Origin of the sequence: Acinetobacter nosocomialis, from assembly GCF_041021905.1 — a bacterium.
GTDB classification, from domain to species: domain Bacteria; phylum Pseudomonadota; class Gammaproteobacteria; order Pseudomonadales; family Moraxellaceae; genus Acinetobacter; species Acinetobacter nosocomialis.
In genome coordinates this window covers 57672-115342 of the sequence record NZ_CP157433.1, presented here as the reverse complement: position 1 = coordinate 115342, position 57671 = coordinate 57672, and the positions used below count along the sequence as shown (strand labels likewise).

At 41.0% G+C, this 57671-nt stretch carries 52 protein-coding genes, 14 pseudogenes and 1 other annotated feature (2 of these 67 cut by a window edge); of the genes and pseudogenes, 36 read left to right on the top strand and 30 right to left on the bottom strand.

Annotated features, from left to right (window positions below):
• A pseudogene (locus tag ABLC00_RS19215) lies at positions 1–1626 on the top strand (Tn3-like element ISKox2 family transposase) (its annotated part extends 312 nt beyond the left edge of the window); the annotation flags it as partial.
• Positions 1627–1712: 86 nt separating this feature from the next.
• Here the strand turns inward: ABLC00_RS19215 and ABLC00_RS19210 are convergent.
• Positions 1713–1964: pseudogene (locus ABLC00_RS19210) on the bottom strand (DNA-directed DNA polymerase); the annotation flags it as partial.
• 24 nt (positions 1965–1988) lie between these two features.
• Complete coding sequence (locus ABLC00_RS19205) at positions 1989–2570, bottom strand: LexA family transcriptional regulator (RefSeq protein WP_000992281.1); 582 nt, start codon at positions 2568–2570, stop codon at positions 1989–1991.
• Between the two features lie 349 nt (positions 2571–2919).
• Between ABLC00_RS19205 and ABLC00_RS19200 the strand changes: the two genes are divergently transcribed.
• Both ABLC00_RS19200 and ABLC00_RS19195 read left to right on the top strand, forming a co-directional pair.
• Positions 2920–3108, top strand: coding sequence for a hypothetical protein (locus ABLC00_RS19200; RefSeq protein WP_001051769.1), 189 nt, complete (start codon positions 2920–2922; stop codon positions 3106–3108).
• Positions 3098–4723: an N-6 DNA methylase gene (locus ABLC00_RS19195; RefSeq protein ID WP_000669794.1), complete on the top strand. Its 1626-nt coding sequence runs from the start codon at positions 3098–3100 to the stop codon at positions 4721–4723. The genes ABLC00_RS19200 and ABLC00_RS19195 overlap by 11 nt, the downstream gene beginning before the upstream one ends.
• Positions 4724–4823: 100 nt before the next feature.
• Here ABLC00_RS19195 and ABLC00_RS19190 read toward each other — a convergent pair whose 3' ends face one another.
• The 4 genes from ABLC00_RS19190 to ABLC00_RS19175 all read right to left on the bottom strand — a co-directional run bounded on the left by ABLC00_RS19190 (position 4824) and on the right by ABLC00_RS19175 (position 9516).
• Positions 4824–7817 carry an Eco57I restriction-modification methylase domain-containing protein gene (locus ABLC00_RS19190; protein ID WP_046267519.1) on the bottom strand — a complete coding sequence of 998 codons (2994 nt, stop codon included), beginning with the start codon at positions 7815–7817 and terminating at the stop codon, positions 4824–4826.
• 197 nt (positions 7818–8014) lie between these two features.
• Positions 8015–8272 (bottom strand): hypothetical protein, encoded by a 258-nt coding sequence (locus tag ABLC00_RS19185; RefSeq protein ID WP_005248666.1) that lies wholly within the window; start codon positions 8270–8272, stop codon positions 8015–8017.
• Positions 8273–8352: 80 nt separating this feature from the next.
• Positions 8353–8754: a recombinase family protein gene (locus tag ABLC00_RS19180; RefSeq protein WP_227505718.1), complete on the bottom strand. Its 402-nt coding sequence runs from the start codon at positions 8752–8754 to the stop codon at positions 8353–8355.
• A gap of 57 nt (positions 8755–8811) precedes the next feature.
• Positions 8812–9516: an IS6-like element IS1006 family transposase gene (locus ABLC00_RS19175; RefSeq protein ID WP_001067784.1), complete on the bottom strand. Its 705-nt coding sequence runs from the start codon at positions 9514–9516 to the stop codon at positions 8812–8814.
• 63 nt (positions 9517–9579) lie between these two features.
• On the opposite strand from ABLC00_RS19175, the pseudogene ABLC00_RS19170 reads away from it, so the two are divergent.
• Both ABLC00_RS19170 and ABLC00_RS19165 read left to right on the top strand, forming a co-directional pair.
• Positions 9580–10410, top strand: a pseudogene (locus tag ABLC00_RS19170) (IS91-like element ISVsa3 family transposase); the annotation flags it as partial.
• Between the two features lie 30 nt (positions 10411–10440).
• Positions 10441–11325: a DUF3363 domain-containing protein gene (locus ABLC00_RS19165; protein WP_001447541.1), complete on the top strand. Its 885-nt coding sequence runs from the start codon at positions 10441–10443 to the stop codon at positions 11323–11325.
• A gap of 95 nt (positions 11326–11420) precedes the next feature.
• Here ABLC00_RS19165 and ABLC00_RS19160 read toward each other — a convergent pair whose 3' ends face one another.
• A complete protein-coding gene (locus ABLC00_RS19160) occupies positions 11421–11543 on the bottom strand; it encodes a hypothetical protein (protein ID WP_256442623.1) in 123 nt (40 codons plus the stop codon).
• On the opposite strand from ABLC00_RS19160, the gene floR reads away from it, so the two are divergent.
• The 3 genes and pseudogenes from floR to ABLC00_RS19145 all read left to right on the top strand — a co-directional run.
• Complete coding sequence (floR, locus tag ABLC00_RS19155) at positions 11542–12756, top strand: chloramphenicol/florfenicol efflux MFS transporter FloR (RefSeq protein ID WP_000214119.1); 1215 nt, start codon at positions 11542–11544, stop codon at positions 12754–12756. The genes ABLC00_RS19160 and floR overlap by 2 nt on opposite strands.
• Positions 12757–12783: 27 nt before the next feature.
• Positions 12784–13023: pseudogene (locus ABLC00_RS19150) on the top strand (LysR family transcriptional regulator); the annotation flags it as partial.
• Positions 13020–14441 (top strand): annotated as a pseudogene (locus ABLC00_RS19145) (IS91-like element ISVsa3 family transposase); the annotation flags it as partial. The pseudogenes ABLC00_RS19150 and ABLC00_RS19145, both read left to right, overlap by 4 nt.
• Before the next feature lie 235 nt (positions 14442–14676).
• Here ABLC00_RS19145 and glmM read toward each other — a convergent pair.
• Positions 14677–14919: pseudogene (glmM, locus tag ABLC00_RS19140) on the bottom strand (phosphoglucosamine mutase); the annotation flags it as partial.
• An 86-nt stretch (positions 14920–15005) separates the two neighbouring features.
• Complete coding sequence (gene sul2 / locus ABLC00_RS19135; protein WP_001043260.1) at positions 15006–15821, bottom strand: sulfonamide-resistant dihydropteroate synthase Sul2; 816 nt, start codon at positions 15819–15821, stop codon at positions 15006–15008.
• A gap of 89 nt (positions 15822–15910) precedes the next feature.
• Here sul2 and ABLC00_RS19130 point away from each other — a divergent pair.
• A protein-coding gene (locus ABLC00_RS19130) for an IS4-like element ISAba1 family transposase (RefSeq protein WP_085940648.1) occupies positions 15911–17001 on the top strand; the annotation gives its coding sequence in 2 pieces (ribosomal slippage) (positions 15911–16451 and positions 16451–17001; 1092 coding nt in all).
• Between the two features lie 196 nt (positions 17002–17197).
• On the opposite strand, the gene ABLC00_RS19125 is transcribed toward ABLC00_RS19130, so the two are convergent.
• From ABLC00_RS19125 to ABLC00_RS19115, 3 genes are read right to left on the bottom strand one after another with little or no spacing between them, the layout of a single operon-like run.
• Positions 17198–17683 (bottom strand): hypothetical protein, encoded by a 486-nt coding sequence (locus tag ABLC00_RS19125; protein ID WP_006581703.1) that lies wholly within the window; start codon positions 17681–17683, stop codon positions 17198–17200.
• A gap of 37 nt (positions 17684–17720) precedes the next feature.
• A complete protein-coding gene (locus ABLC00_RS19120; protein ID WP_032073144.1) occupies positions 17721–17849 on the bottom strand; it encodes a hypothetical protein in 129 nt (42 codons plus the stop codon).
• Between the two features lie 59 nt (positions 17850–17908).
• Complete coding sequence (locus tag ABLC00_RS19115; protein ID WP_001138082.1) at positions 17909–20794, bottom strand: Tn3 family transposase; 2886 nt, start codon at positions 20792–20794, stop codon at positions 17909–17911.
• Positions 20795–20919: 125 nt separating this feature from the next.
• On the opposite strand from ABLC00_RS19115, the pseudogene ABLC00_RS19110 reads away from it, so the two are divergent.
• The 3 genes and pseudogenes from ABLC00_RS19110 to ABLC00_RS19100 all read left to right on the top strand — a co-directional run bounded on the left by ABLC00_RS19110 (position 20920) and on the right by ABLC00_RS19100 (position 23264).
• Positions 20920–21559 (top strand): annotated as a pseudogene (locus ABLC00_RS19110) (recombinase family protein).
• A gap of 65 nt (positions 21560–21624) precedes the next feature.
• A complete protein-coding gene (gene aph(3'')-Ib, locus ABLC00_RS19105) occupies positions 21625–22428 on the top strand; it encodes an aminoglycoside O-phosphotransferase APH(3'')-Ib (RefSeq protein ID WP_001082319.1) in 804 nt (267 codons plus the stop codon).
• Positions 22428–23264: an aminoglycoside O-phosphotransferase APH(6)-Id gene (locus ABLC00_RS19100; RefSeq protein ID WP_000480968.1), complete on the top strand. Its 837-nt coding sequence runs from the start codon at positions 22428–22430 to the stop codon at positions 23262–23264. Before aph(3'')-Ib ends, ABLC00_RS19100 begins: the two co-directional genes overlap by 1 nt.
• Positions 23265–23781: 517 nt before the next feature.
• On the opposite strand, the pseudogene ABLC00_RS19095 reads toward ABLC00_RS19100, so the two are convergent.
• Positions 23782–25015: pseudogene (locus ABLC00_RS19095) on the bottom strand (IS3 family transposase).
• Positions 24610–24726 (bottom strand) — a sequence feature (AL1L pseudoknot). Its footprint overlaps the pseudogene before it by 117 nt.
• Before the next feature lie 182 nt (positions 25016–25197).
• Positions 25198–25581, bottom strand: coding sequence for a recombinase family protein (locus tag ABLC00_RS19090; RefSeq protein ID WP_228272592.1), 384 nt, complete (start codon positions 25579–25581; stop codon positions 25198–25200).
• Between ABLC00_RS19090 and ABLC00_RS19085 the strand changes: the two genes are divergently transcribed.
• Together ABLC00_RS19085 and ABLC00_RS19080 are read left to right on the top strand one after the other, a co-directional pair.
• Entirely contained in the window at positions 25572–26276 is a 705-nt protein-coding gene (locus ABLC00_RS19085) for an IS6-like element IS26 family transposase (protein ID WP_001067858.1), read from the top strand. The two genes, ABLC00_RS19090 and ABLC00_RS19085, sit on opposite strands and share 10 nt — an antisense overlap.
• 63 nt (positions 26277–26339) lie before the next feature.
• A complete protein-coding gene (locus tag ABLC00_RS19080; protein WP_369028971.1) occupies positions 26340–28256 on the top strand; it encodes a Tn3 family transposase in 1917 nt (638 codons plus the stop codon).
• 541 nt (positions 28257–28797) lie between these two features.
• On the opposite strand, the gene ABLC00_RS19075 is transcribed toward ABLC00_RS19080, so the two are convergent.
• The 5 genes from ABLC00_RS19075 to ABLC00_RS19055 form a co-directional block, all read right to left on the bottom strand.
• Complete coding sequence (locus ABLC00_RS19075) at positions 28798–30063, bottom strand: type II toxin-antitoxin system HipA family toxin (protein WP_000934716.1); 1266 nt, start codon at positions 30061–30063, stop codon at positions 28798–28800.
• Positions 30063–30368: a helix-turn-helix domain-containing protein gene (locus tag ABLC00_RS19070; RefSeq protein ID WP_046267491.1), complete on the bottom strand. Its 306-nt coding sequence runs from the start codon at positions 30366–30368 to the stop codon at positions 30063–30065. The genes ABLC00_RS19075 and ABLC00_RS19070 overlap by 1 nt, the downstream gene beginning before the upstream one ends.
• Before the next feature lie 919 nt (positions 30369–31287).
• Positions 31288–31545: a hypothetical protein gene (locus ABLC00_RS19065; RefSeq protein ID WP_000896237.1), complete on the bottom strand. Its 258-nt coding sequence runs from the start codon at positions 31543–31545 to the stop codon at positions 31288–31290.
• A gap of 349 nt (positions 31546–31894) precedes the next feature.
• A complete protein-coding gene (locus ABLC00_RS19060; RefSeq protein ID WP_046267492.1) occupies positions 31895–32491 on the bottom strand; it encodes a putative adenosine monophosphate-protein transferase Fic in 597 nt (198 codons plus the stop codon).
• Between the two features lie 12 nt (positions 32492–32503).
• Entirely contained in the window at positions 32504–32671 is a 168-nt protein-coding gene (locus ABLC00_RS19055) for a YhfG family protein (RefSeq protein WP_000946582.1), read from the bottom strand.
• 273 nt (positions 32672–32944) lie between these two features.
• Here ABLC00_RS19055 and ABLC00_RS19050 point away from each other — a divergent pair, with 273 nt between their 5' ends.
• The 9 genes and pseudogenes from ABLC00_RS19050 to ABLC00_RS19010 all read left to right on the top strand — a co-directional run bounded on the left by ABLC00_RS19050 (position 32945) and on the right by ABLC00_RS19010 (position 42409).
• A complete protein-coding gene (locus tag ABLC00_RS19050; RefSeq protein WP_000911011.1) occupies positions 32945–33409 on the top strand; it encodes a hypothetical protein in 465 nt (154 codons plus the stop codon).
• 12 nt (positions 33410–33421) lie between these two features.
• Entirely contained in the window at positions 33422–35764 is a 2343-nt protein-coding gene (locus ABLC00_RS19045; RefSeq protein WP_348941273.1) for a hypothetical protein, read from the top strand.
• A 4-nt stretch (positions 35765–35768) separates the two neighbouring features.
• On the top strand, positions 35769–38969 hold the full coding sequence (locus ABLC00_RS19040) for a site-specific integrase (RefSeq protein WP_348941272.1): 3201 nt from the start codon (positions 35769–35771) through the stop codon (positions 38967–38969).
• 191 nt (positions 38970–39160) lie between these two features.
• Positions 39161–39612, top strand: a pseudogene (locus ABLC00_RS19035) (hypothetical protein).
• 72 nt (positions 39613–39684) lie between these two features.
• Positions 39685–39846, top strand: coding sequence for a hypothetical protein (locus ABLC00_RS19030; RefSeq protein WP_162137887.1), 162 nt, complete (start codon positions 39685–39687; stop codon positions 39844–39846).
• 208 nt (positions 39847–40054) lie between these two features.
• Complete coding sequence (locus ABLC00_RS19025) at positions 40055–40291, top strand: hypothetical protein (RefSeq protein WP_000152657.1); 237 nt, start codon at positions 40055–40057, stop codon at positions 40289–40291.
• 663 nt (positions 40292–40954) lie between these two features.
• Entirely contained in the window at positions 40955–41410 is a 456-nt protein-coding gene (locus tag ABLC00_RS19020) for a hypothetical protein (protein ID WP_001136773.1), read from the top strand.
• Positions 41411–41470: 60 nt separating this feature from the next.
• Positions 41471–41938 (top strand): hypothetical protein, encoded by a 468-nt coding sequence (locus ABLC00_RS19015; protein ID WP_002123983.1) that lies wholly within the window; start codon positions 41471–41473, stop codon positions 41936–41938.
• 216 nt (positions 41939–42154) lie between these two features.
• A complete protein-coding gene (locus ABLC00_RS19010) occupies positions 42155–42409 on the top strand; it encodes a hypothetical protein (protein ID WP_000236586.1) in 255 nt (84 codons plus the stop codon).
• 78 nt (positions 42410–42487) lie between these two features.
• Here the strand turns inward: ABLC00_RS19010 and ABLC00_RS19005 are convergent.
• The 3 genes and pseudogenes from ABLC00_RS19005 to ABLC00_RS18995 all read right to left on the bottom strand — a co-directional run bounded on the left by ABLC00_RS19005 (position 42488) and on the right by ABLC00_RS18995 (position 43549).
• Positions 42488–42777 (bottom strand): annotated as a pseudogene (locus tag ABLC00_RS19005) (helix-turn-helix domain-containing protein).
• A pseudogene (locus ABLC00_RS19000) lies at positions 42764–42985 on the bottom strand (type II toxin-antitoxin system RelE/ParE family toxin); the annotation flags it as partial. The pseudogenes ABLC00_RS19005 and ABLC00_RS19000, both read right to left, overlap by 14 nt.
• A gap of 243 nt (positions 42986–43228) precedes the next feature.
• Complete coding sequence (locus ABLC00_RS18995) at positions 43229–43549, bottom strand: type II toxin-antitoxin system Phd/YefM family antitoxin (RefSeq protein ID WP_002123990.1); 321 nt, start codon at positions 43547–43549, stop codon at positions 43229–43231.
• A gap of 185 nt (positions 43550–43734) precedes the next feature.
• Here ABLC00_RS18995 and ABLC00_RS18990 point away from each other — a divergent pair, with 185 nt between their 5' ends.
• From ABLC00_RS18990 to ABLC00_RS18975, 4 genes and pseudogenes are all read left to right on the top strand, one after another.
• Positions 43735–43863: an AAA family ATPase gene (locus tag ABLC00_RS18990; protein WP_002123981.1), complete on the top strand. Its 129-nt coding sequence runs from the start codon at positions 43735–43737 to the stop codon at positions 43861–43863.
• The gene (locus ABLC00_RS18985; protein WP_315986151.1) at positions 43818–44123 is read left to right on the top strand and encodes an AAA family ATPase; all 306 of its coding nucleotides are present in this window, start codon (positions 43818–43820) and stop codon (positions 44121–44123) included. The genes ABLC00_RS18990 and ABLC00_RS18985 overlap by 46 nt, the downstream gene beginning before the upstream one ends.
• A pseudogene (locus ABLC00_RS18980) lies at positions 44051–44596 on the top strand (IS5-like element ISAba13 family transposase); the annotation flags it as partial. The gene ABLC00_RS18985 and the pseudogene ABLC00_RS18980, both read left to right, overlap by 73 nt.
• A 756-nt stretch (positions 44597–45352) precedes the next feature.
• Positions 45353–45571 carry a hypothetical protein gene (locus ABLC00_RS18975; protein ID WP_029747731.1) on the top strand — a complete coding sequence of 73 codons (219 nt, stop codon included), beginning with the start codon at positions 45353–45355 and terminating at the stop codon, positions 45569–45571.
• 109 nt (positions 45572–45680) lie between these two features.
• Here ABLC00_RS18975 and ABLC00_RS18970 read toward each other — a convergent pair whose 3' ends face one another.
• From ABLC00_RS18970 to ABLC00_RS18960, 3 genes are read right to left on the bottom strand one after another with little or no spacing between them, the layout of a single operon-like run.
• Positions 45681–45890, bottom strand: coding sequence for a hypothetical protein (locus ABLC00_RS18970; protein WP_000069471.1), 210 nt, complete (start codon positions 45888–45890; stop codon positions 45681–45683).
• Positions 45883–46185 (bottom strand): helix-turn-helix domain-containing protein, encoded by a 303-nt coding sequence (locus tag ABLC00_RS18965; protein ID WP_001140619.1) that lies wholly within the window; start codon positions 46183–46185, stop codon positions 45883–45885. Before ABLC00_RS18965 ends, ABLC00_RS18970 begins: the two co-directional genes overlap by 8 nt.
• Positions 46178–46534 carry a type II toxin-antitoxin system RelE/ParE family toxin gene (locus ABLC00_RS18960; RefSeq protein ID WP_006581604.1) on the bottom strand — a complete coding sequence of 119 codons (357 nt, stop codon included), beginning with the start codon at positions 46532–46534 and terminating at the stop codon, positions 46178–46180. The genes ABLC00_RS18965 and ABLC00_RS18960 overlap by 8 nt, the downstream gene beginning before the upstream one ends.
• A gap of 708 nt (positions 46535–47242) precedes the next feature.
• On the opposite strand from ABLC00_RS18960, the gene ABLC00_RS18955 reads away from it, so the two are divergent.
• On the top strand, positions 47243–47779 hold the full coding sequence (locus ABLC00_RS18955; protein ID WP_033846784.1) for a porin family protein: 537 nt from the start codon (positions 47243–47245) through the stop codon (positions 47777–47779).
• Between the two features lie 169 nt (positions 47780–47948).
• Here ABLC00_RS18955 and ABLC00_RS18950 read toward each other — a convergent pair whose 3' ends face one another.
• Entirely contained in the window at positions 47949–48179 is a 231-nt protein-coding gene (locus ABLC00_RS18950) for a hypothetical protein (RefSeq protein ID WP_004796422.1), read from the bottom strand.
• Between the two features lie 336 nt (positions 48180–48515).
• Between ABLC00_RS18950 and ABLC00_RS18945 the strand changes: the two genes are divergently transcribed.
• A complete protein-coding gene (locus ABLC00_RS18945) occupies positions 48516–48887 on the top strand; it encodes an RcnB family protein (RefSeq protein ID WP_004796420.1) in 372 nt (123 codons plus the stop codon).
• Between the two features lie 219 nt (positions 48888–49106).
• A pseudogene (locus tag ABLC00_RS18940) lies at positions 49107–49508 on the top strand (LysR substrate-binding domain-containing protein); the annotation flags it as partial.
• Between the two features lie 49 nt (positions 49509–49557).
• On the opposite strand, the gene ABLC00_RS18935 reads toward ABLC00_RS18940, so the two are convergent.
• From ABLC00_RS18935 to ABLC00_RS18925, 3 genes are all read right to left on the bottom strand, one after another.
• Positions 49558–50574 carry a zinc-dependent alcohol dehydrogenase family protein gene (locus ABLC00_RS18935; protein WP_033846785.1) on the bottom strand — a complete coding sequence of 339 codons (1017 nt, stop codon included), beginning with the start codon at positions 50572–50574 and terminating at the stop codon, positions 49558–49560.
• On the bottom strand, positions 50564–51559 hold the full coding sequence (locus ABLC00_RS18930) for a zinc-dependent alcohol dehydrogenase family protein (RefSeq protein WP_001038515.1): 996 nt from the start codon (positions 51557–51559) through the stop codon (positions 50564–50566). The genes ABLC00_RS18935 and ABLC00_RS18930 overlap by 11 nt, the downstream gene beginning before the upstream one ends.
• Positions 51560–51877: 318 nt before the next feature.
• Positions 51878–52468 (bottom strand): TetR/AcrR family transcriptional regulator, encoded by a 591-nt coding sequence (locus tag ABLC00_RS18925; protein ID WP_000058345.1) that lies wholly within the window; start codon positions 52466–52468, stop codon positions 51878–51880.
• Between the two features lie 92 nt (positions 52469–52560).
• Between ABLC00_RS18925 and ABLC00_RS18920 the strand changes: the two genes are divergently transcribed.
• The 4 genes from ABLC00_RS18920 (at position 52561) to ABLC00_RS18905 (ending at position 54710) form a co-directional block, all read left to right on the top strand.
• Positions 52561–53400 (top strand): alpha/beta fold hydrolase, encoded by an 840-nt coding sequence (locus ABLC00_RS18920; protein WP_033846786.1) that lies wholly within the window; start codon positions 52561–52563, stop codon positions 53398–53400.
• 24 nt (positions 53401–53424) lie between these two features.
• Positions 53425–53964: a hypothetical protein gene (locus tag ABLC00_RS18915; protein WP_002055813.1), complete on the top strand. Its 540-nt coding sequence runs from the start codon at positions 53425–53427 to the stop codon at positions 53962–53964.
• A gap of 161 nt (positions 53965–54125) precedes the next feature.
• Positions 54126–54428, top strand: a complete 303-nt coding sequence (locus ABLC00_RS18910) for a type II toxin-antitoxin system RelE/ParE family toxin (RefSeq protein WP_000286963.1) — start codon at positions 54126–54128, stop codon at positions 54426–54428.
• Positions 54429–54710, top strand: coding sequence for an addiction module antidote protein (locus ABLC00_RS18905; RefSeq protein ID WP_000985610.1), 282 nt, complete (start codon positions 54429–54431; stop codon positions 54708–54710). It abuts the gene before it with no gap.
• 179 nt (positions 54711–54889) lie between these two features.
• On the opposite strand, the gene ABLC00_RS18900 is transcribed toward ABLC00_RS18905, so the two are convergent.
• Positions 54890–55480, bottom strand: coding sequence for a TetR/AcrR family transcriptional regulator (locus tag ABLC00_RS18900; RefSeq protein ID WP_000058345.1), 591 nt, complete (start codon positions 55478–55480; stop codon positions 54890–54892).
• Between the two features lie 92 nt (positions 55481–55572).
• Here ABLC00_RS18900 and ABLC00_RS18895 point away from each other — a divergent pair, with 92 nt between their 5' ends.
• Together ABLC00_RS18895 and ABLC00_RS18890 are read left to right on the top strand one after the other, a co-directional pair.
• The gene (locus ABLC00_RS18895; RefSeq protein WP_033846786.1) at positions 55573–56412 is read left to right on the top strand and encodes an alpha/beta fold hydrolase; all 840 of its coding nucleotides are present in this window, start codon (positions 55573–55575) and stop codon (positions 56410–56412) included.
• A gap of 113 nt (positions 56413–56525) precedes the next feature.
• Positions 56526–57671 (top strand): annotated as a pseudogene (locus ABLC00_RS18890) (IS256 family transposase); it runs 77 nt beyond the window's last position.

The following is a 57671-nucleotide window of genomic DNA, read 5'->3' as shown; positions in this document are numbered from 1 at the left end:
AAGGATGTTGTTCATCCACAGCGATACGAATGGTTGCTTTACCGTCAACTGGCTTCTCGGCTTAATGGTCGAATTTACTTATCAAACGTCACTAAATATCGTGCGCTAGAAGACGACTTAATTGCATCGTCAATACAGCCTGATCTATTGGCATCATCAACATTGGAAAAGCTAAAGCAGCCGATTCAGAAGCTACTGCAAGTAAAACAAATACGCTTAACAACATCCCTAGAAGATGTTGCTCGTCACATTGATAATGGTGATAACCGCAATGTGATCATGAAGAGCCGAAGTGGCACACGATGGCGACTGCCAGTTAAAGGCTCCCAATCACTTGTCAACAACCCTTTCTTTAAACAAATGATCCCCGTCAGTATTGCTGATGTGTTGCGTTATGTTGAACAAGAAACCAACTTTATGCAATGCTTCGCACACGTGCTGCCAATACAAAAACAAGTAGGCGCCAATCAGGATGATTTATTGGCTATTCTAATTGCGAATGCGACACATCGCGGCGTATATGGGATGGCACAAATATCTGATCGCAGTTATGAGCATCTAAGCACTATACAAGCTAATTATATTAGGCCTGAAACCTTGCAAGAGGCTAGTGATATCATCAATAACGCAGTAGCGGCACTCCCTATTTTCCGCCACTATCACATCCAAGAAGACGTCCTGCACGCCAGTACCGATGGGCAAAAATTTGAAACTCACCTTGAGACTTTTAAAACTCGCTACTCCTCGAAATACTTCGGCACCAACAAAGGTATTACGGCCATGACGTTAGTTGCCAATCATAGTGCGTTAAATGCCCGTATCATAGGATCTAATGAGCATGAGTCCCATTATATTTACGACTTACTACAATCTAATACTAGTGATCTTAAGCCAGATGTCCTCTCAACCGACACCCATGGTGTTAATCATGTTAATTATGCCTTATTGGATTTATGCGGTTATAGTTTTGCGCCTAGGTATGCTCAGTTCACCAGTGTGATCAATGACCTATTTAACGTAACTGAAAGCGACGACGGAAACACGCATCTGGCGCTGAAAAAGCCGATAAAAATGAATGTGATTGAAGAAGGCTGGCAGGATATTCAGCGTATTGTGTTATCCCTTCAAGAAAAACGCACAACACAGGCATTGCTAGTACGCAAATTATCTGGTTATCCATCTAGACACCCTATATTACAAGCATTAACGGAATATAATAGGCTCATCAAAGCCCAATATTTACTTGATTATATTGATGATGCAAGTCTGCGCCAATATGTTCAACGAGCACTGAACCGAGGCGAAGCCTGGCATTTCCTCAGGCGAGCTATTGCATCGGTCAATCGTGACCAGTTCCGTGGAAAAAACGAATCAGAAATAGTCGTCTGGAACGAGTGTGCCCGTTTGACGGCAAATGCTATTATCTACTTTAACTCGATGATCCTAAGTCATCTATTACTGCACTTTGAAGAAGTTGGTGACGAGGAAAAAGCAGCAATAACTCGACAAGTATCACCCGTTGCATGGCAGAACATTAATCTGAGCGGCACTTATCAGTTCGCTAGTAACCGCAAACTACCTGATTTACAGGAAATAACTAGGCCTATTGTTGAAAATGAAGTCTAAAATGAAAGGTAACCCAGCTCCACAAGCCATTAACTGCGAGGGTTGTGGCGATTTATGTTACTTTAGAGGGGAAAATCCCTAGAACCCCCATATAGAGCATAATTACTCGAAAGGACTGTAATGTTGTGCTGCTCTATAAGATCCTTGAGTTGAAATACAGGTACACCCATCTTTATGCCTAAGTCTTTAGCTTCTTGTGAACGAGCCACAGTACAACCGTCATTATTAGATAATACGATTACTGGTTTATTATTCAGGCTTGGATTAAAGACACGTTCACAACTTACATAACAGTTATTAATGTCTACCAAAGCAAAGATCTTATTTTGATTTTCCATGTAGATTAGACCAATAGGATTAGATTATTTATGTTTCCTAAATGGCTTAATGACAAAGGTCACTACACCCCATATTAATAATTCTTGGCAATCATTAAGGTGAATGTCGTCATAATCTGGATTTTCAGCTTTAAGCCAACACTTATCACCTTCAACCATTAACCGTTTAACGGTGAACTCATTGTCAATTAAGGCAATAACAATATCTTCGTGTTTAGCTTCAAGACTACGATCCACTAGAAGCTCATCATCAATTTCAATGCCTGCGTCACGCATGGAAAGAGAAGCAACTTTGACAACAAATGTTGTAGCTTCATTTTTCACAAGGTGTTCATTCATATCTAAAGTTTTATCAATATAATCCTGTGCGGGAGAGGGGAAACCAGCGGCCACTTTTTCAGAAGCCAAAGGAATACGTTTAAATGTTGTAGGATTAATTAAGGTAATAGAAGCTACATCATTGAAAGTAGGCTTTTTATTGCCCGCTAAGAAATTTTTAATCTCTACAATACGCGATACTGGTACACGAATAGTCTTAGTCGGTTCATCATAAATGGTCTTTCTTCCTGCACCTTCCCTATAACCACCTTTTGTTTTTGCATTCATAAAAGCCCTCTTTGATTTTGTGACAAAATCAAATATTAAGCTTTAAATTATTGGAAAAACAATATAAAAATGATAAATGGTCATAAAAAATTTTCTAATAACAACTTAAATACGTATTGTAACGGCTCAAATAAAATGAATAGGATCTTCTAAAAGGAGTTATTTATATAGTGAGCTAGATGCATGCTTCGGATAAGAGTTGCTATTTTAAATAAAAAAACTTTTAGATATAGCTACAAATAATTGATTGAATAGCAATCAATTAAATTTAATTTCTTAAAATTATATTTTACCTTAGATGAAATTTATGTAACCTATGTAACATAACAGATATCATATAGGTTACATCATGGCAAAAGGTGAATCAGGACGTATAGTTCTGGAAGTAGACCCCGAATTAAAGAAAGCTCTTTACTCGATCTTAGCTCATAAACAGCAAACGTTGAAAGACTGGTTCACTGATAAAGCGCATAAGCATATAGAGGAAAATAAGCCAGAACTTATTAAAAGCTTTTTGAAGGAACGTAATGAAATTTAAAGTAGATCAGACCACTCAAAAATTACGTGGCGGTTATTATACTCCTCAAAATTTGGCAGATTTTGTTTCTAAATGGGTATTGGAAAAGCAGCCTAAATCGGTGCTTGAACCAAGTTGTGGTGATGGAGTATTTATTCAAGCTTTACACAACAACAAGTGTGACAAAAATATAGAACTGTCATGTTTTGAATTGCTTGATACTGAAGTTCAAAAAGCATCTAACCTGTGTACAGAATTAGGATTCAAGAATGCTAGTGTTACATCTGGCGATTTTTTAGTATGGGCGAATGATCAACTTGATAAAAAAATTGAATTATTTGATGCAGTTATAGGTAATCCTCCTTTCATTAGATATCAGTTTTTAGAAAAGTCATTTCAGGAACAGGCAGAACTTGTTTTTAAAAAACTAGATCAAAAATTTACTAAACACACGAATGCTTGGGTTCCTTTCTTATTATCAACGCTTGCTCTATTAAACAAGGGTGGGCGTATGGCTATGGTTATTCCATCTGAGATAATTAATGTAATGCATGCTCAGTCTTTGCGTAGCTATATGGGTGAAATTTGTTCAAAGATATTGATCATAGATCCAAAAGAAATCTGGTTTGAAAATACTCTGCAAGGTGCTGTAATTATCATGGCAGAGAAAAAAACCGATATCAGCATACCATCTGAGGGTGTTGGTATTCTTAGTGTCGAAGGTTCTGAGTTTTTGGAAAAAAGTCCTGAGGTATTATTCAATGAAACATTAGGAATTAATGGTGAAACAGTAGAGGGTAAATGGACTAAAGCAGTCTTAAATAAAAGTGAAATTTCATTAATTAATAAGATTATTAGTCATGAATCAGTTCACAAATTTAAAACTATAGCTACAGTAGATGTTGGTATTGTAACTGGAGCTAATAAATTCTTCTTAGTAGACAACGAAACCGTAGAGACATACAACCTTTCAGCTTATGCTCATCCAATGTTTGGTAAAAGCCAACATTGTCCAGGTATTTTATATGATGAAAATCAGCATAAATCAAACCAGTTAAACAACCTTCCAACAAACTTTTTGTATATTGAATCTGATTACAATGAACTTCCTTTAAGTGTTCAGAATTATATACAACTTGGGGAGCAGGAAAAGCTCAATGAACGGTATAAGTGTCGTATACGAAAGCCTTGGTATAAAGTTCCATCAATTTATAGTACAGAGATTGGGATGCTAAAGCGCTGTCATGAGGCCCCTAGACTAATTTTGAATAGCGTCGGAGCTTATACGACTGATACGGCCTATCGTATTACATCTAGTTTCACAAATGCTGAAAATTTAGTTTGTAGCTTCTTAAACCCGTTAACTGCTATCACAGCAGAATTAGAAGGTAGATATTATGGTGGAGGTGTGTTGGAGCTTGTTCCTTCTGAAATTGAGAAGCTATATATACCTGTAATTGATGATTATAAACATGATCCTGATACTCTGAACCAATTAGTAAAGGATGGAAAAGTTGAGGAAGTTATTAGAAACCAAGGCGAAGCCATTTTCACTAAATTAGGGTTCTCTAAACAAGATAATGAAGAGCTTATGAAAATCTGGCAAAAATTGCGTGATCGTCGTATGCGTAAATAAAATTACATATTTGCGTGTTGTATAGTTAAAATTTATCTATTGGCAGATAATTTATATAATATGAAGTAGGGAGGAAATTTATTTCCTCCCTACTTCTTTGTTAGAGTGAGCTATATAGTTCGTTCACATTTGGTATATTTTTATCAAAATCACCTAAGTCGAAAAGAATTTTAAGCAGGTCATTCATTTCTAAAACCATAGCATCAAATTGTCTTTTTAACGTGACTCTTGAACGGTTGTCTGCTTTGGAAAGATCTGTGTATAGCTTATTCATTTTTGCTTGCAGACTAGCTATCTGATCATGCTTCTCTTTTTCCGACTGATTTTCGAAATCAATTATAGGAATAGGCATACGAGTCTGTACTTTCGTTCCACGAGCAATAAATCCACCTCTAAATACTTCGCCATAAACTGATGCAAACCATTCTAAATACTTAGATGATAGAAGAGCTTGTATATAATAAATTGAGTATGGACTATGTTCAGGCACATTAATAATACTATATCCGGCAGTCCCTCCAGAAGAAACAAAAGTTCGATGATTATCTATAGAGTATTTGTAGCCATTTGATAAAACTCCTACAATAATTTTCTGAGGAACATCACAATTTTCGAGTGCTTGGCTACGTCCATATCTATACCATTCATTGGATGTCGTAGGATCTGGTTTTATAGAACGTTTGTCGTTATCAAGATGTTCTTTCACTAGATGGAGAAAGTCGAACATTTTTGGATATGTAGTCCTTAGCTCTTCGTATTCTACAAAAACAATATGATTACTTACTTTCTTATATGGATAAATCACAAAAGCATTAGGCTCAACATCTTTATATGTGTAAAAGTGATCATCACCTGAGCGTTGAGTTTCAAAGTAAGGTCTCGTAAGCTCCTTTTCTACGTGGTAAATACTGCCTTGGTACTCAAAGTAAATATACCCATCTTCGGTTTTAATTTCCTTATGAATGTAATATTCGTTAGCACTTGTCTGTATACCGTTAGCAATTGCTTTTTTACCTAAAATATTACCTAAAGGTTGAGAGTTTCTATACATTAGTTCTAGAATTTGATTTATTTCATTTTCTAAAATCCATGTATCTGCATCAAGATTAGCAATTTCATAGGTACTAGTATTTACAACGTCTTCATCCCGAGCTAGCCATTTTTTAAAGTCTTTCACTTCGTAAAAAGAAAACTCAGTTTGTTGTGATTTTTTTAAAAATAACAAACAAGTATAAGTCGTCTTATTTTTAAAAACTTGGTTTGCACCAAATGAAATTAACTTACAAAGAGATTTACTATCTACTAGTAGTTGTCGCAAGTTTTTACCTGCACCTACTTTTACAAATTTTGATGGTAGGATATAACCTAGATAACCATTGTCTTTAAGTAACTGTAATGACCGCTCAACAAAAAGAAAATACTTATCAAACTGCTTAAATGCTGATTTATATTTCTTTTTATATAGTGGTAGTTCTAAAGGAGTGAGCTGCTTCATATGCTCAGTTGCCATATAAGGCGGATTACCTACGATTACATCAAATTTAAGATCAATATTGAAGGGATTAATCGCTAAAACGTCAGTACTCTTTACATTATCTGTTAGTTCTATCAAGCTATTACCAAACAAAATATTTTCATCAGTCTTCGGTAAAATTGGAATATCTGATGTAATAGTTTCTTTTGATTCACCTTCAAGAAGTTTTAATAGTAATCCAAACGAACATGCTTTTACAGCATTAAAATCCTTATCGATTCCATAAATACAATTATTTAAAATCTCCTTTTTAACTGGAAACTTTAATTTGAAACTGTGTTCAGTAAGTTGTTGCAATTTCGAACGATCATGTTCGATGTAATAATCGATTAGTATATCTTGTATGACCTGAAATATTTCTAGAAGAAATGCTCCTGAACCACAAGCAATATCTGCAAATTTTGAGTTTAATATTTGTTTATCTGTTTTGCCCTGACAGAACTCTATAACAGTATTTCGTATTATCTCTTTTATAATGTGTGTAGGGGTTGTGACGACATCTCTATCAAGGTGTTCCGCCTTGGGCTTAATTTCGATTTTCCCATATTGATTGAGACGAATCTTTTCACTTAAAAATACTTCATAAATATTTCCTAAAATATCTGAAGAAAATACCGAAAATGAATAAGTACTTTGAGGGAAATATAGTTGCTCAATAATAGTCCAAATATATGATTCTTGGTTATTTATCAGTTGATTGATATATGATAAGGAAAATAATCCTGAGTTATACTTTTTATCGGAAAATTTTAATTTATCAACTAGTGACTTAAAATCTTTGTTTTTGGCAAAGTGATAAAGTGTCTCATAGTCTTCTAACTCTCTATCTTCACAAACTCGAAGAAAAACAATACTGTTTATATAGTCCTGAGTTAGATCATTAAGCTGTTCTTCATTTAATTCTGGTTTTATAGAAATAAAATCATTCGCCAACATTACCCGCCAATTATTGATTTGCTGTAGAAATAAATCGTCTACACTAAAACGAGATATCTTACTTTCAATATCTGACCATTCTGTTTCAAATTGGCCCGAGTAAACGCTTTCTCTCCCAATTAATTTCTTAATTTCATCAAAGTTATCGACAAGTTCTGTGTAATGGTAAAGCTTGATTCGAGAAGTTGATGCTAAATCACTTTCAGAAACAGGGTTCGAACAGTCATATATCGCTATATATTCAAAATTGGTAAGGACTGAAATTTTCAACTTTGCAGTAAATCCGTAGCGACGGACTTGTTTTGCTGGTTCAGGATCGATATCAATATGAACACTTGGTTTTTTAGCTTCTACAAAAAATTTACGCTCTGAAAAGAGACGAAAGGTATAGTCTGGCTTTTTTGTATTTTCATTAGACTTAAATCGAATTCCTTCTTCAACCAAAACCTCACGTTCATGAGTACTTTTTCTAGTAACATTGGTTATATCCCAGCCTAAAATGGCAAAAAATTGATCAATAAAATCAGTACGTAGTTGAGTTTCATTATATCGAGTAGAACGGTAAAATTCGATATCCTGATTATATCTCTCAATTAGACCTTTTAAATTTCCTAAGCTATTCATTATGTTATCTAAGTTTTTAAATCAAAGACTATAATATTACAATCGCTCGCTTAACACGACGTTTATATGTCTAAATATTAATTAATAAAGATTCTTATAAATTGAAATGGGAATTATTTCGAATTTGTAAGAGTTACATTTAAAAGAAATCCAAAAATTTCTTGACCTTTATTTTTAATTAGAATTTTTACATACAATCAAATTTCCTTATTTTTGTTGGACTGTAGAAAGTCCTTAAAATGGTTTCTTTTTACTTCATTGATAGCCAATTCTGGATCAATGCCATTACTTTTTAAGCTAGATATCAATGAGACTGTAATTGCTAAATTTAAAGGAATAATTTCTTTGCTCTTATAGTTAGTTATAGAATTCGGATTCATACCTATCAAGGTAGCTAATTCTTTAATTGTTAAACCAATTTTAATAAGTTCAATCTGAAATTCTTGATATGTCATATATAGCACCTCTCTGTAAAATCTATCACATTAAAAATGTGTTAACAAACTTTATATGTGCATACATAAATTAATAGAGTTCAATCACCATTTTTAATATCTATTTTTAAGGCTCTTTGAACTGTTGCCACCCCTACTCCAAACTGTCTAGCTACACTTCTAAATGTTGCCCTTTCTTTCCGCATAGCGTTTTGTACTTCTGAATAGTCTACTTTTCGCTTTCTACCCTTATATAAACCCTTTGCTTTAGCTTTAGCAATTCCTTCTTTTTGACGTTCACGAATCATTGAGCGTTCAAATTCAGCAAATGCTGCAAGCATCTGAAACATTAGTTTATTCATTGCTGATTGGGCTATATCATGGCTGAAAATCAGATTCTCCTTATGGAAAATTATAGTTATCCCACGATCATTGAGACTGTTCACAAGATTGTTTAGATCATTTGTATTACGTGCCAGACGGTCAATACTATGAACATGCACCGTATGGCACTGTTGCAAATAGAGATTTGAGTCGATGATGTTCCCTTTAAAAAGTACTTAGAGACCGAAAACCCTGTTGATTAGACACACTTCACCCTGAGGCTGACCATAATAAAATGACGATGCTTGTCCTTTACGTAGTGCACGCATGACTTCAATACCTTTAATTGTGGCATAAGCCGTCTTCATAGATTTGAATCCTAATGTGGCCCTGATGATCCGCTTTAGCTTGCCATGATCACATTCAATCACGTTATTTTTATACTTAATCTGCCTGTGCTCAAGGTCTGGTGGACATTTACCTTCCCGTTTTAACCGTGATAAAGCACGTCCATATGTGGGTGCTTTATCCGTGTTGATCACTTGTGGAATTTGCCACTTCTTCACATTATTTAAAATTTTTCCAAGAAAACAATATGCTGATTTGGTATTACGTCTAGAAGAAAGATAAAAATCAATGGTATCGCCACGTTGATCGACTGCACGATACAGATAAGACCATCGTCCATTCACTTTTACATAGGTTTCATCAATATGCCACGAGCTCAGATCTGTAGGATTACGCCAATACCAGCGTAAACGTTTTTCTATTTCAGGAGCATAACGTTGAACCCAACGGTAAATAGTCGTGTGATCAACATTCACACCCCGTTCGGCCAGCATTTCCTGCAGTTCACGATAGCTAATGCCATATTTACAATACCAGCGCACAGCCCAAAGAATGATTTCGCCCTGAAAATGCCGACCATGGAAAGGATTCATATGCTGCACCTTTAGCTAAAACAGTCTTCAGCTTACCATTCGTGGTTATTTGCAACAGTGCCGCTGACGCACACCATCGCCCACCGGGTGGGTCGCTATCTGGAACGGCAAGGCCTGCTGGAACGGGATGTCGAAAACAGCTATCTGGCCTCGGATGCGGTGGATGACGACCCGATGACACCCCTGCTGGGGCACTCGATCACTTACCGTATCGCTGTCGGTTCACAGGCGGGGCGAAAGGTGTTCACTTTGCAAACTCTGCCGACCAGTGGTGATCCGTTCGGTGACGGGATTGGCAAGGTAGCCGGGTCCAGCCTGCACGCCGGCGTGGCGGCCAGGGCCGATGAACGCAAGAAGCTCGAACGGCTGTGCCGGTACATCAGCCGCCCGGCGGTATCCGAGAAGCGGCTGTCGTTAACACGAGGCGGCAACGTGCGCTACCAGCTCAAGACGCCGTACCGGGACGGCACCACGCACGTCATTTTCGAACCATTGGATTTCATTGCAAGGCTGGCCGCCCTGGTACCGAAGCCCAGAGTCAACCTAACCCGCTTCCACGGGGTGTTCGCACCCAACAGTCGGCACCGGGCGTTGGTCACGCCGGCAAAACGGGGCAGGGGCAACAAGGTCAGGGTGGCTGATGAACCGGCAACACCAGCACAACGGCGAGCGTCGATGACATGGGCGCAACGGCTCAAGCGTGTTTTCAATATCGACATCGAGACCTGCAGCGGCTGCGGCGGCGCCATGAAAGTCATCGCCTGCATTGAAGACCCTATAGTGATCAAGCAGATCCTTGATCACCTGAAGCACAAAGCCGAAACCAGCGGGACCAGGGCGTTACCCGAAAGCCGGGCGCCACCGGCTGAGCTGCTCCTGGGTCTGTTTGACTGACGAGCCTGAAGGCCAACGATACCAATCAAAATGCTGCGTTCACAGCGCCGCGGCAGGGATCCGCCGTGCTGGTTGTCGGAAAAGGAGCCGCTAGTGGGAAAGAGGAGGGTAAATTTTCAGCGTTGCTGGCTCCCCGTCAGCCGGATTGGGTTGCATCGCAGGGGTGTCGAAAGAGTCAACTGCGGTCCAAAGCTGTTGGACTTGGGTGAAAAGGGCGTTTATTCTTCCTATACGTGCCGCGTTCCAGGCGGCGACTATGAGGGCTATGTCGATGCCCATGTGCGCCGGCTGGAGGCGCTACGCCGGGCCGGTATCGTCGAGCGGATCGACGCCGACCAATGGCGCATCCCCGATGATCTGGTCAGCCGTGCCGCCGCCCATGACGCCGGCCGAGACAGTCAGGCCAGCGTTCGCGTCCTTTCCCCGGTCGATCTGAACAAACAGATCGGATCGGACGGCGCGACCTGGCTGGACCGGCGGCTGATCCACGGCGAGACGGCCGACCTTGCGCCAACCGGCTTCGGGCAACAAGTCCGCGAAGCCATGGACCAGCGCCGCGAGCACCATATCGAACAGGGCGACGCCACCCGCAGCCGGGACAGCCGCGTCTTCTACCGGCGCAACCTTCTCGCCATCCTGCGGGAGCGCGAGGTAGCCGGCGTCGGATCGGATATGGCTTTGAGTAAGGGCCTGCCGTTCCGCGCCGCCACGGACGGCGAGAGCGTCAGCGGCAAGTTTACCGGAACCGTGCATCTATCGAGCGGCAAGTTCGCCGTGGTCGAGAAATCCCATGAGTTCACCCTTGTCCCGTGGCGGCCGATCATCGACCGCCAACTCGGCCGCGAGGTTATGGGCATCGTGCAGGGCGGGTCGGTGTCGTGGCAGTTAGGGCGGCAGAGGGGGCTGGAACGCTGAGTGCGCCCATGCCGCATTGCGAAGCAAAAGATAATCGGATAAAATGTAGCAATTCATATTCGTAAGCGTGGAGTAATCAGATGGGAAATTCCAAGTCAGCAGACAAGTAAGCCGCAACAACCAGTATTGTTGTTGCGGCGCTCTGTAAGGCTAGTCTCATCTGATTGCTGACGAGCAGACGTCGCCCGGTATTCCTTAATCGAGGGTTGATTCGTCATGACCACCACACGCCCCGCGTGGGCCTATACGCTGCCGGCAGCACTGCTGCTGATGGCTCCTTTCGACATCCTCGCTTCACTGGCGATGGATATTTATCTCCCTGTCGTTCCAGCGATGCCCGGCATCCTGAACACGACGCCCGCTATGATCCAACTCACGTTGAGCCTCTATATGGTGATGCTCGGCGTGGGCCAGGTGATTTTTGGTCCGCTCTCAGACAGAATCGGGCGACGGCCAATTCTACTTGCGGGCGCAACGGCTTTCGTCATTGCGTCTCTGGGAGCAGCTTGGTCTTCAACTGCACCGGCCTTTGTCGCTTTCCGTCTACTTCAAGCAGTGGGCGCGTCGGCCATGCTGGTGGCGACGTTCGCGACGGTTCGCGACGTTTATGCCAACCGTCCTGAGGGTGTCGTCATCTACGGCCTTTTCAGTTCGATGCTGGCGTTCGTGCCTGCGCTCGGCCCTATCGCCGGAGCATTGATCGGCGAGTTCTTGGGATGGCAGGCGATATTCATTACTTTGGCTATACTGGCGATGCTCGCACTCCTAAATGCGGGTTTCAGGTGGCACGAAACCCGCCCTCTGGATCAAGTCAAGACGCGCCGATCTGTCTTGCCGATCTTCGCGAGTCCGGCTTTTTGGGTTTACACTGTCGGCTTTAGCGCCGGTATGGGCACCTTCTTCGTCTTCTTCTCGACGGCTCCCCGTGTGCTCATAGGCCAAGCGGAATATTCCGAGATCGGATTCAGCTTTGCCTTCGCCACTGTCGCGCTTGTAATGATCGTGACAACCCGTTTCGCGAAGTCCTTTGTCGCCAGATGGGGCATCGCAGGATGCGTGGCGCGTGGGATGGCGTTGCTTGTTTGCGGAGCGGTCCTGTTGGGGATCGGCGAACTTTACGGCTCGCCGTCATTCCTCACCTTCATCCTACCGATGTGGGTTGTCGCGGTCGGTATTGTCTTCACGGTGTCCGTTACCGCGAACGGCGCTTTGGCAGAGTTCGACGACATCGCGGGATCAGCGGTCGCGTTCTACTTCTGCGTTCAAAGCCTGATAGTCAGCATTGTCGGGACATTGGCGGTGGCACTTTTAAACGGTGACACAGCGTGGCCCGTGATCTGTTACGCCACGGCGATGGCGGTACTGGTTTCGTTGGGGCTGGTGCTCCTTCGGCTCCGTGGGGCTGCCACCGAGAAGTCGCCAGTCGTCTAACCGACGACTGGTAGCAGGCCCGCTCCGATGCGGCGCACTAACCATCGAAACCTCGTGAATGTCGGTATCCTGTCTGGCAGGATACCGCTCATTTCCCTTGTTCAGTTCATCGCCGTCGCCGAGCATCTGAATTTTCGGCATGCGGCCAAGGCACTTGGTATCAGCCAGTCGAGCGTCAGCGCGCGTGTGAAAGCGCTGGAGGATAACCTTGGTGTCCTGCTATTTGAGCGCCATGCGCGGGGCGTTCGGCTAACAGACGCAGGCAAACCCTTCTCTATCAGATCGTTGACGAGTATTACCCGGCATTCGCTGCGCTTATGGCAGAGCAGGGAAAGGAATTGCCGGGCTATGTGCAACGGGAATTTGAAGAATTTCTCCAATGCGGGCGGCTGGAGCATGGCTTTCTACGGGTTCGCTGCGAGTCTTGCCACGCCGAGCACCTGGTCGCTTTCAGCTGTAAGCGTCGCGGTTTCTGCCCGAGCTGTGGGGCGCGGCGGATGGCCGAAAGTGCCGCCTTGCTGGTTGATGAAGTACTGCCTGAACAACCCATGCGTCAGTGGGTGTTGAGCTTCCCGTTTCAGCTGCGTTTCCTGTTTGCCAGCCGGCCCGAGATCATGGGGTGGGTGCTGGGCATCGTTTACCGCGTCATTGCCACGCACCTGGTCAAGAAAGCGGGCCATACCCACCAAGTGGCCAAGACGGGCGCGGTCACCCTGATCCAGCGTTTTGGATCGGCGCTCAATCTGAATGTTCACTTCCACATGCTGTTTCTCGACGGTGTGTATGTCGAGCAATCCCACGGCTCAGCGCGTTTCCGCTGGGTCAAGGCGCCGACCAGCCCAGAGCTCACCCAGCTGACGCACACCATCGCCCACCGGGTGGGTCGCTATCTGGAACGGCAAGGCCTGCTGGAACGGGATGTCGAAAACAGCTATCTGGCCTCGGATGCGGTGGATGACGACCCGATGACACCCCTGCTGGGGCACTCGATCACTTACCGTATCGCTGTCGGTTCACAGGCGGGGCGAAAGGTGTTCACTTTGCAAACTCTGCCGACCAGTGGTGATCCGTTCGGTGACGGGATTGGCAAGGTAGCCGGGTCCAGCCTGCACGCCGGCGTGGCGGCCAGGGCCGATGAACGCAAGAAGCTCGAACGGCTGTGCCGGTACATCAGCCGCCCGGCGGTATCCGAGAAGCGGCTGTCGTTAACACGAGGCGGCAACGTGCGCTACCAGCTCAAGACGCCGTACCGGGACGGCACCACGCACGTCATTTTCGAACCATTGGATTTCATTGCAAGGCTGGCCGCCCTGGTACCGAAGCCCAGAGTCAACCTAACCCGCTTCCACGGGGTGTTCGCACCCAACAGTCGGCACCGGGCGTTGGTCACGCCGGCAAAACGGGGCAGGGGCAACAAGGTCAGGGTGGCTGATGAACCGGCAACACCAGCACAACGGCGAGCGTCGATGACATGGGCGCAACGGCTCAAGCGTGTTTTCAATATCGACATCGAGACCTGCAGCGGCTGCGGCGGCGCCATGAAAGTCATCGCCTGCATTGAAGACCCTATAGTGATCAAGCAGATCCTTGATCACCTGAAGCACAAAGCCGAAACCAGCGGGACCAGGGCGTTACCCGAAAGCCGGGCGCCACCGGCTGAGCTGCTCCTGGGTCTGTTTGACTGACGAGCCTGAAGGCCAACGATACCAATCAAAATGCTGCGTTCACAGCGCCGCGGCAGGGATCCGCCGTGCTGGTTGTCGGAAAAGGAGCCGCTAGTGGGAAAGAGGAGGGTAAATTTTCAGCGTTGCTGGCTCCCCGTCAGCCGGATTGGGTTGCATCGCAGGGGTGTCGAAAGAGTCAACTGCGGTCCAAAGCTGTTGGACTTGGGTGAAAAGGGCGTTTATTCTTCCTATACGTTGTCGGCAGCGGGCCAAAAAGGAATACGTCCATGCCCATCGAGGTGAAACCGGCTGTGAGCGCGGGTTCAAGCATATAGCCCGACAGGCGCGTATCCTTGCCGATCACGACACGATGGCGGTGGTCACCGCGACGAAAGACACGGCCAGCCGCCATGCCGACGCGCAAGGCGGTTTCCGCCGTCATCGCGCCTTCGTTGGCTTTGCCACGAATACCGTCTGTGCCGAAATATTTGCGCACCATAAGGTCGATTATCCTGTCGTCGGGTCGCCCTCAAAGGGGACATGCCTGCTGAACCGCGAATATAGAGAAATATCCCGAATGTGCAGTTAACGAATTCTTGCGGTTTCTTTCAGCGCCGCCAATACCGCCAGCCCGTCGCGCAAGGGGCGCGGCTCGTGTGTGCGGATGAAGTCAGCTCCACCTGCGGCGGCGGCAAGCTCTGCAGCGAGTGTCGCGGCCCCGACATCCCCCGGACCACGGCCTGTGAGCGCGCGCAGAAAGGATTTGCGCGAAACAGACAGAAGCACCGGCAAATCGAAGCGCAGCCGCAATTCATCGAACCGCGCCAGCACCGAGAGCGAGGTTTCGGGAGCAGCCCCCAGAAAAAACCCCATGCCGGGATCAAGGACAAGGCGGTTGCGTTTGATACCGGCACCCGTCAGCGCCGCGATGCGCGCGTCAAAGAACGCCGCAATGTGATCCATGATGTCGCCAGCGGGTGCCTCGCGCCGATCTGCCTGCCCGTCTTGCACCGAATGCATAACGACGAGTTTGGCAGATGATTTCGCCAATTGCGGATAGAACGCAGCGTCTGGAAAACCGCGAATATCATTGAGATAGGCCACACCACGCGACAAGGCATAGGCTTGCGTCGCGGGTTGATAACTGTCGAGCGAGACGGGAATGCCATCTGCCTTGAGCGCGTCCAGCACCGGCGCGATACGCGCGATTTCTGTGTCGGACGAAACAGGCGCGGCGTCGGGATTGCTGGATGCCGGACCGAGGTCGATCACATCTGCCCCCTCGGCCATCAGCTTACGCGCCTGCGCAATGGCTGCGTCTGGCGCCAGATACCGGCCTCCATCGGAGAAACTGTCCGAGGTTATGTTGACGATGCCGAAAATGATGAGCGATTTATTCATGGGGGCTTCTATAATAATCTCTGTACACGACAAAAATAGATAACTCATTGAAATAATGTCACAATAATTGTTTTCTAACGACGAATACTATGACACATCTCAATGAGTTATATCTTATCTTAAACAAATCTCTAAAATGGAACAAGTCACATTTAAAGTGCTTTGCGCTCATCATGCTTGTGATTATTTTAAAGCAAACATGTAATCTTTCTTCTGCATCTAAAGCCTTGCCCATCAAGTGTTTACCACAATCATTTTATCGACGTATGCAGCGCTTCTTTGCAGGTCAGTATTTTGATTATCGTCAAATTTCTCAGTTGATTTTCAATATGTTTTCATTCGACCAAGTGCAACTGACTTTAGATAGAACCAATTGGAAATGGGGAAAACGAAATATTAATATCCTGATGCTCGCAATCGTTTATCGTGGAATAGCGATACCTATCCTTTGGACATTGCTTAATAAACGTGGAAATTCAGATACGAAAGAGCGTATTGCTTTGATTCAACGCTTTATAGCCATTTTTGGTAAAGACCGTATTGTGAATGTGTTCGCAGACAGAGAGTTTATCGGTGAGCAGTGGTTTACATGGTTAATTGAACAAGACATCAACTTCTGCATTCGTGTTAAAAAAACTTCATTGTCACCAATCATTTAGGAAAGAATCATAAAATTAGTGATTTATTTCGCCATCTTAAAGTTGGTCAAATTGAATGTCGTAAACGACGGATTTTGGTTGGTCGGGTGAAACTATATATAAGTGCACTACAGTTAGAAAATGGAGAGCTTTTACTCGTCGTTTCTCCTCAGTTTAATGCCAATGCTATTCAGGATTATGCATTACGCTGGGAAATTGAAACCTTATTCAGTTGTCTCAAAGGACGCGGGTTTAATCTTGAAAATACGCGCTTGACAGACCCTAGACGAGTGAAAAAATTGATTGCGGTGTTAGCTATAAGCTTCTGTTGGTGTTACTTAACGGGTGAATGGCAACATAATCAAAAAAAAGCGATAAAAATAAAGAAGCATGGACGACTCTCAATGAGTTTATTTCGCTATGGTTTAGACTATGTTCAAATGGCGATTCAGCGTTTAATTGGTTTTGGGAAAAAAGAAGAGTTTAAGGAAATTTTGGCAATTTTAAGAAAGCAGAATCCTGATAGGATAAGGGTTCTGTGAAATTTGTCGTGTACAGAGTATAATAATAATAATCGAGCATGAGTCTCATACGGATGCTCGGGTCGAAAGGGAATCCCCAGGCGAGTAACCTGTTTGCGGTGATCCATTAGCTGCAGGAGCAGAAGAGCATACATCTGGAAGCAAAGCCAGGAAAGCGGCCTATGGAGCTGTGCGGCAGCGCTCAGTAGGCAATTTTTCAAAATATTGTTAAGCCTTTTCTGAGCATGGTATTTTTCATGGTATTACCAATTAGCAGGAAAATAAGCCATTGAATATAAAAGATAAAAATGTCTTGTTTACAATAAAGTGGGAGTAGTAATTTCGTTACTTTGTTTAGAATTTCTTCAGAAATATTTCTTAATAAATCGTGTTTTTCAACAAGCGTAAAATTACTTTCTAAAATCTCTTGTTGTTTAGCTCGAGTTTGGGTATAAGCCCCATAATAAAATTGACGAGGATCTTTAAGCACGTACCAATCTTTCATTTGGATTACAGTACGGCCCTTATCGTAAAGATCAAATTCAGGCTGCCATAAAGGTTTGTAATGAAAATTAATTTCTTCCTGAATATCGTAGGTCGCTTCTTGATAACGTGAAGCTGGTTTATCACCAAATCTTTTTTCAATATAAGCATAAGTATTTCTTAAAGGCTTAACTGAAGATGTTTTAATATCAATTTGCATATAAATCTTCCTGATTTTTTAATAAAGACTAGAGTTTTTATTCTCTAATACCGGCCTGTCCAAATCGCCACTTCATGCGGTCATATTCAATCTTTGCAAAATCATCCGTACTTAGGTGCTGTACTTGATGGTGTGCGCAGAATTCTTCAAAAGCCTTGACTGGCATAATCATTTCTACAGCTAACTCTGGATGGGGTCGTTTGCGGGAGGGGGCGGAATCCTACGCTAAGGCTTTGGCCAGCGATATTCTCCGGTGAGATTGATGTGTTCCCATCCGAGCGGCGAAACATGGGCCAAGAGATCGGGCGATAGCAGCTTTCCATCGCGTTTCTGGTTTGCAACGACCTCGCCGAGCTTCATGGTGTTCCAGAAGATGATGATGGCGGCGAGCAGATTCATGCCGGCGATGCGGTAATGCTGGCCTTCGGCGGAACGGTCGCGGATTTCACCGCGGCGGTGGAAGCTGATTGCCCGCTTCAGCGCATGATGAGCTTCGCCTTTGTTGAGCCCGATCTGGGCACGCCGTTGGAGTTCGGCATCCAGAATCCAGTCGATCATGAACAGGGTGCGCTCGACGCGACCGACTTCCCGCAGGGCTGTCGCGAGCTCGTTCTGCCGCGGATAGGAGGCGAGTTTCCGCAGAATCTGGCTTGGCGCGACGGTCCCGGCAGCAATGGTGGCGGCGATGCGCAGGATGTCGGGCCAATTGCGCTCGATCATGGCTTGGTTGACCTTTCCGCCGATCAACGCTCGCAGGTGCGCCGGGGCGGCCGACGGATTGAACGCGTAGAGCCGTTTGGATGGCAGGTCGCGGATGCGCGGAGCGAACCGGTAGCCGAGAATGGCACATGCGGCAAAGACGTGATCGGTGAAGCCGCCCGTGTCGGTGAACTGCTCGCGGATATGGCGTCCAGCATCGTTCATCAGCAGGCCATCGAGGATGTAAGGCGCTTCGCTTGCCGTTGCAGGAATCACCTGGGTTGCGAACGGCGCATATTGGTCGGAGACGTGGCTATAGGCTTTCAGGCCCGGGGTATTGCCATATTTCGCGTTGACCAGGTTCATGGCCTCACCTTGCTCTGTAGCGACGAAGAACTGTCCGTCGCTCGAAGCCGACGTGCCCATGCCCCAGAACCGGGCCATGGGTAACGCTGCCTGTGCCTCGACCACCATGGCCAGCGCCCGGTCATAGGCTTCGCCCTCGACATGCCACCGTCCAATGCGGATCAATTCCCAGAAGGTGTGGGTGTTTGTCGCATCCGCCATTTTGCGCAAGCCGAGGTTGATCCCTTCCGCCAAGATAACGTTCATTAGCCCGATCCGGTCAGCGCAGGGTGCTCCTGTGCGCAGATGGGTGAACGCTTCGGTGAAGCCGGTCGCCGCATCCACCTCCAGCAGGAGATCGGTGATGCGCGTGGGCGGGATCTGCTTGTAGAGATCGAGCACCAGATCTTCGGCGCCTGTCGGCGCGGCGGCTTCGAGTTTCTCGATATGCAGAACGCCGTTTTCAATCGACCCGCCCGGGATCGTGCCTGCGCGAGCGGCACGGCCAAGCTCGCGCAACCGCATGTCGAGGCGAGCTTGCCGGTCTGCCAGCCATTCCTCCGGCCGCAATGGCACAGCGAGACGACCGCCTTCCGCGATGGATTGTGCCGGAACGAGTGCGTGTTTCAGATCGCCATAGCGCCGGGACCTAGTAAGCCAGACATCTCCGGAGCGGAACGCATCGCGCAGATGGAACAGCACCGCGATCTCCCATAGGCGAGCGTCGCCAGCCCTCTGGGCCCGAAGGTGGCGATGCCATTTCGAGCTGGGCCGCAAGAAGCTGGTCATCGCGGCATCGTTCAAACCGGTACGAAGGGCCGTCACCGCTTCCAGAAGCGGCAGTGCAACGGGCGCAGCTCGCAGATCGAGCAGGCGCAACATGCGTGGAGCGTATCGGCGGAAGCGGTGATAACCGTCGAGCACATGATTGAGCGGATCGTCGGCCATGGTGGCGGTCAGCCTGGTTGCCATTGCAACAAGGGTTTTTAAGCCGTCCCACCCTGACCCACTCGCGATGACATCGCCCAGCGGCTGGCCATCATCCTGTGCATCGACCAGGGCGCCCCCGATCTCGGCGAAGGATTTCAGGGTGTCACGCACCACCCCCGCTTCGTCTGCGACCTTTGCATGGCAAATACGCTCCGAAGCACGGTAGAGACGGCCGACGATCCGGTCGTGGGTTTCGACCACTGCGTCGGCCAACATCGCCTGCCATTCCGAGACGCAAACAGCCAAGATCGCAAGCCGCCTGTCCTCCGGGAGATCGCGCATGCCGTCGGCATAATACCGTTCACCCTGCCTGCGCAGACGAGTCACCCGATGGGCAGGAACGCCGGCAAGCAGATCCTCGGGGAGATCGATGCGTTGCAGATATTCGAGCCGGTCGAGCAGCCGGTTGGCCGACGAAGAGTTCGAGCCAGGCTCGAACTGGCGCAGCCACACAAAACGGGTCACCCGATCATCAGCCGTCTCCTCGAGCAATGCCAGCAACTGTTCTCGGATCGACATAGGCAGCCGACTGGCGATCCTCGTCTCGATGCGTCGCTCGGCATCGACGAGAGCCGCGGCACAAAGCCGCTCGATCGTGGATGTCGCGGGAAGGACAGTGCGGGTGCGTCGGCACTCGGCTACGAAGCGACGGGCGATATCCTCGTTCGACACCGCCATCTCGGCTTCTCGGAACAACCATTCCTTCAGCTCGCTCGCACCACGTCCGGAGAAGGTGCGGAAGCCGTAGAGCCCCCGTAACTCGGCAAGATGCTCGTGCCGTGTTTCCTCGCGGGCAGCATAGTCTACGAGATCGTCGGCACCCAGGCCAAGCTGCGCTCCGATAAATTCGATGACCTCTGCAGGGATCAGTTCGCCTGGAGCCAGCACCCGGCCGGGATAGCGCAGGACACACAATTGCAGGGCGAAGCCGAACCTGTTGTGAGCGCGCCGACGCAGCCTGATATGCCCAAGGTCTTCATCACTCAGCGTATAGTGCTTGAGCAAATCCGTCTGTGAAGTCGGCAAGCGCAACAGCGCGTCTTTCTGCCGATCGGTTAGAGTGACGCGACGCGGCATACATGTTCCTTTTTCAAAATCTGATAGCGTTCAAGACGCTTTGTTTATGAAGCTGGTTGAGATACATTTCCAGAGGTCAATGCAATCGTGGCCGAAGCGCCGCCTCAAACCAACGTTTGTGATACATGCTGATCGGATATGCCCGCGTCTCCAAAGCCGATGGCTCGCAGTCTCTCGACCTGCAGCACGACGCCTTGCGCGCCGCAGGTGTCGAACGTGTTAATGGCCATTGACATCGAACGGGACAATATCTATGATGATCTTGCTTCCGGCGGTCGTGATGATCGCCCTGGCTTGACTGCCTGCCTCAAGTCATTGCGTGACGGCGATGTGCTGGTGGTCTGGAAGCTCGATCGCCTCGGACGATCGCTTGCCCATCTGGTCAACACGGTGAAGGAGCTGTCAGACCGCAAGATCGGCCTGCGGGTTCTGACTGGAAAGGGCGCTCAGATCGACACCACGACTGCGTCCGGTCGCATGGTGTTCGGAATCTTCGCCACCTTGGCCGAGTTCGAGCGGGATCTGATCCGAGAGCGCACCATGGCGGGTCTCGCCTCCGCGAGAGCGCGCGGTCGCAAGGGCGGACGAAAATTCGCGCTCACCAAAGCTCAGGTGCGTCTCGCGCAAGCCGCCATGGCCCAGCGCGATACTTCAGTTTCCGATCTCTGCAAGGAACTCGGCATCGAGCGCGTCACTCTCTACCGATATGTCGGTCCCAAAGGCGAGCTCAGAGACCATGGAAAGCATGTTCTCGGACTTACGTAGCAACTCGTTTCTTTTCGCAGGTTGAGCCACCTCCGCGCTTCATCAGAAAACTGAAGGAACCTCCATTGAATCGAACTAATATTTTTTTTGGTGAATCGCATTCTGACTGGTTGCCTGTCAGAGGCGGAGAATCTGGTGATTTTGTTTTTCGACGTGGTGACGGGCATGCCTTCGCGAAAATCGCACCTGCTTCCCGCCGCGGTGAGCTCGCTGGAGAGCGTGACCGCCTCATTTGGCTCAAAGGTCGAGGTGTGGCTTGCCCCGAGGTGATCAACTGGCAGGAGGAACAGGAGGGTGCATGCTTGGTGATAACGGCAATTCCGGGAGTACCGGCGGCTGATCTGTCTGGAGCGGATTTGCTCAAAGCGTGGCCGTCAATGGGGCAGCAACTTGGCGCTGTTCACAGCCTATCGGTTGATCAATGTCCGTTTGAGCGCAGGCTGTCGCGAATGTTCGGACGCGCCGTTGATGTGGTGTCCCGCAATGCCGTCAATCCCGACTTCTTACCGGACGAGGACAAGAGTACGCCGCAGCTCGATCTTTTGGCTCGTGTCGAACGAGAGCTACCGGTGCGGCTCGACCAAGAGCGCACCGATATGGTTGTTTGCCATGGTGATCCCTGCATGCCGAACTTCATGGTGGACCCTAAAACTCTTCAATGCACGGGTCTGATCGACCTTGGGCGGCTCGGAACAGCAGATCGCTATGCCGATTTGGCACTCATGATTGCTAACGCCGAAGAGAACTGGGCAGCGCCAGATGAAGCAGAGCGCGCCTTCGCTGTCCTATTCAATGTATTGGGGATCGAAGCCCCCGACCGCGAACGCCTTGCCTTCTATCTGCGATTGGACCCTCTGACTTGGGGTTGATGTTCATGCCGCCTGTTTTTCCTGCTCATTGGCACGTTTCGCAACCTGTTCTCATTGCGGACACCTTTTCCAGCCTCGTTTGGAAAGTTTCATTGCCAGACGGGACTCCTGCAATCGTCAAGGGATTGAAACCTATAGAAGACATTGCTGATGAACTGCGCGGGGCCGACTATCTGGTATGGCGCAATGGGAGGGGAGCAGTCCGGTTGCTCGGTCGTGAGAACAATCTGATGTTGCTCGAATATGCCGGGGAGCGAATGCTCTCTCACATCGTTGCCGAGCACGGCGACTACCAGGCGACCGAAATTGCAGCGGAACTAATGGCGAAGCTGTATGCCGCATCTGAGGAACCCCTGCCTTCTGCCCTTCTCCCGATCCGGGATCGCTTTGCAGCTTTGTTTCAGCGGGCGCGCGATGATCAAAACGCAGGTTGTCAAACTGACTACGTCCACGCGGCGATTATAGCCGATCAAATGATGAGCAATGCCTCGGAACTGCGTGGGCTACATGGCGATCTGCATCATGAAAACATCATGTTCTCCAGTCGCGGCTGGCTGGTGATAGATCCCGTCGGTCTGGTCGGTGAAGTGGGCTTTGGCGCCGCCAATATGTTCTACGATCCGGCTGACAGAGACGACCTTTGTCTCGATCCTAGACGCATTGCACAGATGGCGGACGCATTCTCTCGTGCGCTGGACGTCGATCCGCGTCGCCTGCTCGACCAGGCGTACGCTTATGGGTGCCTTTCCGCAGCTTGGAACGCGGATGGAGAAGAGGAGCAACGCGATCTAGCTATCGCGGCCGCGATCAAGCAGGTGCGACAGACGTCATACTAGATATCAAGCGACTTCTCCTATCCCCTGGGAACACATCAATCTTACCGGAGAATATCGTTGGCCAAAGCCTTAGCGTAGGATTTCGCCCTCTCCCGCAAACGACCCCTGGATCACCTATCGAAAATTCAAATTCGATATATTTGTCACGCTGAGTCCCTGTAACATGAATAAAGCAAGGAGGCTGTTCTACATTGAGTTGCTGCATACCAAAATCCTCATATTCTCCATAAGATTATTGCAACTTGCATGCCAATTTTATTTATTATTATTTTTCAAATATTTATGATTTTCTCTTTTTTATTTCATACAATGTTCTTTATCAAATTCTTAAGTCACAATGTATGACTTAAGAAAATTCTCAAGTGTTTTATATTTTCTCAGTTGTATAAGCACTTATAGATGATCAAAAAAAAAAGAAGCCAAAGCTTCTTTTTTTGATTTTCCAACTCGCATTGATAGCCCCTATAATTCAATCAACTGAACCGTACCGGGTTTGTCGGAGAGTTTTTTATTTAAGTTAGGCCACCTGACCTAACGGGTTAATCTTATCATAGTACATTGCTTCAAAATCAAAAGGTGATACATAACCTAGTGCACTATGTACACGCTCTTTATTGAACCAATCTACCCAATTTAGTGTCGCAAGTTGTACATCCGCTAAACCTTGCCAATCTGCTTTTAGATATTCAATCACCTCTGTTTTGTATAAGCCATTCACCGTTTCAGCCAAAGCATTATCGTATGAATCACCAGTCGTACCGACTGATGCTCGTAAATTTGCTGCTTCTAAACGATTGGTATAGCGAATGGAAAGATATTGCACACCTCTGTCGGAATGATGAATCACATTCTTTGGCATGCCTCGATCATGCAATGCTTGCTCCAATGCATCGAGCACCATATCTGTATTCATCCGTGTCGATACTTTCCATCCAACAATTGCTCGTGAGAACACATCAATAATAAATGCAGTATAAACCCAGCCTGAATTTGTTTGAATATACGTAAAGTCACTCACCCACAGTTGGTCAGGATGATCAGCAGTAAAATTACGTTTTACCAAGTCATCCGCTCGTTTTTGATCATCTCGGCTACGGGTGGTTTGTTTGTTCTTACCACGCCAAACACCTTTTATACCTAGCTTTTGCATTAATCGAGCAACAGTACAGCGCGCAATAATATAGCCTTCACGTTTCAGTTTTTGCCAGACTTTACGTACACCATACCGACCTGAACTTTCCTTCCAAATTCGTTTAATCTCCTCAGCATGATGCAAGTCATGTAAATCTCGCTTTGCTCGATGTTCTGGATTTTCACAGAGATCTAGAGTCCGGTAATAGGTTGAAGGTGCGATCGGTAAAATTCTACAAATCGCCTCGACTCCGTACAGCTCTTTATTATTATGGATAAAATCCACCATTATTTGTGTGGGCGGTCGAGCTCCGCCTGGGCGAAAAAAGCGGCTGCTTTACGTAGAATTTCATTGGCGCGTTGCAGTTCTTTATTTTCGCGTTCGAGTTGTTTGATACGTTCTTGGTCTGAAAGCTGCTGTACTTTAACTGGATTTTGTTTATCTAAATATTTTTGATACCAAACACGTAGTGTTTCAGGAGTACAACCCTTGCGCAGTATACTGCTCAGGGAGCAATAGCGGTGATCGCAGCCCAATTCGATGGATAATCTTTCTCGGATTCAATCAATAATTGAACCGCTCTTTCTCTGATTTCAGGGGTATATTTTACTTTTTTCATCGGGACATTCTCTCAGAAAGCTTGGTCTCCGACAAACCCGGTACGGTTCAAAAATCTTCCATTGATTTATTTATATCTGTTAAACCAGTCGCATTATGAAATGTAATATAAGTAGAAATTTCAGTATAAATGGTCATGATCTTTTCTAAATTTGAATATCTAAGCGTCTTCATTAATCAACCTTATTGATTATTAGTTTCTTCTTTTAAAGCTCTTTGTACTGTTGCTATCCCTACTTTAAACTTTTCTGCAACACCTCTAAATGTTGAATTTTCTTCAGCCATTGCTTTTCGTATTTCAACATAGTCAACCTTCCGCTTTCTTCCCTTATATAAGCCCTTCGCTTTGGCTTTTGCAATTCCTTCCTTTTGACGCTCACGGATCATGGAGCGTTCAAACTCTGCAAATGCAGCAAGCATCTGAAACATGAGTTTATTTATTGCCGATTGTGCTACATCATGACTGAAGGTCAAATTCTCTTTATGAAAAATAAGGCACTGTTGCAAATAGTCGGTGGTGATAAACTTATCATCCCCTTTTGCTGATGGAGCTGCACATGAACCCATTCAAAGGCCGGCATTTTCAGCGTGACATCATTCTGTGGGCCGTACGCTGGTACTGCAAATACGGCATCAGTTACCGTGAGCTGCAGGAGATGCTGGCTGAACGCGGAGTGAATGTCGATCACTCCACGATTTACCGCTGGGTTCAGCGTTATGCGCCTGAAATGGAAAAACGGCTGCGCTGGTACTGGCGTAACCCTTCCGATCTTTGCCCGTGGCACATGGATGAAACCTACGTGAAGGTCAATGGCCGCTGGGCGTATCTGTACCGGGCCGTCGACAGCCGGGGCCGCACTGTCGATTTTTATCTCTCCTCCCGTCGTAACAGCAAAGCTGCATACCGGTTTCTGGGTAAAATCCTCAACAACGTGAAGAAGTGGCAGATCCCACGATTCATCAACACGGATAAAGCGCCCGCCTATGGTCGCGCGCTTGCTCTGCTCAAACGCGAAGGCCGGTGCCCGTCTGACGTTGAACACCGACAGATTAAGTACCGGAACAACGTGATTGAATGCGATCATGGCAAACTGAAACGGATAATCAACGCCACGCTGGGATTTAAATCCATGAAGACGGCTTACGCCACCATCAAAGGTATTGAGGTGATGCGTGCACTACGCAAAGGCCAGGCCTCAGCATTTTATTATGGTGATCCCCTGGGCGAAATGCGCCTGGTAAGCAGAGTTTTTGAAATGTAAGGCCTTTGAATAAGACAAAAGGCTGCCTCATCGCTAACTTTGCAACAGTGCCATTTAATTCCTATGGCTATAAAAAACGAACTATCAATTCTTACCAAAGCTGAGCAGCTTGATCTATATTCTCCGCCGCTATTATCACTTGAACAACAACGATTGTATTTTACGCCAAACGAGATCGAGTTAACAGAGTTGAAAAGTATTCGCCTAAGGAACCACCGATGCTATTTCATTGCGTTATTAGGGTATTTTAAGTCTAAGCCTGAGATTCTTTCACCTAGCTTTAACCTCATCTTTGACGATATGCAGTTTATTTCAACGCAAGTTCAAGGAGGCAAAGGGATCAGGCCTTTCAGCATTAATAAGATGCAGCGTGACCGTATATATCAAAGAATACTGAGGTTATTAAACTATCAGAAATGGGACGAAAGTCTGCACTTTGCGCCGCTGTACGAACATCTTGTTATGGTCGGCAAAGCTTGGCTTGAGCCTCGTTATCTATTCGATGCAGCCGCTGAATATCTAGCAACGCATAGAATTGCCATCCCTAAATATACTGTCTTACAAAAGCTTATCAGTCGTGTTATCCAACAGGTCAAGAAGGCGTTAAATAATAAGCTTCGTATTCATGTTTCATCTGAACTACACGGATTTCTAAATACTATTATCGATGACAAAGATGGGCTCTCCTTAAGCCAGCTTCGAGCCGGTGCAAAAAGCGTTATGGTGACAGAGCTAAAAAAAGAACTGACGGTGTATCATCAGTTACAGCCTTATACAAGACAGATTGATAATGCTGTTAAGGGCTTAGCCTTATCGTCTAAAAACCAACAACACTTCGGTGAAATGGTGGATTATTATGGCAGTAAACTAAAACGCTTTAAGCGTCCACAGCAACACCTATGGTTGCTGTGTTTTCTGACTCAACGCATACGGCAAAGCCTAGAGCGATTGGCTGATGGGTTTATTCATCATATCCGTAAACAACAAGAAGCTGCGCATGCGTTTGCCCAACAGGCAGTGTTTGACTCATGGAGGTCAGCTGCAGACAATGTCACCAAAGCCGCAGAATTACTGCATCTGTTTGTTGATGACAGTATCGACGATAATCAACCATTTGCAACGGTTAGGCAACAAGCATTAAGTGTAATGAATAACCAAGATATAGAAACGCTATGCCTGTACTTAAAAAAGCAAAAACGCACGGTAGAAGAATATCAATGGCAATATTATGATGATCAAAACGGGTTAATTGAGCAGTTATTAAGGCCCGTGTTTCTATGTCTTGAATGCCAAGCAGGTAAAGGCTCAGAAGCATTAGTGACCCAGCTCAAAACCACAAAAACAGAACTATTAGCAGGTAATACATTGCAAACAATGGATAGTACACTTATCCAACAAAAACATCGTCCATGGTTAATTAACAAGGATGTTGTTCATCCACAGCGATACGAATGGTTGCTTTACCGTCAACTGGCTTCTCGGCTTAATGGTCGAATTTACTTATCAAACGTCACTAAATATCGTGCGCTAGAAGACGACTTAATTGCATCGTCAATACAGCCTGATCTATTGGCATCATCAACATTGGAAAAGCTAAAGCAGCCGATTCAGAAGCTACTGCAAGTAAAACAAATACGCTTAACAACATCCCTAGAAGATGTTGCTCGTCACATTGATAATGGTGATAACCGCAATGTGATCATGAAGAGCCGAAGTGGCACACGATGGCGACTGCCAGTTAAAGGCTCCCAATCACTTGTCAACAACCCTTTCTTTAAACAAATGATCCCCGTCAGTATTGCTGATGTGTTGCGTTATGTTGAACAAGAAACCAACTTTATGCAATGCTTCGCACACGTGCTGCCAATACAAAAACAAGTAGGCGCCAATCAGGATGATTTATTGGCTATTCTAATTGCGAATGCGACACATCGCGGCGTATATGGGATAACACTAAATATAAAAAAAATGAAAGAATAATTTACTAAGTTATTGTTTTTAAGTTGATCCTTGTTTTATATGGGGGTGATAATAACTTCTGATTACTAGTTTTTACCTTAAATATACCGATTGAAAGATTCATTTAAAGGCTATAAATACATGAGTTTTACAGTTTGGCTAGGTCAGCATGAGTACTTTTCACAAGATTTAAGATCGACCATGAACGTGATTAAGTTATAGGGGATTGATGAAATAGTTTTTATGAATTTCTGGCTTTCTGGGCTGATTTTATCAAATTCATGTCTATGCAAAATTGCGACATATTTCTCGTGCTGGTAGTTATCCAGAGTTTGGTCTGCATCTATCCATAGTGCAGACCTTTTTTTGGTGACAGTTTTTTCTTAGTGATTTTCGATCTGGATGTAGTGATTTCACGTTTGCAGAATATATCTTGGCGGTGATCCATCTAATATTCGTGATTATAAAGAGAGCTAATTCACAGGTTCTACAGATTATGTAGCGACTAACTATATCAAAGTCTATTTGCAGTTGATGGTTGGCGCTTAGTTTATATTTACGCTTAGGTTTCAGTTAAAAAATCAATATTCTGTTGAATCCGTGATTGAATCATCTGTAGGGTAGATTCTCGAATTTGATGGGGATACAGGCGCTGCGCAATTTGACTAAATTGAAGTGCAATTTCACGCATGGTCAAGATGATCTCATCGACTTCTAGAGTAGTCAGATTAGCTTCTGAAGTACCGAGTTTATGTATGTCACTTCGGGAAATATTGAGCGCTTCTCCCATAATGTCCATTTGATGATAACCACCTGGACCCTCGCAGAAGGTCACATCATAGGCTGGAGCCAATTTCCATTGACCATTTTTCTCCATGAGAAATGAAAAGTTCTTAGTATGGTCATCCCGATTATTGAAAAGCACATTAAACACAGCACGTTTAAAAGCATGCAATCTTTCTCGTACATCTTGCGTACACATCAAGGTTGCCCGGAGAAAATTGCGATAGTCTAGGCTACCTGGAACTTTATAGTCTGCTCCTGTATATGCAGCCAAACTCTGCATTGGAATCCGCATACCATTTTGACGATCGAATCGTTTAGAAGCAAAAGCCGTTAAACCATTGGGCAAATTAAAGAAATGGGTATCTGGAGTCTCAATTGCACAAAGTCGCAAACATTCTGCATAGACGGCTTCAATGGCGCAGACTTCAGGATGCTCTTGCTGAGCAGGAAACTTAATCAGCCAGGCTTCATGTTGATCAGAATCTTGAGTCGAAAACTCTAAATTGACAGGATCTCGGTAAACCAACGCTTTTGGTCTGGCACCTTGAGGGGAGCCACCCATGACCAATAAATGCTGTAGAAATTCACCACCTTCACCTTTGAGTACTTCTTGAACTTCCTGGGCCAGTTGTTGTAAAGGGATATTTTCTGAGGTTTGCATGTCAGCAACACAAGGTTCAAAGGAGAGGGCACCCATTGCGTGACTACTAATATAGGTCAGACGCTCCAAAGGTCCAATTCGTGCTGAATTTAAGCCAATTTTTTTGAAATATCGATCCATCAACATCATGCCCCAACCATCTGGTAAAGCGTCATAGACTGGACCTGGGAGTCCCATTTGATGAGTAGGAAAACCTTGTCTGAATGGTAGACCTTTTAAAGGCAGCAAGTAAGAAGAGAGCTCAACACCTTGCTGTATTGCTTCTGGACTATATTCAAAAGCAATGGTGGGTCTACCTGTCGTGGCTGTTGAACTAATCAGCGTTCCCCATAACCATGATTCGTCCCAACCGTTGTAATAAACATTAAGTCTATTGAGCATTATCCCTTCCTCTTAATACGGTGGCGCTTACTTTGACTCTCATAGCGAAGAATGTCATTCACACTGTTAAGCTGAGGTTTAAATAGTTCCTGAAGTTCGTTTAATCGACCCAAGACCATTGCAATACGGACTAAATTTTCAACAGATACATTTCGTCCCGCTTCAAGATTCGAAACTGTATTCACGCCGACACCAGCGCGTGCTGCTACCTCAGTTTGAGACATCTCCAGAAAGAGTCGTTGCTTACGTAAACGCTCACCTAAAAGAGTCACAACTTCTTCTGGTTTAGTGAAATATAAATCCATTAAATTGGGTCTTAAGAATGAATAATTTAATTAAATCACAAAATAATGGAATTAATCTATAGCTATAGTGTGGCTAAGGAGGGCTTTGTTGCACAGCACATCAGAAGGGTAGGTATAGTCCTTGGGTATCGGTTACAGAAAATCATCAGGATGTACTTTGACTGATTGTTGATACGGAGATTTCAGTATTTTCATTTTTCCTAATAGGTCACATTACTTAGAAAGGGTTCTTCGAAAATTAGTTCATACTTTAAAAATCCTATAAATATTGAGGATATTTTCTTAATGCTTTCAATATAGCATGCGGCTATATGTAACTCGAACGGGCTTAATCTGCCTTTCAGTATAAATTTTTTGGGCGTGAGAGGGGAGAGGTGTGAGGGCAAGCAATTTATATCGTGGATACTTCTAAATTACTTATGTAATAGAAGGTGGTAAACATGGATTTAGAGGTAATAACACTAAATATAAAAAAATTGGAAGAATAATTTATTAAATTATTGTTTTTATGTGGTTATTGGTGATGTTATGAATAATAATAACTTTTTCTTGATGAATTTTACCTAAAAAAATTGATCAGATAATTTTCTTTAAATGTCACGCATACATAAATTTGACAGTTTGAAGGGATCGGTATGTGCATTTTTCACAAGGTTAAAGATCGACCATAAATGTGATAAACGGCAGAGGATCATTGAAAAATGAATGGATTTAAACACTACATGTATGCACGAAAAAGAGTATCGCTGCGGTTCTGCTGACAGGCTGTATTGAGCATTGAATGCAAATGATGTAGTAATTGTCTACAGGCTATAGGACCAGCATGAAGAAGAATGAAATGTAGTTGCCAATTTATAACCTTGGTTGAAAAGCATAGCATTGTTATTCGGAGAAGTGAGGTAAGCCATCCTTCTCTTATTCATTTAAAATGATTCTTACTCAACTGATCTCGACTCATGGGCTGGTTCAAATTAGACGGATAATAACTTCCATCCCCTATCTTTTTCTTACCACATTTCTTGCATTTAATCCCTTCTTTGGAGATTTGATTCAGCATCACTGTTGTCGGTTGAATCAAATCAATGACATAGTTCGTTGGTTCAGGAAAAGCAGAAGAGGCTGCTTTATTGCAAAAGAGAACATTCGGATCAAATGGATTGGATTGCACAAAAGCCATGATACAGCCACAGAGTAATTCACCTGCATGTAATCTGTAACATCCATTCAGGTCATCAGACGAAGATTAATCTGAAATTTAAGCACTAAACGCCATAAATCTATGTATGGGCAGACTTTTTTGAGACATATGTTGATAAACATGCGGCAAGTTACATTGCTTAAAAGTCTATCTAAGTTAACGATCTATTCAATTCTGGATAAGTAATCTGAATATTACGATCCTAAATTACCCGAAGAGTATTGAGATTTCTAAGAATCGTGATTGTTGGTTTATTTGGGAAATTAATCAGTGGATTGAAGCAAAGATGATGGCTCATTAAGGATTGTGGGCTTCGACTACTTAAATTTTAGGTATTTTGAATAAAGCATATTTCAAAAATCTTAATTAATGGATTTAAATTACCATAAAAACCTTCAATATTGGCTTGAATCCATTGTTGTTGAGAGTCAATGCGAGACCAATCAATACCATAACCACAATGAGCAATCAGATGCTCAAAGAAAATCCGTTGTGTACGTCCATTACCTTCACGGAATGGGTGTATGACATTAAGCTCACAATACAAGTCGGCAAGTTGAGGAATCAGTTGTTGTGGTGCTAAGCCTTGAAAGTATTTTTTTTCTTGAAGCGGTTTGAGTAGTTTATTGGTTTCAATTTCAATACGGGAAAAATTACAAAAACGGGTGTCACCTTTGGAAATATCGATTTGTCTTAACTTTCCTGCCCAGTCGTATAAGTCGCCAAAAAGCTGTGAATGAATTGATTTTAAGTATTTTAAGTCGTAGGGTGGTTCAGCATATTCAATTAGGCTGCTCGCCAATCCAGAGAGTTCCAGTTCGGCTTGCTCTAAAATATGTTCATCGCGGATATTGAGTTTGTTCTTTAGGGTGTTTGTGCCAGGGTAACAATATAGGCTATCACCCATTTCCCCATATTTATCCATACATGCACCTGACTAAGATTCGGGTTGCGAATATTTCTTATATTTTTGCAAGATTTCAGCTTTACTCTGTTGAGTTATTTGAGCTGTCGTTGTAATGCCTTCAAGCTTTAGGCTGGCTTGATAGTTTTGCGCACGTGTCGCTTGAATATATTTTTTTTTCTGTTCAGTGGTTCTGAGCATTTCTAAACTCCATTGATGCTATACGTGAAATAAGTATAGCAGAGAATCATTTGATCAATGCCTTGCACCTAATATTTCAAAATAGAAAGCAACAGTATTATTTCATGTAATAACAGAAAACTAAAAAAAAGTGGAAGAATTCTTAAAATTTAGACCACCCATGATAAGTAAACCATATGTATTTGTTGATAATTGTAATTTTGAGAAAATTTAGTTGATAAATTAAATGAATTTTAATATACAAAGATATGCTCATTTTTTATATCGATAAAAATGTTAAAATTTGACTATTTAGTAAAAAATATAGAGATATTTATGGGGCAATTTATCATGCCCTTTTGCTTTGAGCGACAAAATGTTCAATTTAAGATAGTAAAAATTAACTCAGAACTACTGAAAATCAAAAAGATTAAACAGAGCCAGAAAGTAGTAGTACAAGCAAAGTTCAAAATAATCTATGTGAAAATTTGGCAAAAAATATTGCTATTAATGCAAACGGAGCCATGCTTACGTGTACATTCTAATTATGTTGCAATCTTACAGTTGATACATAATCTTGATGATTTTATCGAAAAATCACAGCAACACTTGTGCTTTGAGAGAAAAGCTCAGAAAGAGCTGGATGCTAAATTTTTTGCTAGATTTTTTAAGCTGACAAAGAGTTCAATAAAAGATCAACTTTTACCAAATTGTTCAGATCGTAATGAATTTAACCAATGCAATTTGATAAAAAATTAAGCGAAAGCGAATATGCCAAAGATTGAAACAGAAGAGCAATTCTTAGATTTAGCAGAAAAATTCCAAAAAGATTATTGTTTATTACGCAATCATGTTGTGAATACACAATTTGTCGATCTATCAGATGATTTACGTGAAAAAGCCCATGCGCTATATGAGAAGGCGCAACAGATATACGGCTATATATCTAGTACGAGGCAAATTGGTAATTATTATTTGCTAGCTTGTTTAAGTTATTTTGCATCTCCTGATACTAGTAATACTCAAGAGCTGTCGTCTCAACGTTATCTGATTCTGCAAGCAAGTTTTTTAACTTATCGACATTACCAAGATTTTTCAAAAATTCCTAAAGGTGAGAATAAGAAAAAACAGGTCTGTGATCTCTTGCGTTATGTATCACGATATGTGCTGCATTCTAATCATGCTGAATTATTTGAAGAATGCAGTAAGCTATTAAATCGTTATGTCATGTACGAACGTAGCTTGAAAAACGAGGATCGTAATCAACTTTTTAATATTAATGATTTTCAAGAAATAAAAGTAATTGAATATTTATCGGCACTATTGATCATATTTATACGACTAGATGATCGTAGTGTTGTTCTTCGTCAACGTAAGTCAAAAGAACGGAAAGCTTTACAATGGCCAACTAAAAACGAAGTCAGAATATTTCGTGAAATAAAATCAGGTAAGCAAGAAGATGTCGGATATAACGCAAAAATCAGTTTTCATGATGCCGCTCTTCACAAAGATGAAGATGGTGAAATTGAGCTTGCAGACGCTGAAGTAGAGTTATATTCAGAAGATGAAAAGACTAAACAATTTAATCATATAATTAGTGATTATGTTGCGCATTACACGCGTCATCGCCAACGCCGGCATGCTCCATTTATTACAAATCCTCATTATTTAGCGCCGGACGTACTGAAGCAAGTTGTATATGTACTAAGAGCCGAATTATTTGGAAACTGGAAAGATGCTGCAATCGCTGCAGCATGTTTATTATCACTGTTGACAGGATTATCACCCGTTGCACTGATGAATTTTAACGAGCTTATTCAAGATGGAATTTTGATCCAAAAAGGTTCACGAAAACGACGGGAATATTTACTCAATTTAGATTTAAAAATTTCAGAGCAGAAAATACAGCGTCTTAATCATGTGCGATGGAATGAAGAGATGTCGCATCAACTACATCTACCTGCGGCATGGTTTGACTACATCGAGCAAGGAGATAATCCATCTATATCTTCAGCTTATATTAATACCAAGCTTAAGAATTGGCTTGATAATCGGTTTGTAGGTTCGATCACTGTAGAAAAACTGCAGGCTCAATTATATTTTCATATATATTATGAAACCTATAATGAATATCTTACTCATGTGATTGCGAGGCGGGATATCAAGCATGATGTGCCAGGTATTTATTACGGAGGACTTCCCAAAGCTCAGCTTGATAGCAGCTATTTAGCTTTTTTGGAATCAGCACTTACACCACATTCTAAGGAACTTACAGAAGACACGGCTGAACTCAAAATATTACAACAACAATTCAAAGTGCAATCTGCATCTAAAGGGAGGGTAGGGAGTCAACTGGCACTTGAACCCAGTTTTGTGAAAGAGCAATTTGCTTTTTTACATAGACATTGCCAAGAAAATATTCAAAAAGATCAACATATCATTAATCAATTGAATGCATACGCGTGTTGGATGTGGCATGTTAGCTTGCTAAGCATGGCCAGACGGCCTAATAAAAATCTGTTGGGGAATTTGGAAGATTATTGTTTTGAGCTTAAAATTCTATATGTAAACGATAAAAAGAATAGCAAGGTAAGAAAGGATGGACGATTTATCCCGCTATCCGATTTCTTCTTAAAAGCACTGCAAAATTACACTGTATTTTTAAAACAAATAATTGAACTGTATAGCCCACTTTTAAAACAAGTATTTGCAAAGAAAAAAATTGCGCTCAATGACTTATTCGGAAAGGTCATTGATAGTAAAGATATCTTGCCGATAACTGTCAAAGAGTGGCAGAGCAGGAAAGTTAAGTTAATCCCTTTATCTCGAAACTGGGTAAATTTATATATGGAAGGAATCTTTCCAAAGAATATGTATTCGAATTGGTTACGTCATTTTGATATGAATTTTTTGATGTATGCAGAAGAAAAAGAAGAAAAAAAAACTGCTTTAGCATTCCATTTAATTCAGGCTCTTTATGGTCATGACCAACGTGACCGAGAGGCTTTTCATCCGTATTCTTCACTTATTCCGAATGTCTATGTACAGCAAGTCCGCCAGCAATTGCAAGATAATGTCAAATCTTTATCGATTAAACACTTAGAGCGAAAATAGTTGTATGCAAAAAATCAAAGAACTAATAAAACCACAACTAGACGGTCTATTTGTTGATATTCAGAAATTGGTGAAAAAGTCGCAAGAAAGACAGCCTTCTTTACCTGAAGTATTGACGCAAGACATGCAGCAAAAACTTGATCAGCAGATCGCCGAAAAATGGCATGACATTAAAGATAGTGTTGATTGTTTGAGTCAAAAATTGAGCCGAGATGAACAATCTAAACTGATGCAATTTACTGAAGATGAATTTAATAAAAGAAGAAGGCAATTCAACCAGAATGTAGATAAAAAATCATACAGAATTAGGCTAAATCCACATACTAAACGGATCGTACTGCCTAGAAAAATTGAGAGTACGGAGTCACGGTTAAAACAAGGGCAGTTACATGCCCAGGTACTCAATGCTTTGAAAGCATATTGGAAAGATTCACTTGGATATTGGGATGACCCTAAATATTTGTGGGGGGATTTATGCTTAAGTTTTATATATATTTCAGGCTGTGCAGATGAACAGCATCTGGTTGCTATTCAGCAGCAATTGCAGGAGGCCGTTGAGCTTGGTACAGATCTGAATTGTTTTCGGTTATACCATTCGGACTACAAAAAAATCACTAATCCATTGTTACTACATTATCGTGTTGAAAACTCTCAATATGGCAACGATGTAGAACAGAGAAAGTTGTACCAATGGAAGCATGTTTTTTTTAACTCATATGCTCAGTTCATCTTGCAATATTTAAAAAAGTTGAAAGCTACTCATAAAGAATATCGTCTGCAACAATCAATTGAAGATTGTATTCTGGAAAGCTTGAGTCGCATGGGACGAAACAAAAGTTTGGGCGATCTGCAATATCAAATTAAACGCCGTGAATTTCGTGCATTTAATGATGTGCAAATGGTACTTGAATTTAATCCAAACCTTAGCCTAGATATATTTTTAAGTAATGTACTTCAGCAAGAGATTAATACTGTCGCCTTACGGCCATCCGAATTTAGATTGCTATGGAGTAATGAACGTAATCAAGTCATGGAACTAGAGAATAGCCCTATTCATTTTGAACAAGAGCAGTTACATCCTGAAGTTCCGACGGCTCAAAGCAAATTACAAACGATTCCGTATGAGTTGATGTTGTTTGATCAAAAGAAACGTAAAGGTCAAAAAGTTGAGCGCTTAGATAAAAAGAGGAATAAAGAAGAACGCACGCTACGTTTTTGGCAAGAAATCAGAAGGGTGTTAGAGGAGAAGATGCGTGATGCAAATACGGAAGAAAAGTCTTTAATTGAAGCCCAATTACGCTTAATTCACTGGTTAGTGCATTTAAAAAAAAGAGGGCTTCAATTATCAACTATTGAAAGCTACTTAGGATCATTTGCTAAAGAATTTATATTTGAAATTTGGCTTAATAAATTGGATTTAAAACAACAATCCATTGATGATTATGAAGATTTATATCGACAGTTGTTGAAATATAGCAGTGAACGAGATGCACAAGCAACTCAACGTGAAGCTGTTAAAGGAAAAACCTCTCGTAAGATGCACCAAACAGCAGAATACCGTTTTGGTCGCCTAAAAGATTTTCATCAATTCTGTATAGAGAATTATGATGCTCCAGGGGTATTGGTGTTACAGAATTCAAGTTTTAAGCATTTACAAATTTGCAATGCACGGCTAGTGAGTCCTTTGCTATTTGGCAAATTATTGGAAAAACTAGAAAATTTAAGTCAAGAGCCAACGGCATCAGAGTGGGTCGATCATCTGAGTTGTTTAAAGCTGATGTATTTACTAAGTTATAGAACTGGACTTCGATTAAATGAAGTTCGTTGTCTTAAAATACAAGATATTATTTGCCCAGAGCTACTTTATAAAGAAAAAGAAAATACAGTTTTTAATAATATCACGCTTCATATCCAAGACAATTCATATCGCCGTCTGAAAACGCGAAGTGCGAATCGTCAAATACCATTGAAAATTGCATTGTCAGAACATGAGTTTTTAGTAGTACAACGTTACATACAACATCGTTATGAGCAATATTTGGTTAATCAGCAGGATGATCAACTTTTTAGTGTGAATCATCGTGTATTAACTGATCAATGTATCAGCAAAATTACAGTAGATTTGTTTAGTCAAATATTAGGTATGCATCATGGCTTTAGTTTTCATACATTACGCCACAGTGCTGCTAACTATCTAGCAATAACTTTGCTCGGTTCAAAAGAAATGATCAAGACCTACACAGATTGTCCTTGGGTAAAAGCAAAAAAGATGAGGGATTTATTGTTTGGTATGAAAGCACGTGCTCAAGAAGAGATTATTCAACATAAATGGCAGGTGCTCGCCTCTTGGATGGGGCATAGCAGTATTGAGCAAACGGCTTCAAATTACCTTCATGTTTTGGATTTATTAGCAGTCGATCGAATTTATAATTCGCCGTGTATCATTTCAAAAAAAGTATTAGAACAGTGTTTTAGTCCAGTGAAGTCAAGTACAGACTACATAAACCTAAATCGTTATACTCAGCAACAGAAATGGTTTAATTCTTATCAGCAAACACAGCCAGTTACGATGGCTGGCCGACAAGAAAAGAAGTTTAGTATAGAGAAGAGTACTCTGACACCTTTTCAACGTTTGATAAGTTTTAGAGAAGGTCGTTTAAGCGAAGATACCCAAGCTCAAGAATGGATGCAACGATGTCAATGGATGAGCACTAAATGGATGGATCGCCAAAAATTTAATTTAAAAACGAATTATGTTTATAGTAAGAATTTAGAAGAGAGTTGGTTTGATGAACTTTACGAAAAGGCTAAAAAACTGACTCGTCCAGATGAAATAATTCCTCTCCTTGATTTTCATTATAAAGATGATAGGCAGCAAGATGCACTGAAAGAAAAGAACATGGTTAAGGCGCTTAAAATATTATTATTATTTGGAAAACTGCGTAAGAATTTTCTACATTTTCAATGCCGAATGAAAGGTGATGAGCAACAAATTGTTAATTTTATTACTGGTATAGAGCCAATGTTAGGAGATCATCTGTATTTAGAAAAACAAAACTACCCAGTTAATTTGGATGCTCCTGAGCGAACCGTTAAATTTAGTTTTCAAAGAGTTGTCGGCTCTAACAAAAAAAATGTTACTCCGCTGGTTATATTTAATTTAATGTTAAAAATGATGCAAAAAGATGAACTCTGGATCAAATAGCCTAAGCAGTTTAAAAAGGGGAATTTAAAAGTTTTAGCATCACAGTTTGATTACTGGATTTTAAACAATAGTGTGAAGATTAGCGCTTTGGTAAATCGATGAGCTAAAGTGTTGTAGTCCAAACTCGATCTGACAGTTACCCATTTTTGAGCTGTTGATTAATTTATCAAAAAAAATCAAGCCACCCACGGGTGGTTTTTTGTTGCGACATTTCACCAGTAACTAACTTTCTTAATGTGAATCATGCTAAGGCAGCGAATGAAGGGAAGCCGTTAGTTGTATTGATGGCACCACAAGAGAAAGATCGTTCGAAGGCTCAAAACCGTTTGTACTGGATTGGCTTAATCAATGGGCTAAAAGTCAAGGTAAAGATAAAGATTACGAGCATCTGTTCTTTAAGAAAAACTTCTTAGCAAAAATCTATGATTGCGATGACGTTGGCCAATACAAGAAAACATTCAAGGCTGTAAGAGAGTTGAAAGATTCTAATCATCCTCTCTACCAAGATGTAGCAAGTGGCCTATGTGAGCTAATGAGCACTACAGACGCAAGTACAGTTCAATTAACCGAATACTTAAACGACATTCATGCTTTCTGTAATAAAAACGGGTGTTATTTGGAAACGCCTGATGATCTTAAGTAGGTGCTTGAATAGTTGCTGATTTCATATTATTAATGTCTCTCACTTTATAAAATGAGAAACTAACAAATGGTAATGAATAATATTGAATATGATGCGGTGGTTGAAAGTGCGAAAATCAAAGCGAAAAGCGATATAACAGTAGCGGTTTTAAATAATGCAGCAAGTACGGGTTTAGTTGCAATTAATGATGCAAGTAAAGAAAAGCTTATTAGAGTTTATCAAAAAACTGCATGATCAGATTGATGAATAATATGAACCGCCCTTAAAGCGGTTTTTTATTGCTAGTAGAATATTTAAGGTACCTTTTCTAATAGGCACATACTATTAAAGTGTTTTTTATTTATTTTTTAGATTGAAAAGATTGCTATTTAAGTAATTTAAATATAAAAATCTTTATTGATTGAGCGTAGTTGTTATACAGGATATTTATAAGGATTTTAAAATGACAATTATCACATTGCTTGATGTTGAGACGAAGAAGAAGGTGATAGTTCGGTCCGTAATAGACCCAATAGCAAGAATAGACAAAAAAGGGAATATACAAATTATTCAAATTCATAAATGGCTAGATGATGAATCTGGAGATTTTGTTGATGAAGACTTATATGAGGCACTCAACAATGGAGAAGTTGGAATATACTTAACTTTGCAGTATATGATCATTGATATTGAAAATTAATTATTTTTTATTTTTAGTCAGTGTGATTTCTTACTCTCTAGAGCCTAATGGTTACTACACATAAGACCTTATTAAGTATTACCTATTGATGGGCACATATTCTTTATAAGTCTTGATAAGTAAAAAAATTATGTAGGCTAAAAATAAAACCATTCAAAAAAAGAAATCTTTATCTATTTAAATATGAATATTTGATATTTTTAATTCAGTCCCTATTGCTAGTGCTTAAATATTATGCCAATATGAAGTTGGAGATATTTCCGAATAGATATTTCCTATTTCAGGTCTAAGCGTTTTTTTTCGCTAAGCCCATTTCTGAATAAAAATAGGAAGTGGGCTTTTTTATTTTTAAATATTTCAGTATTATCAGTGTGTTGCTTTAAGTAACACTAAACCTTATTGATCAGCGCAAATATCAAAAAAGGGGGAGCTTGCCTACTAGGCAAGCTTTTTAAATTGATAATTTAAACACAATAATCCATTTTAAAGCTCAATAGAAAAATCAAACTTCCCTAGCTTTTATTCGTACTAATTTATTGAATATAATCGTTTTTATAATTTTTAAAATTTCCTTAAACTAAAAATGGAAAATTTCTTGTTGCAACATTGTTATAATAGGACTACCTTAAGAAAAATACTTTATAAAAATGAGGAGCTGCCGAAATGCCACAGTATCTCATGTTTGCGGAAAATATTTATAACAAAATTAAAGATGAGGAATTGTTTTCACATGACTGTATTGAAAATATGAACTTACTTATGACATGTATACGCAGAGAAATTGAGGGAACAGAATTTAAATTAAAATATAATTTTATTGATTTTGTTGAATTGTTTAGTAAACAATTAGATGAATGTAAAGTAAAAATAGATGTGAGTTTGATTCCTCCTCATAATTCAGAAGGTGAGTATATTTTATGGTTAGCTGGATTTATCGAAAAAATTACAGAAGGTGGACCTAAACCACCTCCGCCTATAAAGAAATTTATTCCAGAGTATATGAGCTTGAAATATGAATTAGATTTTTTACCTTTAAATGAGGAAAAAATTCAAACCGAAGGTAAAGAAATTACGGATTACTTTAATTCAAAGCTTTATAAGGCAACTTTTAAGAAATAATAGTTAGTTGTCTCTATTTTTAGCCACCGCCTTAGGGCGGTTTTTTTATGGGTAAGAATAATGGATTCTACAGAATACTTTTGGCTTACTCGGAAAAAAGAACCTAAAACTAAACTTAAAAGCCGGCCACTGCCAAAGCCTACACAAAAATATCTAGAGGCAGAAGAAGAATTTACTGAAACTTTAGATAATCTGGAAATTAAATATGAAAAGAAATTTCAGTTTAAGTCTACTAAGCACTGGCGGTTTGACTTTCATTTAATTGAGTATCGAATACTAGTTGAAATTGCGGGTGGTCCATGGTCTGGCGGTCGTAAGGGCAAACTTAAAAATAAAGCTTGTAGTCTTGATCGTTACGATGTGGCTGAAGAGATGGGCTACACCGTAGTTCGCATAGAGACAGCTTCAAGATGTCGCATTGATGAGTCTGGACCTTTGCAGTTACGGACTGAATACGCTAGTGAATGGCTAAAAAATTTAAAGAGGCAAATATTTAATGGATCAGATCAGACCATTTCCTCCAACTGATTTTATTGACCAAGCAGATGAAGAGGAAGCGATTCGCATAGTAGAAAAAGATTATTTTTTTAAGCTTAGTTCTTGGTTTGGTAGGGACTAATGGTTGCTCAAAGGTGGAAAAAGAGTCAAAAGAAGCTATCTTAAGCACCTTAAAAGATCCTGATTCAGCCCAATTCCAAAATATAAAAGGATATTGCGGAGAGGTAAATTCTAAGAATAGCTACGGTGGTTATTCAATTTGCAATAATTTGGGAAGCACACTGCACTCCAAATAAATTATCTTTAAAAGAGCGCAATGAGTGTGTAAAGGATGCATATAATCAGTCTCTTATAATGGATGCAAGGCTTAAAGGGGTTTCCAAGGAAAGCTTAAGGAATGAAATATTAACAGACAAAAATGCATCAAAAGCAGAAATTCAAGAAGGCTTAAGAGATATTGATCGTGCGTATAACAGTAATTTCAAAGATAAGGGTCTATAGGCACAGGATGTTGTTGCTAAATGTGTAAAGTTGATTGATTAGTGAATTGGTAAAAAGCACCCTAGGGTGCTTTTTTATTTAGACAAAACGCACTTCAACATGTTTACCAATTGCCGCAGCATATTTTTGCAATGTGGCAATAGATGGTGATGGTTTGCCTGTGATCAATGCTTTTTCTAGCCGTGAAACGGCAGAGGTACATTTGTTCCCACGCGTTCCGCGATTTGCGCTTGGGATAGACCTGCCTCTCGACGTGCAGTAAGTACCATATCGAGCAAGGGCATTTCTTCACGTTCAATTCGTTCGTATTCGGTACGCACTGCTGAACGAGATAATGCAAGTGCTTTCATTTCTTCATGTGTTCGCATTTTTCACCTCTTTCATGCGGTCAAGTGCTAGGTTTAGATCTTGCTTAGGTGTTTTTTGGGTTTTCTTAACAAAACTATGGAGCATTACAATGCGTTTACCGACTAGTGTGCAATACATAACACGAGCAATACCTTCTTGAGATTTTAAGCGCAACTCAAATAGTCCTTTACTCATTGGTAATGTGTGAGATTCTCCTAAGTTTGCGCCGGGGGTGAGTCTATTACTTTACCCAGTGCATTATTTAATATAGTTCTATAGACATCCAAGCGTTCTTTGTAATTTTCAATAAACTTAGTCAACTCTATGTCACCAGGGCTACTTAACTTACGAAAATGTTTTCACTTCCTATTATTTCACGAAAATAAAAGCTCATTGTGCAACGAATATAAATATAAGATGACTTTTAAATCAGCTTGTCTCTAATCTCGAATCCGCTAATATCCTCAAAAGCTATTTTTCTTGTCCATTTACTTCTTCAAATACACCTTTGGGGTTCAAAAGCATGTGTTTGATCGGTTGACCAGTGAGCTGATTAATATCCAAAAGATCATAAACCATTTGTTGTCCTAGCTGTTCACGCCGGACGGCTTCAACAATTTCCTGCATGTTTTGAAATTCTTCAAAACTCAGAACAACAGCTTCGGGCGTATTCTTCGTATAAACAAAAACAGGTTTATGACTTTCTTTGACACATTGAACAATTTTGCTCCAAGATTTGCGAACATCAGACGCAGAAACAATCGCACCGTTTATAAAAGTTAATCGACTCATATCTAAGACCTTATACTGGATGGCAAAAATTAAATCACTTTAGAATATTGTTCCGAATGTAAGAAAACGACCGTTATTTATTATGGGGCTATTATATTTCTAAAATTAGTAGATGATATTTGTATGTAACTATATAATCTAAAAAAATAAATTTTAAATCGTGCAAATTAAAAATAGGGAAAGCTATGCTTACTGGAGTCTATATAAATAATGTTGCTACTTATAGTGTACCAACACAATTAGATGGTTTAAAGCAGATAAATTTTATATTTGGGGCAAATGGGTCTGGAAAAACTACAATTGTAGAATTATAGATCAACCATTAGGCTACACACATTGTTTACTTCAATGGCTTGGTGAAGAACCAATAAAAACTCTAGTCTATAATAAAGATTTTATTGATCGTAATTTCAATCAAGAAAATACCGTTAAAGGAGTTTTTACTCTAGGTGACGATCAAGTTGAGGCAGAAGGTCAAATTGCTTTATTGCGTCCACAAATGAGGGTGAATGGAAGCGTAAAAAATATCAGCCTGAATATCGTCGCCAATGGCGTAAATTACATATTGGTATAGATGCTAAAACCTTACAAATACGCGCTGTTCAGCTCACGACCAACAATGTGAGTGATTCACAGGTACTTGGTGATTTACTCGATCAGATTCCACAAGATGAGAGAGTTGACTCCGTCTATACCGATGGAGCTTATGATACCAAACAGTGCCGACAGGTCATTGCGGATCGGCAAGCACATGCAGTGATTCCACCAAGAAAAAATGCGAAGCCATGGAAAGATAAAAAGATGGGCTCGCTAGAACGCAATGAGTTGCTTTGAACAGTTAAACGTTTAGGAAGAACTATTTGGAAGAAATGGCCAGGCTATCATCGGCGAAGTTTGGTTGAAACCAAGATGCATTGCATCAAATTATTGGGGGATAAACTCAGTGCGAGAAATTTTCAAAGCCAAGTCAATGAGATTCATGCACGTATGGCAGTATTAAATAAATTTACGGACTTAGGCAGACCACATACCCGAGTTGTCATTTAAATTTGAGTAGATATGAGAAGTCTTAACTTTTAAATCTTTGTGCAACAAAGCCTTAACAAACTAGAATTTATTCTTCTATTTGAAAGGATTCTTAAAATACTCTTTTAATATGGAAATAATTAATAGTGTACTGATTAAACCTAGAAATACTATAAGAACCCACAACATACAATCCAAAGAATATCAAACATTACTGATACAAAAATAATAATATTTTTTTGTCTATTAAGTAACTGAAATTTAGTTTTTTTTACAAGTTAAGTGTTTTATTAAGTTATAATTAAAAGTAAATTTTTCCCAACTAGTATAAAGTTTAAGAGTATAGGTTATTGAATTTTTTCTTATGCAAAAAAAAGTCAAGAATCTTTATTTAAGAAAAGGTGAACACTCATTTGTTCTGCAATCACAGTTCATTTTTAAAGCTAAGCAGCAAAAATGGACTAGTGAAGATATCCAAAAAATTATAGAAAAGACCTTATATCAAGATAAATATAGGGTATATGCAATTTTGAGAGAGTATTCTAGCCAGAATTACGGGTAAATTTGACTTGAAAAAGAGAAGGACTAAAGTCTTTTAGAAGGATATATCTTGGATCCTGAATAAGATTTTTACTATTAAAGGAGTAAAGTTTAGCCTCGATATAAGTTTAATCTATTATTTTTACAATAATATTGCATATATCAATACCTAATTTAACTTTAGTTCCTATCGCCAACCCTGTATGGTGTCCGTTCAGAAACACTCTATCGAGGCTAATATGTATAGTTTTTCTAGATCAATTAATTGAAACGAATCTCAAAGATGGGAATAAATACAGTAAATTATTGATTGGATATAAATTATTTTCTGATTTGATGAATGATCCTATATTTTATACAGAAGTGTCTAATTCAGCTCTGAGCGCTACGAAAAGAAAATATAAGCAACTAAAAATTAAAATCACCACACATCAATATCAGCTTCATTTTGAATAAATCAATAAAACGAAAGTTCTCAGCTCTCTCTTCGTATATGAGAAAGTCACAATTTATGGCCTTTCTCATATCTATTTAGCATAAAATCTCTTATGCGAATCTGGAAAGATTAAGTTATTTCGTAATATTTTATCCAATAAGCATTGTCGAAAATATCAGTGTAATAGCTTGACTTCTTACAATGTGAAAAATAGTCACAGCATAAATCTCTAATAATTTCAATTTCCTCTAGGCTATCAGCAGCATTGACTAAAAATATAAACTTGTCCAAGTTAACAAGTAATTTACTACTATTTTTCAAAGGTTTATTATTAGACATTGAATCCTATGTGTTTTCCTGTTGGAAGCTCTACATCAATACGAAGTTTTCCGCCCATTGCTTCGACATACTTTTTCATCGTTGAAATTTTAAGATCATGACCACGATTTTCGATTGCTGACAATGAAGGCTGTTTGATTCCAAGGGTTGCAGCCAATTCTTTTTGAGAAATCTCTAACTCTTCACGAATAAGGTGAAGCTGAGTTTCCAACAATAATTCATCCGCCATTTGTTGAATACGAGCTTGACTCTCTGGAGAGCGATTAGCCAATAATTCTTGTAGGGTCTTAGCCATTAGATTGATCTCCTAAAGTTGAAAGATGAATTTCGTATTGCTGATCGGCAATATCTAACATCTCTTTATAAAAACGCTTTTTACCACCTTTATCACCGATACACAGCACAATAGCTTGTCGTAAAGGATCAAACGCGAAAAAGGCTCTCAGTGATTTACCTCGATGCTGAACACGTAGGTCTTTCATATTGGTAAATTTGGAGTCATAGACGGTATCTACTAAAGGACGACCTAAACTTGGTCCCTGTTGCTGTAGAACGACCAACGCTGCGAGTACTTTCTCTTGTGTAGATTGATCTTGCTGTGCAAGCCATTCGTTAAACAGATCCGTTGTAATGACTGTCCACATATTACAACCATAATATAGATTACAATCTATATTTTATGCTTAATTGAATTATTATTCAAATGACAATAAAAAATCCCGACGTCATGTCGGGATTTTTCGGTGTGGAGCGCATAGGTAGGGCTGACTACCTAATGGTCATGGTGTCTGACTGATTATTCTTGTTTTAAGTCATTGAACATCCTGTTCATATAGATCGATCATAGGGACTTCACTGGTGCTTGGATACAAACAATTTCGTAAAATGCTGTAAGCCAAAGCGTACAAAAAATCATCAAAAATTATCCCAAAGCTTATCCGCAAGAAATGGGGATAAATTCAGAAATGGAAGCCTTAAGGAATCGGAAGGAAATTACGATTTGATCGCTTTTTAACCAATTTTATTGGCAAAATATATCAAAACTGCTCATAAAAAAGCCGACTTGTTTCCAAGTCAGCTTTTCGACATCGTCGAGCAAATTATTTATAGCATAAGTTTTTGATTTTTATATGTTTCAATTTGTTAATTTCGTATAACGCACACTATGTTAAATAGAAAATTTCTAGAAGTAATAAAAAAGATTATTTATTAACCAATAAATCAAAAACTATCTCACTAATTAGTATAACTTTATTGCAAAACTTTATTTATATTTCCAATATATGCAAATCCTTTAAATCAATGATTTATGGGTTTTTATATAATTTCAATATTTATTCATGAGATATACAATGAAAAAACTGCTTTTGGTATCACTTCTTGGGACTGTTGCAGCAACTACAGCAAATGCTGGTAGTACAACAATTCAGCCATATGTAGGCGCTGGTTATACATTTTTAAATAACGATGATGTTGATGTACATTTTCTAGGTCTGAATGGTGGTTTGCAATTTAATGAATATGTTGGTGCTGAAGTATTCTGGAATAAATCTGTGAATGACATCGAGTTCGATGGCGATTTAGAAGAACTTGGTGTAAGAACTGATGCCGATGTTCAATACTATGGTATTGGCTTAACAGCTAAATATCCTTTAGCAAATAACTTCTATGCTAAAGGTATGGCAGGTTATGCACGTGTTGACCTCGATGTAGATGCTACTTATCAAGGTTATACAGTTTCAGCTAGCGAAGATGATTCCGGTTTAATCATTCAGGCTGGGGCTGGCTATAACTTCACTCCAAACTTGGCTGCAGAAGTAGCTTACACACACGTTAATGCGTTTGATGGCTTTAATGGTGTAAATGCTCAATTAAAATATAACTTCTAATTTGTTGAGTAAAAGAGCGAGGAGAAAATCCTCGCTTTTTTTGGAAATTTGTACAACAGCCATTATGTTAAATGAAAGAAGTAGTGAATTTATTCTGTCTTATCAGTAGGAAGGTATAAAAAAAGACCAATAAGTTTTTACACTTATTGGCCTTTTCCTTTATTCGTAATTAGTGTTTAGGTGGCAATTTATGCTCTGGATGATGCTTCTTCATGTCATGTTTTGAAGAGGCTTTATGATGGGGATCTCTTTTCATATCATGTTTTGGTGGCTGTGGTTTTTTATCAATATGGTGCTGAGCTGGTGGCTGTTTATGATCCTGTACTGGAGCAGCCATCGTAGTCATTGTGAATGAGGTTGCCATTAAACCAACGAGTAAACCAGAGATAATCTTTTTCATTTCTAAACTCTAAACCTGAGAACTTATTTGATAAGAGGATATTAGGACTGCTTTATGGAGATTAGATGGATAATAATGTGAGATTTAAGTAAATTATTTTCCTCATTAAAACATGATGATTCAACTATATGTTTTTATTATATTTGAGTGAAATCACAGCCTATTTAAAGACCAAATAAATGGTTATTTTGCATTCTAAGTGTTTGTTTTATATTCTAAATTAATCCTTATTTCCTTCTTAACTTTAACAAAAGAATTACATTAAATAATTATTTAAACTTGGTTTCTCATGTTTAATGAAATTATCAATTAAAAGACAAAATGATTAGGTGTGGTATGAATACATTAATTAAAGCAATTGTTTTATCAGTATCAGCTTCTGTTATGGGAGCTTCTGCTTTTGCCGCTCCACAAGAAAATCATAATCAGCCTAAACACGTTAATCAGCATAAAAAACAAGTTGACCAACATAAGAAACAGCCTGTAGTTCAAAAAGCTCAAGCTCAGAAGCATACTGTAAAACCTTCACGTGATTGGAAGGCTGGACAAGTTATTCCTTCTCAATACCGCAAAGGTCACTCAGTAGACCATAAAAAGTATAGCAACCTGACTAAACCAGCTAAGAACCAGCAATGGGTGAAAGTAAATAATGATTATGTGCTGATCAATACAGTGAATCACAAAATCATTAAAACTATCAAAGGTTAATATCTCTGATGGAGAAAAATTCTCTAGAAGGCTTTAAATACTTTCTTGAAAAAAAACGCAGATCTTGAGATCTGCATTTTTCTTTTCTAATTATCAATCTTTTCTAAAATTAACATAATACGAGTTATACAAAGCCTGAGCCAATTTCCTACGTTTTTTGCTTCGTGTAACCGCCATTATGTTAATTTTAGGAAGTCTTAAGACTAATTTTCAGACTTATCCCTGGGTACGCCAGAGTTAATTGATAAGGTCGGAATGCCTAAAAAAATTATTGACCTTGATAAATACCCTCTAACAGCACTATTCGATCATAAAACAGGGCGTTACTGGCCATGGACATTCACCGAAAGTCGAAGCTTCACGCCATCAAAGCCTCGTTTTATTACAGATGATCTAGAAGCTGAATTTCAAGCTATTCTCGCTGGAGTTGGATTCGGACACATGCCTGGATTTCTAGTTTTGCCGTGGCTTAGGAGTGGTAAGCTCATTCAGATACTTCATAAGGAAACCTCTCCCGTTTGGCGCCTGTATTTATATCGTCCACAGCGGGGCCCGACACCTTTGCGAATCCGAGCATTGTTTGATTACTTAGCGGAAGTGTTGGGCCATATAGAAACCTGAATCAGATGGAACTAACTTTTTTCTAGAAAGTAGAAATCAGATAAGACCATCATGTATTTAGAGTAACTACAATTTTTCCTATTTGCTGATTTGATTCAAGATAGCGCTGAGCGTCATGCATGTCCTCAAAGTTAAAGCAACAGTCGATCACTGGACGAAGATATCCTGCACCTATACTGCTAAGAATAAATCGTCTGGCTTGCTCCCTTAGAACAGGATCATGGAGAACCTCAAGGAACAAAAAACCTCGCATGGTTAAGCTCTTGCGTAATGCAACTTTAAGGGGAAATGGTGTGATCTCAGGGCTAAGTGCACCATGCATAACCATAGTTCCTCCTACAGACATCGCTTTTGCAATCTGTTCAATATGAGGCCCTCCTACAGCATCGAAGGCGACATCAAGATGTTCTCCACCTAAACGTAAAACAAGCGCCTCATACAAATCTGGTTCATCTTCACTGGCTATAACATTTTTAACACCGAGATCCAGTAAACGTTGCTTTTTCTCTGTCGTTTGTGTACTTGCAATGACCTTAGCACCGGCTGCTTCAGCGATCTGTATCGCAGCTAGTCCTACGCTACTTGAAGCTGCTGTGATCAAGATCGTTTTTCCTTTCGAAACTCCACCAGCATGGATTACACCACCCCAAGCCGTCAAATACTGCATCCAGATTGAAGAAGCTTCTTCCCAGCTTAAACTATCGGGTTTGTGAACTAAAAAAGTTTCTGGAATCAGAAGCTTGTCCGCATATGTCCCATATTTGGCTAGATTGTCAGTCGGAAGAATCGATACTGCATCTCCTGGAGAAAATTGGCGTACACCTTCACCTATTGCCAGAACTATGCCTGCTCCCTCATATCCCAGACGAGAAGGGAATACTGCCTTTTGAATATAAGTACCACGCCGAAACATTACATCAGCCCGGTTGAGTCCGATCGTTTTCATCTGGATTAGAACTTCTCCTGCGGCTGGTAAAGCAACAGGAAGTGTTTCTAATGTCAGAACATCTGTATCTCCAATACTATTGAAGCGCCAAGTCTTGGCCTGAAGTGCATTAAATGACATCTATAACTACCTTAATATTGGCAGAGCGATCTTGAACAGCATCATGAGCCTCAATCGCTTGGTCTAGAGTAAAATGACGAGGATCAACAATAGGACGCAGTTTACCTTCCTCAACAAGACGAGTAGCGATCTTAAGGATATCACCATGATGAGCACGGCGATTGCCTGTTAACATCGGCATTAGGACGAATACGCCAGACACTGTGGCACACCGTAGAGATGAACTCGCTAAATTATGATTACCAAATGCAGCACAGCTGGTAATGTGGCCATAGTGAGTTGTCATGGAAAGTGAAGCATCGAGTACTGGACCACCCACAGTGTCGTAAACAATGTTAAAACCTTGACCCTCAGGGCTTGCAGCAATAATGTCATCGGAAGATGCTGTTGTGTAATCGAGAGGTGTTGCACCGAGTTCTGAAATCAGTGATTGATCAGCTGTACGACCAGTCGCCCAAACATTTGCATCAAGTGCTTTTGCAAGCTGAACAACCATATAACCAACGCCACCAGCACCACCCTGAACCAGTACAGTTTGCCCTGGTTGGACCTTCGCATTATCCACTAAACCTTCCCAAGCGGTGAGGAACGTCAATGGTAGTACTGCTGCCTCGCGCATAGAGATATTTCGTGGCTTTAATGCGATCAGATCAGCATCTGCTACAACATATTCTGCTAAAGATCCTTGAAGACCACGAACGCCACCAATCAGACCGTAAACTTCATCTCCGACCTTGAAGTGGGTGACACCTTCACCAACAGCAGTGACAACCCCAGCCATATCTGTTCCCAACACGGCAGGAAGCTCTGGCATAGCATATGGTGCTTCACCAAGACGAATTTTATAATCAATAGGGTTTACACCACTAGCATGAATACGTACTAGAACTTGCCCAGCCTCTGGTTGAGGTATAGGGAGTTCTACACGTGTAAATTCATGATCACCAAAATTTTCTAAGATAAGAGCATTCATCATCTTATTCATAATTGTTCCTTATTTTTAACTGGAGGATGATGTGCACAGTACCAAAGTAAATTAATCCAATAAATGATATTTATAGGATTTAATAATTCCTAAATAATGAATAATAAATATCATCCGCTCACTAAAGATATGCTAGTACAGTACCTAAACCGGACATTTCTATTTTGGGCTTACATGTTGATTTCGTATAAGGTGTATTATGTTAATTTTAGGAAATTTAAACACTGTAAGTGAAAATAGTAATTATAAATTACCACTAGAAATGATAACTTAAATCAAAATTTAAGATAGTTGTCAAAGAGCTAAAACCATAAAAAGTTAAACTAAGCTTTTAATCGTTAAATCTAATTGTTCGGCTATTGCCTTTAATGGAGTTACACTCCCCCATGCTCGACATAACAAAATAGCTCCCTCCAATGATGCAATAATACTCATACTGATTTGATTGGATTGTTCCAAACATATACTTTCTTGTTCAAATGCTTGTATCAATCGCAGTTTCCATACATCTAGTATTTGTTTAACTATTTCAACATATTGTAATTTCTCAGGATCACTTCCTGTTTCCATTAATACAGACATTAAAGGACAACCGGCCTCAAAATTATCGGCTTGCACCATATCGGCCCACCACGTAATAAATACAGTGATGCCTTTACGTACTCCATGCTGATTTAATGCTTTATCTAGTTGTTCTAATGCAGTATTTCCAGAAAAAATTAAAGCCTCTTTAACTATTTGCGATTTACCATCAGGGAAATAATGATAGGTCGAGCCCAGTGGGGCTTGTGCATGTTTCGCAACTTCTCGCACACTTGTAGCAGCTAATCCCTGTGTCCTTAATAAATCCAATGCGGATAAAATAAGCCGTTGTCGTGGATCTAATTTTTTATTTACTTGCAAACTCATTAGTCCTGTTCCGCTTAAAAAACAAATTGCTATAACGCTTGTTATAACTTAGCATAATTTCAAATATAACAACTGTTATAATTGGATTAAAAATGAACAATGATTTTATAGTTACCGCGAAAGACGGTTACCCACTTGCAGCAATTAAATACAGTGCAAAAAAACCCAAAGCAAACATCATTCTTGCGGGTGCAACAGGGGTACCACAAGCGTTTTATCGACGTTTCTCCGAATATGTAGTTACACAGGGTTATAACGTCATAACTTTTGACTATCGTGGAATTGGTCGTTCTAAACCTACTGATTTTAAGAATTTTGATAGCAATTTTCTTGAGTGGGCAACACTAGACCTTGCAGCAGTGGTCGATATTGTGGCAGATGATTTACCTCTTTTTATGGTGGGTCATTCATTCGGTGGACATGCCTTTGGTTTACTACCGACTCATCATAAGGTTAAGTGTATTTATATATTTGGTACAGGTGCAGGCTGGCATGGTTATATGCCAAAAACTGAAGCAGTGAAAATAAAAGTACTGTGGGAGCTTGTTTTACCTACATTGGCTCAGTGGAAAGGCTATATTCCAATGTCACTAATAGGTATGGGCGAAGATTTACCCTATGGAGTGTACCAACAATGGAAACGCTGGTGTAAATTTCCACATTATTTTTTTGATGATCCTCAAGTCCCTGAAATAGCAGAACAGTTTACCAAGGTAACCACACCTATCATTGCAGCGAACGCACTTGATGATTTATGGGCAATGCCTAAATCACGTAATGCATTTATGCAGGGGTATAAAAATGCTGATGTTCAGTTAATTGATATTCCTTTAACCAAGTCGCTACCAAAAATTGGTCATATGGGCTATTTCCGTAGTGACTCAAAAGTGCTCTGGGATAATGTAGTAACTGCCTTTGAAAGAATACTTTAATAACGATCCTTGAGAATAATAAATATGGAACATAAGTTTGACCTTTCTAATCTACTCAAAGTCTATAAAGCTTTGATTTGGATTACACTTTATGCTGCTGCTTTACATTTCTTTGATAATGTATATTTTTTCTTTCAATACCCAGAACCTGCTTGGCTCACACGGGAAATTGTTGCATTACTTTGGATACCGATTGCTTTAATGGCTCATCGTGCCGTAGATTTAATTTATACAGGTAAAGTGGAGTACGCTTTCGCAATAATTCATAGTTTTGTATTAGCCAACTGGATTTCATTGGGTCATTATTTATTTGCTTGCCCACAAGATGTATTACCCCGTATTAATATTGCAATTTTTATTCAAACCAGTATTGCTAGTGTACTATTTGTCATGACTTTATGGTTGCAAATCACTCGCTATCCGAAATCATTGCGCTATATCAAACCAACTTGGCTGAAAAATATTGCCATGTACTGCATATTAATTATTATTTTAGAGTCAATTTTTCCCTCTGATTTTCATGATTGGTGGTATACGTGGTTCATACCGTCAGATATACATTAACTTGAATCCTACTTAAGAAAAATGATCTTTTCCCTCTTACTAATATTTATTAGAAATAAGTCCATTTAACATAATGGCTGTTATATGAAATTCAGTGCCTCAGGCCTAAAGAACCAAGTTTATGTCTTGCAAAAACGTATCCTATAGGATACATTTTGCTTATGTACTCAATATATACCACAGAAGCCTTTGATGATTGGTTTACCAAGTTAAAAGATCAACAGGCAAAAAGACGCATACAAGTCCGAATTGATCGGGTTGAAGATGGGAACTTTGGAGATACTGAACCAGTCGGTGAAGGTGTTTCTGAGTTACGTTTCTTCTTTGGACCTGGCTATAGGATTTATTACTGCAAGCAAGGGCAAAGGGTCGTTATTCTCTTAGCAGGCGGAGATAAGTCTACGCAAAGTAAAGATATAAAACTTGCCCTACAATTAGCACAAGATTTAGAGGAGGAGCTGTAAATGGCTATCAAACTTCGTAAATGGGATAGTGCTGAGCATCTTAAAACAGAAGAAGATATGCAAGCTTACCTACAAGCCTGTATCGATGAATCTAATGGTGATGCTGCATTCATTGCTAAAGCTTTAGGTAACATTGCTAAAGCTAAAGGAATGGCTCAATTATCACGAGATACAGGTCTAGGCCGAGAAAGTCTTTACAAAGCACTTTCTGGTGATGTTAACCCTAGTTTTGATACTGTGATTAAAGTTGTAAAAGCACTGAATTTACGCTTAGCAATTTAAAAAAAGTTATTTAAAAATGGAGCTTTAAGCTCCATTTTTAAATTTCATATAAGGTGTATTATGTTAATTTTAGGAAATTTAAACACTGTAAGTGAAAATAGTAATTATAAATTACCACTAGAAATGATAACTTAAATCAAAATTTAAGATAGTTGTCAAAGAGCTAAAACCATAAAAAGTTAAACTAAGCTTTTAATCGTTAAATCTAATTGTTCGGCTATTGCCTTTAATGGAGTTACACTCCCCCATGCTCGACATAACAAAATAGCTCCCTCCAATGATGCAATAATACTCATACTGATTTGATTGGATTGTTCCAAACATATACTTTCTTGTTCAAATGCTTGTATCAATCGCAGTTTCCATACATCTAGTATTTGTTTAACTATTTCAACATATTGTAATTTCTCAGGATCACTTCCTGTTTCCATTAATACAGACATTAAAGGACAACCGGCCTCAAAATTATCGGCTTGCACCATATCGGCCCACCACGTAATAAATACAGTGATGCCTTTACGTACTCCATGCTGATTTAATGCTTTATCTAGTTGTTCTAATGCAGTATTTCCAGAAAAAATTAAAGCCTCTTTAACTATTTGCGATTTACCATCAGGGAAATAATGATAGGTCGAGCCCAGTGGGGCTTGTGCATGTTTCGCAACTTCTCGCACACTTGTAGCAGCTAATCCCTGTGTCCTTAATAAATCCAATGCGGATAAAATAAGCCGTTGTCGTGGATCTAATTTTTTATTTACTTGCAAACTCATTAGTCCTGTTCCGCTTAAAAAACAAATTGCTATAACGCTTGTTATAACTTAGCATAATTTCAAATATAACAACTGTTATAATTGGATTAAAAATGAACAATGATTTTATAGTTACCGCGAAAGACGGTTACCCACTTGCAGCAATTAAATACAGTGCAAAAAAACCCAAAGCAAACATCATTCTTGCGGGTGCAACAGGGGTACCACAAGCGTTTTATCGACGTTTCTCCGAATATGTAGTTACACAGGGTTATAACGTCATAACTTTTGACTATCGTGGAATTGGTCGTTCTAAACCTACTGATTTTAAGAATTTTGATAGCAATTTTCTTGAGTGGGCAACACTAGACCTTGCAGCAGTGGTCGATATTGTGGCAGATGATTTACCTCTTTTTATGGTGGGTCATTCATTCGGTGGACATGCCTTTGGTTTACTACCGACTCATCATAAGGTTAAGTGTATTTATATATTTGGTACAGGTGCAGGCTGGCATGGTTATATGCCAAAAACTGAAGCAGTGAAAATAAAAGTACTGTGGGAGCTTGTTTTACCTACATTGGCTCAGTGGAAAGGCTATATTCCAATGTCACTAATAGGTATGGGCGAAGATTTACCCTATGGAGTGTACCAACAATGGAAACGCTGGTGTAAATTTCCACATTATTTTTTTGATGATCCTCAAGTCCCTGAAATAGCAGAACAGTTTACCAAGGTAACCACACCTATCATTGCAGCGAACGCACTTGATGATTTATGGGCAATGCCTAAATCACGTAATGCATTTATGCAGGGGTATAAAAATGCTGATGTTCAGTTAATTGATATTCCTTTAACCAAGTCGCTACCAAAAATTGGTCATATGGGCTATTTCCGTAGTGACTCAAAAGTGCTCTGGGATAATGTAGTAACTGCCTTTGAAAGAATACTTTAATAACGATCCTTGAGAATAATAAATATGGAACATAAGTTGGGACTGTTCTAAATTTTGTGTAAGTACTTAATTTTCATTCATCCTACTGAGGATAATAAAAAGAGGTACTTCACATGGATGAAGCTACAATCAAAAGTATGGCAGCTGAATTAGCTAAAGGTTTAAAAATTCCTGAAGATTTAAACCAAATGACAGCCATATTTAAAAAGTTCATGATCGAAACCGCTCTGAATACTGAGCCTTCTGAACATTTAGGCTATGAAAAGCATCAACCTAAGAAAGGATCTAATGCACGTAATGGTTTTAGCTCCAAAACAGTTCTAACACAAGATGGGCAGCTTGCTTTAGATATCCCTCGTGATCGTGACGGCTCTTTTGAACCACAGATTATCAAGAAGCATCAAACATGCATTACTAGCATGGATGATCAAATTCTTTCGCTATATGCGAAAGGAATGACAAATAGAGAAATTGTTGCTTTTTTAAAGAAATGTACGATGCCGATGTATCTGCCTCCCTTATTAGTAAGGTGACGGATGCTGTCATTGAACAAGTGACAGAATGGCAAAATAGAACACTCGATAGTCTTTATCCTGTTGTCTATTTAGATTGCATTGTTGTTAAGGTTCGTCAGCATTCAACAGTAATCAATAAATCAGTTTATTTAGCATTAGGCATTAACCTGGATGGCCAAAAAGAACTTCTTGGCAGGTGGCTTGCTCAAACAGAAGGTTCCAAATTCTGGCTGTCAATCATGACAGAGCTTAAAAATCGAGGAGTGCAAGATATTCTTGTAGCCTGCCTTGCGAAGCAGCGCTTCTCAGGACTAAGAGGCTTTCCTGATGCGATAGCCTCTGTCTACCCTCATACTGATATCCAGCTGTGTATCGTACATGTTGTACGCAATAGCCTGAGATTTGTGAGCTGGAAGGACTACAAAGCTGTAACAGCAGGATTGAAGGCGATCTATCAGGCAAGTACAGAGGAAAATGCTTTAAAGTCCCTAGATATCTTGTGCGATCAATGGAATCACCAGTATCCAAAAATTGGAGAATCCTGGCGGGCAAATTGGGAAAATATCCGAACGATCTTTAGCTATCCTGCTGAAATACGTCATGCGATTTATACAACAAATGCAATTGAATCATTGAATAGCGTGATCCGCCATTCAACTAAAAAGAGAAAGATCTTCTCTTCTGATGATTCAGTGAAAAAGGTCATTTATTTAGCAACTTCAAATGCTGCTAAAAAATGGACCA

Coding starts and splice junctions, on each gene's coding strand:
- ABLC00_RS19125 (WP_006581703.1), bottom strand. CDS start 17,683: ATGCAAATTGATATTAAAACATCTTCAGTTAAGCCTTTAAGAAATACT.
- sul2 (WP_001043260.1), bottom strand. CDS start 15,821: ATGAATAAATCGCTCATCATTTTCGGCATCGTCAACATAACCTCGGAC.
- ABLC00_RS19100 (WP_000480968.1), top strand. CDS start 22,428: ATGTTCATGCCGCCTGTTTTTCCTGCTCATTGGCACGTTTCGCAACCT.
- ABLC00_RS19120 (WP_032073144.1), bottom strand. CDS start 17,849: ATGCCAGTCAAGGCTTTTGAAGAATTCTGCGCACACCATCAAGTACAG.
- ABLC00_RS19045 (WP_348941273.1), top strand. CDS start 33,422: ATGCCAAAGATTGAAACAGAAGAGCAATTCTTAGATTTAGCAGAAAAA.
- floR (WP_000214119.1), top strand. CDS start 11,542: ATGACCACCACACGCCCCGCGTGGGCCTATACGCTGCCGGCAGCACTG.
- ABLC00_RS18955 (WP_033846784.1), top strand. CDS start 47,243: ATGAAAAAACTGCTTTTGGTATCACTTCTTGGGACTGTTGCAGCAACT.
- ABLC00_RS19070 (WP_046267491.1), bottom strand. CDS start 30,368: ATGGATTTATATTTCACTAAACCAGAAGAAGTTGTGACTCTTTTAGGT.
- ABLC00_RS19205 (WP_000992281.1), bottom strand. CDS start 2,570: ATGAATGCAAAAACAAAAGGTGGTTATAGGGAAGGTGCAGGAAGAAAG.
- ABLC00_RS18910 (WP_000286963.1), top strand. CDS start 54,126: ATGTACTCAATATATACCACAGAAGCCTTTGATGATTGGTTTACCAAG.
- ABLC00_RS19015 (WP_002123983.1), top strand. CDS start 41,471: ATGGATTCTACAGAATACTTTTGGCTTACTCGGAAAAAAGAACCTAAA.
- ABLC00_RS18970 (WP_000069471.1), bottom strand. CDS start 45,890: ATGTCTAATAATAAACCTTTGAAAAATAGTAGTAAATTACTTGTTAAC.
- ABLC00_RS18945 (WP_004796420.1), top strand. CDS start 48,516: ATGAATACATTAATTAAAGCAATTGTTTTATCAGTATCAGCTTCTGTT.
- ABLC00_RS18960 (WP_006581604.1), bottom strand. CDS start 46,534: ATGTGGACAGTCATTACAACGGATCTGTTTAACGAATGGCTTGCACAG.
- ABLC00_RS19190 (WP_046267519.1), bottom strand. CDS start 7,817: ATGAATAGCTTAGGAAATTTAAAAGGTCTAATTGAGAGATATAATCAG.
- ABLC00_RS18900 (WP_000058345.1), bottom strand. CDS start 55,480: ATGAGTTTGCAAGTAAATAAAAAATTAGATCCACGACAACGGCTTATT.
- ABLC00_RS18950 (WP_004796422.1), bottom strand. CDS start 48,179: ATGAAAAAGATTATCTCTGGTTTACTCGTTGGTTTAATGGCAACCTCA.
- ABLC00_RS19085 (WP_001067858.1), top strand. CDS start 25,572: ATGAACCCATTCAAAGGCCGGCATTTTCAGCGTGACATCATTCTGTGG.
- ABLC00_RS19195 (WP_000669794.1), top strand. CDS start 3,098: ATGAAATTTAAAGTAGATCAGACCACTCAAAAATTACGTGGCGGTTAT.
- ABLC00_RS19040 (WP_348941272.1), top strand. CDS start 35,769: ATGCAAAAAATCAAAGAACTAATAAAACCACAACTAGACGGTCTATTT.
- ABLC00_RS19065 (WP_000896237.1), bottom strand. CDS start 31,545: ATGGCTTTTGTGCAATCCAATCCATTTGATCCGAATGTTCTCTTTTGC.
- ABLC00_RS18925 (WP_000058345.1), bottom strand. CDS start 52,468: ATGAGTTTGCAAGTAAATAAAAAATTAGATCCACGACAACGGCTTATT.
- ABLC00_RS19165 (WP_001447541.1), top strand. CDS start 10,441: ATGCTGCGTTCACAGCGCCGCGGCAGGGATCCGCCGTGCTGGTTGTCG.
- ABLC00_RS19060 (WP_046267492.1), bottom strand. CDS start 32,491: ATGGATAAATATGGGGAAATGGGTGATAGCCTATATTGTTACCCTGGC.
- ABLC00_RS18895 (WP_033846786.1), top strand. CDS start 55,573: ATGAACAATGATTTTATAGTTACCGCGAAAGACGGTTACCCACTTGCA.
- ABLC00_RS19020 (WP_001136773.1), top strand. CDS start 40,955: ATGCCACAGTATCTCATGTTTGCGGAAAATATTTATAACAAAATTAAA.
- ABLC00_RS19200 (WP_001051769.1), top strand. CDS start 2,920: ATGGCAAAAGGTGAATCAGGACGTATAGTTCTGGAAGTAGACCCCGAA.
- ABLC00_RS19090 (WP_228272592.1), bottom strand. CDS start 25,581: ATGGGTTCATGTGCAGCTCCATCAGCAAAAGGGGATGATAAGTTTATC.
- ABLC00_RS18995 (WP_002123990.1), bottom strand. CDS start 43,549: ATGAGTCGATTAACTTTTATAAACGGTGCGATTGTTTCTGCGTCTGAT.
- ABLC00_RS18965 (WP_001140619.1), bottom strand. CDS start 46,185: ATGGCTAAGACCCTACAAGAATTATTGGCTAATCGCTCTCCAGAGAGT.
- ABLC00_RS18920 (WP_033846786.1), top strand. CDS start 52,561: ATGAACAATGATTTTATAGTTACCGCGAAAGACGGTTACCCACTTGCA.
- ABLC00_RS19050 (WP_000911011.1), top strand. CDS start 32,945: ATGTTAAAATTTGACTATTTAGTAAAAAATATAGAGATATTTATGGGG.
- ABLC00_RS18905 (WP_000985610.1), top strand. CDS start 54,429: ATGGCTATCAAACTTCGTAAATGGGATAGTGCTGAGCATCTTAAAACA.
- ABLC00_RS19075 (WP_000934716.1), bottom strand. CDS start 30,063: ATGCTCAATAGACTTAATGTTTATTACAACGGTTGGGACGAATCATGG.
- ABLC00_RS18990 (WP_002123981.1), top strand. CDS start 43,735: ATGCTTACTGGAGTCTATATAAATAATGTTGCTACTTATAGTGTACCA.
- ABLC00_RS19025 (WP_000152657.1), top strand. CDS start 40,055: ATGACAATTATCACATTGCTTGATGTTGAGACGAAGAAGAAGGTGATA.
- ABLC00_RS19185 (WP_005248666.1), bottom strand. CDS start 8,272: ATGACATATCAAGAATTTCAGATTGAACTTATTAAAATTGGTTTAACA.
- ABLC00_RS18930 (WP_001038515.1), bottom strand. CDS start 51,559: ATGAATAAGATGATGAATGCTCTTATCTTAGAAAATTTTGGTGATCAT.
- ABLC00_RS18935 (WP_033846785.1), bottom strand. CDS start 50,574: ATGTCATTTAATGCACTTCAGGCCAAGACTTGGCGCTTCAATAGTATT.
- ABLC00_RS19055 (WP_000946582.1), bottom strand. CDS start 32,671: ATGCTCAGAACCACTGAACAGAAAAAAAAATATATTCAAGCGACACGT.
- ABLC00_RS19175 (WP_001067784.1), bottom strand. CDS start 9,516: ATGAATCCTTTCCATGGTCGGCATTTTCAGGGCGAAATCATTCTTTGG.
- ABLC00_RS19080 (WP_369028971.1), top strand. CDS start 26,340: ATGGCTATAAAAAACGAACTATCAATTCTTACCAAAGCTGAGCAGCTT.
- ABLC00_RS19115 (WP_001138082.1), bottom strand. CDS start 20,794: ATGCCGCGTCGCGTCACTCTAACCGATCGGCAGAAAGACGCGCTGTTG.
- ABLC00_RS19030 (WP_162137887.1), top strand. CDS start 39,685: ATGAATAATATTGAATATGATGCGGTGGTTGAAAGTGCGAAAATCAAA.
- ABLC00_RS18915 (WP_002055813.1), top strand. CDS start 53,425: ATGGAACATAAGTTTGACCTTTCTAATCTACTCAAAGTCTATAAAGCT.
- ABLC00_RS19160 (WP_256442623.1), bottom strand. CDS start 11,543: ATGACGAATCAACCCTCGATTAAGGAATACCGGGCGACGTCTGCTCGT.